Below are 41,221 nucleotides of genomic sequence, written 5' to 3' on the forward strand. Positions count from 1 at the left end.
CCAACTGAGCTAACGACCCACTTTTGCGCTGCTTTCACGTTGTTTGATATCCCGTGGCAACGGCGGCATATATTACTGATTTAAGAATTCTGCGCAACAAAAATTTCGATGAAGATCACTTAACTGCTTAGGAATCATGCTGCACGACCAGAAATAACGCGATTTCTGGTCATGCGATAATCAACCCATCGAACTCAAACGTTTTTGCGCTTGTTTGGCGCCGTCTGTACCCGGGAATTTTGCAACCACCTGCTGATAAACCGCTTTGGCTTTTGCAGTGTCGCCTTTGTCCTGCATGATCACGCCGACTTTATACATCGCATCAGGCGCTTTCGGTGATTTCGGGTAATTTTTCACCACAGAGGCAAAATAAAACGCCGCATCATCCTTTTTACCCTTGTTGTAATTCAACTGACCCAGCCAGTAGTTCGCATTTGGCTGGTAAGTGGAATCAGGGTACTTCTTAACGAAGTTCTGAAACGCAACGATAGCATCGTCCTGGCGCGATTTATCCTGCACCAGGGCAATGGCCGCGTTATAGTCCGTATTCGCGTCACCGCTCTGTACAGGCGCACCAGACGACGCGGAGGCATCTGCCGCAGGTGCAGGCGTTGCCGCACCGCTTTGATCGCCTGCTGCTGGCTGTGCTGCTGCTCCGCCACTGTTCAGGCTATCCATCTGCAACAAAATTTGCTTCTGGCGCTCCACAACCTGATTAAGCTGATACTGACTCTCCTGGATCTGACCACGAAGGGAATCAATATCATTCTGGTTATCGGAAAGCTGCTGCTGGAGTTGAGTTAAAAGTTGGCTGTGAGCATTAGAAATACGCTCGAGTTGTGTAACCCGGTCTTCTACCGAGCCTGAGCCGACACTACTGATTGGTGCCTGAGCAAAAGCGGCCCAGGGGGCCGCTATTCCAACCAGTAACGACAGACTCATCAGATGATGTCTGAAGTTACTGCTCATGCAATTCTCTTAGTAAACGAGTACGGCACGACGGTTTTTGGAGTAAGCCGCTTCGTCGTGACCCAGTACTGCTGGTTTTTCTTTACCGTAAGAAACGATGGAGATCTGGTCAGCAGAAACGCCTTTACCCTGCAAATACATTTTAACAGCGTTTGCACGACGTTCACCCAGGGAGATGTTGTACTCCGGAGTACCACGTTCGTCCGCGTGACCTTCTACGGTGACTTTGTAAGACGGGTTGCTACGCAGGAAGTTTGCGTGCGCATCCAGCATCGCAGCGAAGTCAGAACGGATGTCGTATTTATCCAGATCGAAGTAAACGATGTTGTTCTGCTGTAACTGCTGCATCTGAAGACGCGCTTGCTCTTCAGAAGACATATTGCCATTGCCGTTAGCGTCCATACCGGTGCCGGCACCCATCATGCCTTCGCCGCTCTGGTCATTGCTTGCGTTCTTGTTAGAAGAACACGCTGCGATTGCCATAACAGGCAGAGCGATCATCAGCCCCTTCAGCACTTTGTTCAGTTGCATTTCTAAGATTCCTTTAGTAATCAATTAATTATTATTACAGATACGGCGACCAGGCAGGTGATTTTACCTGTCCATCAGTTGCCGGAAGACGCGCTTTGAAACGCCCATCTGTAGAAACCAGATTCAGCACGGATCCCATCCCCTGAGAAGAGCTGTAGATTACCATGGTGCCGTTAGGTGCCAGACTTGGCGTTTCATCCAGGAACGTTGACGACAGTATTTGTACGCCTCCCGTTACCAGATCTTGTTTGGCAATGTGCTGCTGACCACCCGCAGTGCTGACCATTACCATTGTTTTACCATCGGCACTGACGTCAGCATCCTGGTTCTGAGAACCTTCCCAGGTAATACGCTGCGCTGCTCCGCCGTTGATATTCACTTTATAAACTTGTGGACGACCTGCCTGGTCGGACGTAAAGGCCAGATTCTGGCTGTCCGGGAACCAGGTTGGCTCAGTGTTATTGCTACGACCATCCGTGACCTGACGGATCTGACCAGAACCAATATCCATTACGTACAGGTTCAGGCTACCGGTTTTAGACAGGGCAAACGCCAGTTTGGTACCGTCCGGAGAGAACGCAGGTGCACCGTTGTGACGTGGGAATGACGCAACCTGACGAACAGCACCGTTAGAGAGCGTCTGGATGACCAGCGCGGAGCGGCCGCTTTCGAAGGTCACATACGCCAGCTTAGAGCCGTCCGGAGACCATGCCGGAGACATCAGCGGCTGCGGTGAACGGTGTACGGTGAACTGGTTGTAACCATCGTAGTCAGAGACGCGCAGCTCATAAGGGAACTGGCCGCCGTTGGTCTGTACCACGTACGCGATACGGGTACGGAACGCACCTTTAATACCGGTCAGCTTCTCAAACACTTCGTCACTCGCCGTGTGGCCTGCGTAACGCAGCCACTGCTTGTTCACTTTATAGGTGTTTTGAGCCAGAACGGTACCCGGCGCACCGCCGGTATCAACCAGCTGATACGCAACGTTATAGCCGCCGTCTGGTGCAGGCGTAACCTGACCGACAACTACCGCATCAATACCCAGCGCAGACCATGCAGCAGGCTGAACGTCCTGCGCAGTACCCGGCTGCTGAGGCAGGCGGGAACGATCTAATGGGTTAAATTTACCGCTGTTACGCAGGTCAGCTGCAACAATGCCGCCAATATCTTCAGGCGCAGCGCCCGGGCCTGCCCACTGGAACGGAACGACACCAATCGGACGCGCCGAGTCCACCCCCTGGGTGATCTCGATACGTACTTCTGCGTGCAGTACAGCTGCCCACAGCATTAAAAAACTAACTGCTACACGTAATGCCTGCTTCATCATATCTCCCTTATCTGGGTAACCTTACCCACGATAATTTAGCAGAATGTTAACAAACCCAAATAGACAAAACTACTTATCCTGTTTACGACCATAGACTGTTTTTCATACTTCCGTTAGAAGAGTTGATTACAGCTTAAAGTCCAGTTTGGCATCTTTTATCCTTTCATAAACAGCCTCGCTAGGCGGTTTAGGAATGTTCGCCGATCTGGCTGCGGCCAGCGCAGCCTGACAGAGCGCAGGATCGCCCCCTTCAGACGTCACGCTTTTCAACCTGCCGTCTGGCGCAAGATTGATGTGCAGTACGCATTGCTTGCCCTGATACAGGCCTGCATCAAAGAGTCGGCTCTGAATCGCAACCTGGATCTGTTTGGCATAAGCACTGATATCTGCACCTGTTGCCCCACCGTTGGCTCCGGAGGTACCGCTGTCTTTTGACGGCTGTCCATTTCCTTTCGCCCCACCGCCCGTTTTCGGTGCATTCTTACCGGAACTCAGGTCGCCCAGCAGATCGTCAACTCCTGCGGCTGCGGCAGCTTTCTCAGCGGCAGCGGCCTTTTTAGCAGCGGCTTTTTCGGCTGCTGCTTTCTTATCGGCAGCGGCTTTCTCAGCTGCAGCTTTTTTATCAGCAGCGGCTTTTTCCGCAGCGGCGGCTTTTTCTGCCGCAGCTTTCTCAGCGGCAGCCGCTTTCTTCGCCGCTTCGGCGGCCGCTTTTTTCTCTGCTTCCTGGGCGGCTTTCTTCGCGGCTTCTGCTTCGGCTTTCTTCTGTGCGTCAGCAGCGGCTTTTTTCGCGGCTTCGGCTTCCGCTTTCTTCTTCGCATCAGCAGCGGCTTTCTTCGCGGCTTCTGCTTCGGCCTTCTTCTGCGCGTCAGCAGCGGCTTTTTTCGCTGCTTCTGCGGCTACTTTCGCCTGAGCATCTGCCTGCGCCTTAGCGTCTGCTGCGGCTTTGGCTGCCGCCTCCTCCGCCTGCTTCTGCTGTTCCTGCGCTTTCTTCGCTGCGGCTTCAGCCTGTTTCTGCTGCTCCGCCTGCTCTTTCGCGGCTTCCTGCGCCTGCAAACGCTCTTTCTCAAGCTGCTTCAAACGTTCCTGCTCGGCGGCCTGCTTTTCACGCAGCTCTTCCGCCTGCTGTTGCGCCTGTTTTTCACGCTGCTCTTCAGCGCGTTTTGCGCTCGCCTGCTGCTGTTGCTGACGATTATAGTTCTGCACTACCGCACCGGGATCTACCATGACGGCGTCGATGGATGAGCCTCCACCACCGCCCGATGCATCAATGTGCTCATCGAACGAACTCCAGATCAGCGCTGCAAAAAGAATCACGTGCAGCACTGCGGAGACGATTATCGCTCGCTTAAGCTTGTCGTTCTGTTCGGTTGCCTTTGACACTATCGGTTCCCAAAAACTACGCAGATGATCAAATAGGCTGAGTCATTAAGCCAACTGACTTAACGCCCGCGCTATGTAGCAAGTTCAGCGCTTTGATAATTTCATCATATGGTACGTCTTTCGCACCACCGATTAAGAAGACCGTCTTCGGATTTGACTCCAGGCGTCGTTGCGCTTCAGCAATAACCTGCTCTGGGGGGAGCTGATCCATACGATCCTTCTCGACCACCACGCTGTACTGCCCTACGCCGGAAACCTCAATGATGACCGGAGGATCGTCATTGGTGCTTACCGCCTGTGATTCTGTCGCATCCGGCAGATCCACTTCCACGCTCTGGGTGATGATGGGCGCTGTCGCCATAAAGATCAGCAGCAGCACCAGCAGCACGTCCAGTAACGGAACGATATTGATTTCGGACTTGAGCTCGCGACGACCTCGTCCACGCGATCTGGCCATGGTTTACCCCTTGTTGCTCTCGGTGCTGGTAAACGCCTGACGATGCAGAATCGCGGTGAACTCTTCCATAAAGTTGTCGTAGTTCAGTTCCAGTTTATTCACGCGCTGGTTCAGACGGTTGTACGCCATTACCGCCGGAATTGCCGCGAACAGACCGATTGCGGTCGCGATCAGTGCTTCTGCGATACCCGGTGCCACCATCTGCAAGGTTGCCTGCTTCACCGCCCCCAGGGCGATAAAGGCGTGCATGATCCCCCACACCGTACCAAACAGGCCGATATACGGGCTGATGGAGCCAACGGTACCGAGGAAAGGAATATGCGTTTCAAGATTTTCCAGTTCACGATTCATGGAGATGCGCATCGCACGCGACGCACCTTCTACCACGGCTTCCGGCGCATGGTTGTTAGCACGGTGTAAGCGAGCGAACTCTTTGAAACCACTATAAAAAATTTGTTCGGAGCCTGAAAGGTTATCACGGCGTCCCTGGCTTTCCTGATAGAGACGAGAAAGCTCTATACCCGACCAGAACTTATCTTCAAACGCTTCGGCTTCGCGGCCAGCGGCATTGAGGATACGCGTTCTCTGGATGATGATGGCCCAGGATGCGATTGAAAAACCAATCAAAATCAACATGATAAGTTTAACCAGAAGGCTTGCCTTCAGGAACAAATCAAGGATATTCATGTCAGTCACTGCTTAAACTCCGCGACAATAGACTTAGGAAGCGCACGAGGCTTCATTATGGTTGGATCAACACAGACAATCAGGACTTCAGCTGAGTTCAGTACCGTGTTCTCTGCATTGACTATCCGCTGCGTGAAAACCAGTGAAGTTCCGCGCATTGATGTAATTTCTGTTTGGACTTCGAGCATATCGTCGAGTCTGGCAGGCGCAAAATACTCAAGCGTCATCTTGCGTACCACGAAGGCAACTCGCTCAGCCAACAGCACCTGTTGACTAAAGTGATGATGGCGCAGCATCTCTGTGCGTGCCCGTTCATAAAAAGCAACGTAGCTGGCGTGGTAGACCACACCACCGGCATCGGTATCTTCGTAATAGACACGTACCGGCCATCGAAACAGCGTTGTATTCACTTTACATCCCGGTAATACAAGAAAAGTTGGAGCTTTCAAACTTCGCTACTATACGCGCGGGAATGATGGTTTGGAATGGGGGAAAGTAAACGGAGAGTAAATTTTTATGGGCTCGGGTAAGCCCATATCATTAACGGACATTTCTTATTCAGAAGAAGAAGAAAATCAAACCGGCGAGAAGAACCAGATCGGCAATCAGCGGGCAGAAGATGCCCTGCCAGTGAAGCGCTTTCGGACGAAAGCCGACACCGTGAATCACACCTGCACACACCGCCCACATAATCAGGAAGCCGTGCCAGATCTCAAGCTCGCTGGTTTTAGCCGCGAAGCGCGACGGGTTCCAGAAGATACAGCCCGCCAGCAGTAATGCCATAATGAGGGAAAGCGCCCGCAGGGGGCGCTTGTCCATTACCGCATATAACGTTGCGATAATATTCATTAGTGCTTATCTTCACCTGCTTTAGACGCTTCTACATGCTCAAGCGCCAGGGCAGTGATGACACCAAATGCACAGGCAAGAAGCGTCCCTAAAATCCATGCGAAATACCACATATTCAGCTCCTTACTTAATACATAGAGTGGGTGTTGCTTTCGATATGTTCTTTAGTGATGCGACCGAACATTTTCCAGTAACACCAGGCGGTGTAGAGCAGGATAATCGGCACGAACACGCAAGCAACGTACGTCATCAGGTTCAACGTCAACTGGCTGGACGTTGCATCCCACATGGTCAGGCTAGCATTCATCATGGTGCTGGATGGCATCACGAATGGGAACATAGCAATACCTGCCGTCAGGATAATGCACGCCAGCGTCAGGGAAGAGAACACGAACGCCATAGCGCCTTTCTCCAGACGAGACATTAACACTGTCAGCAGTGGCAGCAGCACACCCAGAGCAGGGATAGCCCACAGCGCAGGCATATTGTTGAAGTTCACCAGCCATGCGCCAGCCTGACGCGCCACCTCTTTGGTCAACGGGTTAGACGGTGCGGTATGGTTAATGGCGGAGGTCACCACGTAGCCATCAATACCGTACACGACCCACACGCCTGCCAGCGCGAAGCAGACCAGCGTCACCAGCGCCGCCACCTGAGCGGTCGCACGGGAACGCAGGTGTAGTTCACCCACGGTACGCATCTGGAGATAGGTTGCGCCCTGGGTGATGATCATCGCCACGCTCACCACGCCCGCCAGCAGACCAAACGGATTCAGCAGCTGGAAGAAGTTACCGGTGTAGAACAGACGCATATATTCGTCGACGTGGAACGGTACGCCCTGTAACAGGTTACCGAACGCCACACCAATGACCAGCGGTGGAACGAAGCTACCAATGAAGATGCCCCAGTCCCACATGTTACGCCAGCGGGTGTCTTCAATCTTGGAGCGGTAGTCAAAACCTACCGGACGGAAGAATAAAGAGGCCAGCACCAGAATCATCGCCACATAGAAGCCGGAGAACGCAGCCGCGTAGACCATCGGCCAGGCAGCGAACAGCGCGCCGCCTGCGGTGATCAGCCACACCTGGTTACCGTCCCAGTGCGGGGCGATGGAGTTGATCATGATTCGACGCTCGGTGTCATTACGACCGAGGAAACGGGTGAGCATGCCCACGCCCATATCGAAACCATCGGTGACCGCAAAACCAATCAGCAGAACGCCGATCAACAGCCACCAGATAAAACGCAATACTTCATAATCGATCATTTGATGACTCCTGTCTTAGCGTGCCGGCTGAGTAGTCGTAACAGACTGCTCGTAGTGGTAGCGACCGGTTTTCAGGCTGCTTGGGCCAAGGCGCGCGAACTTGAACATCAGGAACAGTTCAGCCACCAGGAACAGGGTGTACAGACCGCAAATCAGCAGCATGGAGAAGATCAGGTCGCCTGCGGTCAGGGAGGAGTTCGCTACCGCTGTTGGCAGCACCTCACCGATCGCCCATGGCTGACGGCCATATTCCGCAACAAACCAGCCGGACTCGATAGCAATCCATGGCAGTGGGATACCGTACAGCGCGGTGCGCAGCAGCCATTTTTTCTCACCGATACGGTTACGAATGACTGACCAGAACGAGGCCGCGATGATCAGCAGCATGATAATGCCGCAACCCACCATGATGCGGAACGCGAAGTACAGCGGCGCAACGCGTGGAATAGAGTCTTTGGTTGCCATCTGAATCTGCGCTTCCGTCGCGTCGGAGACGTTCGGGGTATAGCGTTTCAGCAGCAGACCGTAACCGAGGTCTTTCTTCACGTCGTTAAATTGATCGCGAACGGCCTGGTCGGTAGAGCCGGCGCGCAGCTGTTCCAGCAGCGAGTAGGCTTTCATCCCGTTACGGATACGCTCTTCATGCTGCACCATCAGATCTTTCAGGCCAGTCACCTGTTTGTCGACGGAGCGCGTGGCGATAATACCCAGAGCGTAAGGAATTTGAATGGCGAAGCGGTTTTCCTGCGCGTCCTGGTCAGGCACGCCGAACAGGGTAAACGCTGCCGGTGCCGGCTGGGTTTCCCATTCAGCTTCAATTGCGGCGAGTTTGGTTTTCTGCACGTCACCCATTTCGTAACCGGATTCATCACCCAGAACAATAACGGACAGAATCGCGGCCATACCGAAGCTTGCTGCGATAGCGAAAGAACGCTTGGCGAACGCGAAGTCACGGCCGCGCAGCATATAGTAGGAGCTGATGCCCAGCACGAACATCGCGCCGCACACATAGCCAGACGCCACGGTGTGCACGAATTTAACCTGGGCAACCGGGTTCAGGACTAGCTCAGCGAAGCTGACCATCTCCATACGCATGGTTTCGAAGTTGAAATCAGATGCGATTGGGTTTTGCATCCAGCCGTTCGCCACCAGGATCCACAGTGCGGACAAGTTGGAGCCTAATGCCACCAGCCAGGTTACCGCCATATGCTGGACTTTACCCAGACGGTCCCAACCGAAGAAGAACAGACCTACAAAGGTGGATTCGAGGAAGAAGGCCATCAGACCTTCAATGGCCAGCGGCGCACCGAAAATATCCCCTACATAGTGGGAATAGTAAGACCAGTTTGTCCCGAACTGGAACTCCATGGTCAGACCGGTTGCCACGCCCAGCGCAAAGTTGATACCAAACAACTTGCCCCAGAACTTGGTCATATCTTTATAAATCTGTTTGCCGGAGAGGACGTAAACCGTTTCCATGATGGCCAGCAGGAACGCCATACCGAGCGTCAGCGGCACAAAAAGGAAGTGGTACATCGCGGTCAAGGCAAACTGTAAGCGCGACAGTTCGACTACGTCTAACATTATGACTCCTTGCTCATCGCATGAAGACTCCGAGAGTGAACCCCGTTAGATAAGGATCCACACGCATGCCCCAATACAAAGTTATCTGCTTCCCTTCTTCGTTGCTTATTCTCTACAGGAGGAAAAAGCAATGATGAAAGGTTACAAATACGTTAAGAAAAAACCAAATTGATCCCGTAAATATAATACGCTGCAAAACCCTTACAATAAACAGGTTTTTATTCGAACAGATTTACGTTTTTCGACGGCGATCAATTTATAGCAAAATTACCACTTTTCGGCCATTTTGATCGGGAACAATTTAACGCCTTTTGGAGCCTTTTTCCAAGGATTAAACATTGATTTAAATCAAAAACAGCCGGTACTGTTAATGATGTTTCTTTGTGATATGGATAGTAAAAACCTTGTTAATAACATGTATATTTAAAGGCATTAATGGTTATAAAAGCCAGAAGATAATATAAACAGTTGTGATTTTTATTAACGCGTGTGAAAAAAGACCTTTTTGCAGGGAGAGAAACATATAATGTTATCCGCTTCACAGTATTTTTCTTTCGTTTTACTACCCGCCTAAAAGATTACATTTCATTCACCTTCGCTAATCTTAAAATTAACACCATTTGGTGACTATTTGATGAAATAAAGGCCGCAGGGGATGCGGCCTTGATATTGTTCTTGAGATTACCTTTCAATTTTTATGCTGAAGGTGCGTGACTGGCCTGGCCGGAAAGGCCCCGTAATGGCTGAGCCCTCCTCCCCTTGCGCTTTGCACACCTCATTCATGTCCGTTTCGCAACAGGCCTGGACCTCACGGTTCACAGACAAAGCCACGTCACTGGAGCGGGTCTCCGAAGGGTTGTACAGACGAAGAATCATCTCGTCACGATCCTCCGCTTTTTTCAGCGCACTGAGTACACATCCGTTAGGCGCCAGCGTTAGCAGGCTATAGCTACAGGGTGTGGTGAAAGAGGCACGGTTAAGCTTCATCGCATCCCACGGAATTTTGTTATAACAGTGCACTGGCGTTAACCACGACTTCGCCTGCTGCGCAACGCCAGCACTGACGGGCGTACCATTAAAACTGAACAGGCTAAAGCGACAGGTTAACTGGCCCCGCATCTGCGAATCAGGCACCGGCATTTTGATCCCGGACGGTCTGCCAGGGCGCAGAAGTAAGTCTTCCTTCCCAAGCAACCCGACGCCGCGAAGCAACGTCAGGGCAAACGTGTTTTGACGCTCACCTGTTACTTCAAATTCGCGCAACCCTTCGGTAAATAGCGCCATCCCGTTACGCCGTTCCTGGAGCACCGCGTAGTTGAGCAGATTCCACACCGGCAGCGGCGCTTCCTTCCATCCCTCCTCCTGCCAGTCTGCCATCGCTTCATCCTGTACAGGGCGCGTCAGCGAACCAAACTGGGTATCGGCTAAGACCGTCTCTGTGGTGAATGGTGTCGGGATCAGCACCCGCACACGGTGGTCATCCGCGTGATTTCCGAGACGTGCCTCGACGTCGATACGTCGGCTGTTATGGCTGAGCGTGACCGTGAGTTCTGCCTCAAGCGTTCCCGTCTGCTGACGCGCAGAACGTTCAGCGAGATCCGCTGGCACCGCCATTCGATGGCGGATCACCGCCCTGCTCTGCCAGGCCTCGTGGATCACCTCAACCTCATGTTCGCCCTGCGCGGAAGAGAGTCTCCACTCTTCCCGTGAAGGCGAGTAGTCGTACTCATCGCCATCATCCGAGCTCTCTTCAATTTCCAGCGCGCGGTCATAGATAAGCCCGGACGCTTTATCGAGCAGACGCAAAGTACCGTCCTCGTTTAACGTTACTTCCCAGAAAGCATTTTCCAGTAACGCCTCCGGCGATTTATCTGGCGTCTGCAGTTTGCCGGCCACGTGCGGCTCGATATAGAGCGTGCGGTAACCCATAGATGGCAGGATCTGGTTGAGCTGGATGTCAAACTCCATGAAGGGATCGTAGTTGCCGTAATGCACTATCTGCCGGTCAATCAGCCCGGGGTCTATCTCACGCGCGCTGCGGAGATAATAAGGGATTTCATTTCCCTTTTCGTCCAACAGGCGGAACTGGCTGGCGCGCAGACGTATCGTGGTGTTAATCACTTCCTCACGCGGCCAGGGCGTGAGGTTAAACATCACCAGTTTGTCTTCCTCGCTCTGCGGCATGTTGTCGACAATCTTGCGCATATAGAAGCACGTCAGGTTATCAGCCATGTCTTCCGCCAGCTCAAAGCGTGACATCACCTCGCGATGCACTTTATCGCTGCAGCAGCAGCCGATACTGTCGTGGGCGTGATTCTTGAGGATCTCTTTCCACATTTTTTCCAGCAAGCCGTGGTGATAGTCAAAGCCCAGCGTCCAGGCAAGCGTAGCCAGCGGCTCAAGGACGTTGACGATTTTATTCTCTATCCGGGCGTGGGCGATTTTGATGTCCATCCGCGTGGAGCCGATCGTCCGGTGCACCCGCATATATTTACCGTCAATAAATTCCCCTTTCAGCGTCGCCAGTTCATCGCGGTGCGCATCGATATGGTCAAACACCTCCTCGAAGCGGCTCATCACAAACTGACGCTGCGGATAGATTTTGCGCAGCTTATCCATCACCGCAAATATGTTCTGCTGGAGCGGCATCTGATCATGGCCGTTAGGCAGCAAAATTTCTTTCGTCACGGAGGCTTTTTCGAGCACCTCGAAGTAGTTGTCGAGCCGTTTGCGCAGTCCGGCTTCATCCTCCGGTAAGTACTTACCAATCGCGTAGCCCAGCGGCAGCACCTGTGCCGTCACTTCGCTGCCGTCCTGGCTTTGCCAGAGAAATTCGGTTTTATCGGTACCGTGCCGCTCGGAACACCCGCGCCAGAACATGGTGCGCGTGATGCCAAAACCGTTGTAAATGTGTGGCAGCTGGGAAGACATGCCGAAGGAGTCCGGCAGATAGCCAATTTTCATCGGCTCGCCAAAGGCCAGACAGTCGCGCATGCCGTACATCAGATTGCGCACAATCGACTCGCCGGAGACAAGGGTGGTGTCCGTCTGGGTATACCACGGCCCGATAATCAGCTTCCCGGCCGCCACCAGCGCCTTCACGCGTGGCCTGTTTTCCGGTTTCACGGCAAAATAATCTTCCAGCACCGCCGTCTGGCCGTCGAGAACGTAGTATTTATACTCTGCGTCCTGCTCAAGACGGGTGAGGATCTCTTCCATATTATTGACCAGAAGAATACGTGACGCTTCGGTGGTGAAGTACCACTCCCGGTCCCAGTGCATATGTGGCGTGATATGAACGCGAGATACAGCTTTCATCTTCGTTTCCTGTCAGTGCGTGTTTAGGATGGTATGTCTTCAGTCACGTAGGTACCGCTCTTCACGGCCTGGCGTCGCCAGAGCAGTAAAATGAGCGTAGAGATTGCGGCGCCCACCAGCGCGGCGCCAAACCAGCCGGCAGCGGCTATCACGCCGCCCAGCCCGGCATCATGCAGTAAGAAGAGAGAGAAAATGCCCGCGCCCGGGGTGGAGAGCCCAATACCCATCGCTCCGACAATCGCTCCGGTCGCCATTGACCCCAGAACAAATGAGCCGATGACTCGCAACGGATCCTCGATAGCCATCGGAATTGCCCCTTCGGTGATGCCCGCCAGCCCCAGCAGCCAGGTGGATTTGCCGGTCTCAATTTCGAACTGTTTAAACAGATTCGGAGCCAGCATCGTTGATGCCGTCACGGTAAAGGCCGAAACCATTTTGACGGAGGCGAAGATCGCATAAGGCCCGTATACGCCGTTGGCCATCGCGCCCAGACAGAACGCGTAAGAGGCTTTGTTGACCGGACCGCCCAGATCGAACGAGCACATAAAGCCCAGGATCGCCCCCAGCAGCAGCGCGTTCGCGCCGGAGAGACCATTAAGCCAGGCGGTCAGAGCGTTATTGATCCAGGCCACCGGTTCGCCGATCACAAACAGCATCAGGCTGCCTGCGCCCAGTACGCCAATCACCGGATAGAGATAAAAGGTCAGAAAGCCGTTGTAGCGGCTACTCAGCCGGATGTGGTTTTTCACCCAGCGCATCAGGTAGCCCGCAATCAGCCCGCCGACGATGGCCCCCAGAAAGCCGGAGCCGATCATATTGGCGGCAAGGCCCGCCGCAAAGCCCAGCGTAAGCGCAGGTTTATCCGCCAGCGAGTAAGCGGTATAGGCCGCCAGAACAGGGACCATCAGAATGCCGAGCATCCCACCGCCCAGTTTGCGGTACATCCACAGCCACGAGTTTTCCTGATCGAACAGGTGCTGCAAGCCCAGGATTTGCGCCAGCAGTACCGACACGGCCAGCACCGTGCCGCCAGCGACGATCAGCGGCACCGCAAAGGAGATACCGCTGAGCAGCGCTTGCTTGAGTTCGGTTTTAACGGACTTTTTCGCGTCCGTGTCGACGTGCGCAGGACGCGCATCGGATACAGGCTGTAGCGCCAGCGCACGCTCAATGAGCGCTTCCGCATGGCGCAAGGGTTCCGCGACGGGCACGGAAATGGCGGGGATCCCCTGAAAACGCTCACGCTCTTTGATCGCCACTTCCGCCGCGAAGATACACGCTTTTGCCTCCTGCAAATGCTGCGCGGTGATGCGCCCCTCAATACCGTTTGCCCCCTGCTTTTCGACCACTACATTGACGCCGAGCTTACGTCCCGCTTTTTCGAGATATTCCGCTGCCATGTAGGTATGGGCGATCCCGGCCGGACAGGCGGTAACGCAGACGATCGTCGGGGCATTCTCTGCGACGGCGGTTTCTTGCGCCTCAGGCGCCGTTTCCAGCGCAGCAAGCACCGCTTCCGCGCTGGTCGCCGTCATCACGTGCGCCCTGAGATCGTCATCCGCCAGGCGGGACGTCAGTTCCGTCAGCACCTGAATATGCGTTGATCCCGCTTGTGCGGGAGGAATGGCGAGCAAAAAAATCAGCTCGACCTCCTCCGGTCCGTCCACGCCTTCCCAGACCAGCGGCTCGCGCAGTGTTGCCACGGCAAAAGCCGCTTCCTTTACTGCCGCTGATTTACCATGGGGTACGGCCAGCCCCTCGCCCAGCGCCGTCGGGCCAAGCGATTCGCGATGGAAAACCTCTGCCAGAAACGTATCGGCGTCGGCTATTTTGCCCAACGCTACCAGCCGCGTCGCAAGCTGACGGATTGCCTCATCACGGCTGGTAAACTGCGCCTGCACGCAGACAGCACGGGGGTCGGTCAGAGTCGTCAGGTTCATAAGATCCTCACCTATCCAAAGTTATTGTCTGGGGAGGATTGTGGCAGACTGGATAATACATTTATGTGATCATTTTCACTAACAACGATATTTGTATTTAATTTGTATTATTTACAAATCAGTCACTGAAGGCATAATTCCCCTAAAAAGGTATTAAAAAGGCGTAACCACAATGGGCAATAAACCGATGTACCGGCAGATCGCCGATGCGTTCCGCGAGAAGATTAACGCCGGGGAATTAAAACCCGGAGACGCGCTGCCGACGGAATCCAGCCTTCAGGAGGCATTTAACGTTAGCCGTGTCACCGTGCGGCAGGCTTTGAAGCTGCTCGCCGACGAGCAGATCATCGAAAGCATTCAGGGCAGCGGCTCGTATGTAAAAGAGGAGCGGGTGAATTACGATATTTATCAGCTTACCGGCTTTTACGAAAAACTGGCGGATCGCAACGTTGATACGCACAGCGACGTCAGCGTCTTCGAAGTGGTGAAAGCCGATGAGCGGCTCGCGGCAAAACTGGCGCTCAATCCGGATGATAAGGTCTGGCACGTCAAGCGCGTACGCTTCATCAGGGAAAAGCCGGTGAATCTGGAAGAGACATGGATGCCGCTGGCGATGTTCCCCGACCTCACCTGGGAAGTGATGGAACAGTCGAAATACCATTACATTGAGCAGGTCAAAAAGCTGGTTATCGATCGCAGCGAGCAGGAGCTGGTGCCAGTCATGCCATCGGACGAGGCGATTGCCGCCCTGGCGCTCGATCCGGCAAAACCAATTCTTGAAAAAGTTTCCCGCGGCTTCCTTAAAGACGGCCGGGTATTTGAATACAGTCGCAACGTGTTTAACACCGACGACTATAAATTCACTCTGGTGGCTAAACGCAGGCAATAAAAAAAGGCCGCTTTACAGCGGCCAACCATGTCGAAACGGACATTTTTTTATACTTCAACGCGCCCCATTCGGGGAGCAGAGAGGACTTACTTAATGATGGATTTCAGTGCTTCACCGATATCCGCCAGGCTGCGAACGGTTTTCACGCCTGCGGCTTCCAGTGCTGCGAATTTCTCATCAGCCGTACCTTTACCGCCAGCGATAATCGCACCCGCGTGACCCATACGTTTGCCTTTCGGCGCGGTCACACCCGCGATGTAACCCACCACCGGCTTGGTCACATGATCTTTGATGTAAGCAGCCGCTTCTTCTTCCGCGCTACCACCGATCTCACCGATCATCACGATCGCTTCGGTCTGTGGATCTTCCTGGAACAGCTTCAAGATGTCGATGAAGTTAGAGCCTGGGATCGGGTCACCGCCGATGCCCACGCAGGTGGACTGGCCGAAGCCGTAATCGGTGGTCTGCTTAACTGCTTCATAGGTCAGGGTACCGGAACGGGACACGATGCCCACTTTGCCCGGTTTGTGAATGTGGCCCGGCATGATGCCGATTTTGCATTCGCCCGGGGTGATAACGCCTGGGCAGTTCGGACCGATCATGCGCACGCCTGCTTCGTCCAGCTTCACCTTCACGGTCAGCATATCCAGCGTCGGGATGCCTTCGGTGATGGTGATGATCAGCTTAATGCCTGCGTCGATCGCTTCCAGAATAGAGTCTTTGCAGAACGGCGCTGGAACGTAGATCACGGTCGCGGTTGCGCCCGTCGCTTCTACTGCTTCACGCACGGTGTTGAACACCGGCAGGCCCAGGTGCGTGGTGCCGCCTTTACCTGGCGTTACGCCGCCAACCATCTGCGTACCGTAGGCAATCGCCTGTTCGGAGTGGAAAGTCCCCTGGCTACCGGTGAAGCCCTGGCAGATAACCTTGGTATCTTTATTAATTAAAACGGACATTATTTCCCCTCCACTGCGGCAACAACCTGCTGAGCTGCATCCGTCAGACTTTTCGCTGCAATAATATTCAGGCCGCTGTCAGCCAGTTTTTTCGCGCCGAGTTCAGCGTTATTCCCTTCCAGACGTACAACAACCGGAACGTTAACGCCCACTTCTCCTACCGCGCCGATGATACCGTCGGCGATCAGGTCGCAACGTACGATACCGCCGAAGATGTTCACCAGAACCGCTTTTACGTTGCTGTCAGAGAGAATGATTTTGAACGCTTCGGTTACGCGCTCTTTGGTTGCGCCACCGCCCACGTCGAGGAAGTTCGCTGGCTCACCGCCGTGCAGCTTAACGATGTCCATGGTGCCCATTGCCAGGCCCGCACCGTTAACCATGCAGCCGATGTTGCCATCCAGCGCCACGTAGTTCAGCTCCCACTGGGCAGCCTGCGCTTCACGCGGATCTTCCTGAGACTGGTCGCGCATTTCGCGCAGATCCGCCTGGCGGAACAGCGCGTTGCCGTCAGCGCCCAGCTTGCCGTCGAGGCAGATCAGGTCGCCCTGGGTGGTGATCACCAGCGGGTTGATCTCGATCAGCGCCAGATCGCGCTCCAGGAAGATGGTCGCCAGCCCCATGAAGATCTTGGTGAACTGCTGAACCAGCTTGCCTTCCAGACCCAGTTTGAACGCCAGCTCACGTCCCTGGTAAGGCATTGGGCCCGCCAGCGGATCGATTGCCACTTTGTGGATCAGGTGCGGGGTCTCTTCCGCCACTTTTTCGATTTCCACGCCGCCTTCGGTAGATGCCATGAACACCACGCGACGGGAGCTACGGTCTACGACTGCGCCGAGGTACAATTCTTTCGCGATGTCGGTTGCCGCTTCAACCAGGATCTGGTTGACCGGCTGGCCATTCGCATCTGTCTGGTAGGTTACCAGACGCTTGCCGAGCCAATGTTCAGCAAACGCACGGATCTCTTCTTTGCTCTTAACAACCTTCACACCGCCCGCTTTACCACGGCCACCAGCGTGAACCTGACATTTAACTACCCACGGGCCGGAACCGATTTTAGATGCGGCTTCTTCTGCTTCACGCGGGGTAGTACAGGCATAACCCACCGGAGCCGGTAAGCCTGACCTGGCAAACAGCTGTTTGGCCTGATATTCATGTAAGTTCATGTGTTCTATCCATCCTTCAGGGTAATCGTTATCTTCAAACCTGTAGACCGGCGCTACGCTTATCCGGCCTACAGGGCAGGTGATGCTAAATAGTTACTAAACGTCCAGCAGCAGACGCGTTGGATCTTCCAGCAGCTCTTTAATGGCAACCAGGAAGCCTACGGACTCGCGGCCGTCGATCAGGCGGTGATCGTATGAGAGCGCCAGGTACATCATCGGCAGGATCTCAACTTTACCGTCTACCGCCATTGGACGATCTTTAATGGCGTGCATACCCAGGATCGCGCTCTGCGGCGGGTTGATGATCGGGGTAGACATCAGCGAGCCGAACACGCCACCGTTGGTAATGGTGAAGTTACCGCCAGTCAGGTCTTCAACGGTCAGCTTGCCGTCGCGGCCTTTCACGGCCAGCTCTTTGATTTTCTTCTCAATGTCAGCCATACCCAGGGTGTCCACATCACGCAGAACCGGGGTGACCAGGCCACGTGGGGTAGAAACCGCCATGCTGACGTCGAAGTAGTTGTGGTAAACCACGTCATCGCCATCGATAGACGCGTTCACTTCCGGGTAGCGTTTCAGCGCTTCAACTACCGCTTTCACGTAGAAGGACATGAAGCCCAGACGGATACCGTGACGTTTTTCAAACGCGTCACCGTACTGCTTGCGCAGGTCCATGATTGGCTTCATGTTGACTTCGTTGAAGGTGGTCAGCATCGCGGTGGAGTTTTTCGCTTCCAGCAGACGCTCGGCCACGCGCTTGCGAAGGCGGGTCATCGGCACGCGTTTTTCGCTACGTGCGCCCAGAGCTGGCTGTGCCGCTGGTGCTGCCGCAGGGGCTTTCGCTTCCGCTTTCGCCTCTGAAGGCGCTTTTGCCAGATGCTTGTCGATATCTTCGCGAGTCAGACGGCCACCCACGCCGGTACCTTTGATGGCTGCCGGATCGAGGCTGTGCTCAGCCAGCAGGCGACGGATCGCCGGGCTGAGCGCGTCATTGGTTTGCTCTTCCAGAGACGCCTGCTGGCGCTGGGCTGGGGTAGACGCTTTCTCTTCAGATTTCGCGCTGGACTCTTTGCCCGCGCTGTTGCCTTCACGCAGGCGACCCAGGATCTGGCGAGAAGTCACGGTCGTACCTTCGTCTTCCAGGACTGCATCCAGAATGCCATCCGCTGAAGCCGGTACTTCCAGTACCACTTTGTCAGTTTCGATTTCTACCAGCACTTCGTCACGGGTTACCGCGTCGCCTGGTTTTTTGTGCCAGGTGGCGACGGTTGCATCTGCTACGGACTCAGGCAGGTCGGGAACAAGAATATCTACGCTACTCATTATGTATCCTTTAATTAATCGACGTTCAGCGCGTCATTGACCAGATCTTGTTGCTGCTTCTGGTGAACGGACATATACCCTACCGCCGGAGAGGCGGAGGCCGGGCGACCTGCATAACGCAGGGCAGACCCAAATGGAATCACTTCACGGAAATGATGCTGGCTGCAATACCATGCGCCCTGGTTGAGCGGCTCTTCCTGGCACCAGACAAAATCATGAACGTGAGCGTACTGTTTCAGCACTTCCTGCATCGCCTGATGCGGGAACGGATAAAGCTGCTCGATACGCACGATGGCGACATCTTTCTGATCGTTCTTACGGCGCTGTTCCAGCAGGTCGTAATAAACCTTACCAGAACACATTACGACACGCTTAACGGCCTGCGGATCCAGCTCGTCAATTTCACCGATGGCTGGCAGGAAGGTGCCGTTAGCCAGTTCATCCAGGCTCGAAACCGCCAGCGGATGACGCAGCAGGGATTTTGGCGACATGACCACCAGCGGACGGCGCATACCGCGCAGCGCCTGACGACGCAGCATGTGGTACACCTGAGCCGGGGTGGACGGCACGCAGACCTGCATGTTCTGCTCGGCGCAGAGTTGCAGATAACGCTCCAGACGCGCGGAGGAGTGCTCCGGCCCTTGCCCTTCATAGCCGTGCGGCAGCAACATCACCAGACCACACATACGGCCCCACTTCTGCTCACCGGAGGAGATGAACTGGTCGATGACGACCTGCGCACCGTTGGCGAAGTCACCGAACTGCGCTTCCCAGATAGTCAGGGTGCGAGGTTCTGCGGTGGCGTAGCCGTATTCGAAGGCCAGAACCGCTTCTTCTGACAGCACGGAGTCCCAGACCTTGAACTGGCCCTGACCGTTATGCACGTGCTGAAGCGGAGTATAGGTTGAACCGTTAGACTGGTTGTGTACAACCGCATGACGGTGGAAGAAGGTGCCACGACCCGCATCTTCACCGGACAGACGAACCGGAATACCTTCGTCAACCAGCGTCGCATAGGCCAGCGTTTCCGCGCCGCCCCAGTCGAACAGCTTTTCACCCGCCGCCATGGCCTGGCGGTCGCCATAGATCTTGGCCACGCGGGACTGCATCTCGATCGCTTCCGGCACGGTGCTGATGCGTTTAGCCAGCTCCTGCAAACGCTTCATCTCAACCTTGTTCGGGTAGCTCTCGTCCCACTCGTGGTTGAGGTACGGCGACCAGGTAAAGGAGTGCATGTTCATTGGGCGCAGCTCTTTGACCACGCATTCACCCGCGTCCAGCGCGTCGCGATAAAGATTGACCATTTCGGTCGCATCTTCCAGCGTCGCCACTTTTTCGCTTTCCAGCTTGTCAGCATAGATTTTACGCGGCGTCGGGTGTTTTTTGATTTTCTGGTACATCAGCGGCTGGGTTGCACTTGGCTCATCCGCTTCGTTGTGGCCGTGACGGCGGTAGCAGAAGAGGTCAATGAACACGTCGCGCTTAAAGGTGTTACGGAAGTCCAGCGCCAGACGGGTAACGAAAGCAACGGCTTCCGGGTCATCCGCGTTTACGTGGAAGATTGGCGCCTGAACCATTTTACCGATGTCGGTGCAGTACGGGGTAGAACGCGCATCCAGCGGGTTAGAGGTGGTGAAGCCCACCTGATTGTTGATTACGATGCGAACGGTACCGCCCACTTCATAACCACGCGCTTTCGACATGTTCAGGGTTTCCTGAACCACGCCCTGCCCTGTGACTGCCGCATCACCGTGAATGGTGATTGGCAGCACTTTATTGCTGCTCGGCTCGTCCAGACGATCCAGACGCGCACGCACGGAACCGATAACCACCGGGCTGACGATTTCCAGGTGCGACGGGTTAAACGCCAGCGCCAGGTGAACCTGACCGCCCTCGGTTTCGATATCTGACGAGAAGCCCATGTGATACTTCACGTCACCGGTGCCGAGGTGCTCTTTATGTTTACCCGCAAATTCGTCGAACAGATCCTGCGGTTTTTTACCCAGCACGTTAACCAGCACGTTCAGACGGCCACGGTGCGCCATGCCCAGCACCACTTCGCGCGTGCCGCTCTTACCGGCATGACGAATCAGCTCTTTCAGCATCGGGACTAACGCATCGCCGCCCTCCAGTGAGAAGCGTTTTGCGCCCGGGAATTTCGCGCCCAGATAGCGCTCAAGGCCTTCGGCTGCCGTCAGTTCGCTCAGGAAACGTTTTTTCTCGTCTGCTGAGAAATTCGCGTGACCCGCCACGGATTCGATACGCTGCTGGATCCAGCGTTTCTCTTCGGTGGAGGTAATGTGCATATATTCCGCGCCGATGGAGCCGCAGTAGGTTTGCTTGAGCGCATCAATCAGATCGCCCAGTTTCATCGTGTCTTTGCCGATGGCAAAGGAACCTACGTTAAAGCTTTCCTGGAAATCGGCCTCGGTCAGATCGTGATAAGCCGGATCGAGATCCGCTACACGTTCCTGCTGCCACAGTCCCAGCGGATCGAGATTCGCATGCTGGTGACCACGGAAGCGATAAGCGTTGATAAGCTGCAGGACTTTTACCTGCTTCGCATTGGTGTCAGGGTCGGAAATCGCAGAAGAGTAACGTGAGGCATCCTTCGCCAGACGACGGAAATAATCACGTGTTTTTGAATGGAATTGATCCGGTTTGACCCCTGTACCAGGCAACTGCTGGAACATGGAACGCCAGTTTGCGTCCACTGAGTCAGGATCGGTTAAGAAGTCTTCATAGAGCTGTTCTATCCAGCTCTGGTTTGAACCAGAGAGGTAAGAAGAGTCCAGCCAGGCTTTCATTGCGCCGTTCTGCATCGTGATCCCTTAAGCATTTTTATGCTTACTTTCGCCGTAGAAACTACCACGCACACCACGTGTACGTGCCGGGGTTCACCTGCGAGCTCTTTTCATTTGGCCCGCGAAGGAACCTTTAGAAACTGTCTAAACTTCAGGGCAGTTTTTAAAGGTTTCTGCAATTTGCCCGGTGGCGCTACGCTTACCGGGCCTACTGTTACGTAGGCCGGATAAGCGCAGCGCCATCCGGCGTTGTTACTTACGCACTGCGCTGCAACAACATCGACTTAATATGGCCGATGGCGCGCGTCGGGTTCAGCCCCTTAGGACACACACTGACGCAGTTCATGATGCTATGGCAGCGGAATACGCTGAAAGCGTCACTTAACCCTTCCAGACGATTCTCGGTTTCGGTATCGCGGCTGTCGATCAGGAAGCGATAGGCAGCCAGCAGACCCGCAGGGCCGATAAATTTATCCGGGTTCCACCAGAATGACGGGCATGACGTTGAACAGCATGCACAGAGAATACACTCGTACAACCCATCGAGTTTTTCACGCTGCTCAGGCGACTGTAAGTGCTCGCGAGCGGGTGGATTTTGCCAATTATTCAATAAGTAAGGCTTAATCTTCTCATATTGTGCATAGAATTGCCCCATGTCCACCACCAAATCACGCACGACCGGCAGGCCAGGCAGAGGACGGATGACAATTTTCTGGCCTGCACGCTGTAGCGCTGAAATTGGCGTGATACAGGCCAGACCGTTTTTGCCGTTCATGTTTACACCGTCAGAGCCACATACCCCTTCACGGCAGGAGCGGCGGAACGACAGCGTAGGATCTTTTTCTTTCAGCTGGATTAAAGCATCCAGCAGCATCATGTCACGACCTTCTTCCGCTTCGAGGGTGTAATCCTGCATACGCGGAGCATCGTCTACATCCGGGTTATAACGATAAACTGAGAATTCGAGTTTCATTATCCTGTCTCCGCATTAGTAAGTACGAATCTTCGGCGGGAACGCCGGACGCAGTTTCGGTTCCATGTTAACGCTACGACGCGTCATGGTTTCCGACTCTGGCAGATACAGGGAATGGCACAGCCAGTTTTCGTCATCACGATCCGGGAAGTCGAAGCGGCTATGGGCGCCACGGCTTTCGGTACGGAAGTTTGCCGACATCGCGGTCGCGAACGCGGTTTCCATCAGGTTATCCAGCTCCAGGCACTCAACGCGCTGGGTGTTGAACTCGCTCGAGGTATCGTCCAGACGGGCATTCTTCAGACGCTCGCGGATCGCTTTCAGTTGCTCCAGCCCTTTGGCCATCGCGTCACCTTCACGGAATACCGAGAAGTTGTGCTGCATACACTCTTGCAGCGCTTTACGGATTTCTACCGGATCTTCGCCGTTACGGTTGCCATTCCAGCGGTTGAGGCGCTCAAGAGAGGCATCAATTTCGTCGTCGGTCGCATCACGCAACGCGCCCTGCTCGGCAATAGATTCCTGGAGATGCAGCCCCACCGCACGGCCAAATACCACCAGGTCCAGCAGGGAGTTGCCGCCCAGACGGTTTGCGCCGTGCACGGATACGCAGGCAATTTCGCCTACCGCGAACAGACCAGGGATGACCACGTCTTCACCCTGCTCGTTCACGGTCAGCGCCTGACCGGTCACTTTGGTCGGAATACCGCCCATCATGTAGTGACAGGTTGGGATAACCGGAATCGGCTCTTTTACCGGGTCGACGTGGGCGAAGGTGCGGGACAGTTCCAGAATGCCCGGCAGACGGGATTCCAGCACTTCTTTACCCAGATGGTCGAGTTTCAGCTTCGCGTGCGGGCCCCAAGGGCCGTCGCAGCCGCGGCCTTCACGGATTTCGATCATGATGGAACGCGCCACCACGTCACGACCCGCCAGGTCTTTCGCATTCGGGGCATAACGCTCCATAAAGCGCTCGCCATGTTTGTTCAGCAGATAGCCACCTTCACCACGGCAGCCTTCTGTCACCAGCACGCCCGCACCGGCGATACCGGTTGGGTGGAACTGCCACATCTCCATGTCCTGCACCGGCACGCCAGCGCGGATAGCCATCCCAACGCCGTCACCGGTGTTGATGTGGGCGTTGGTAGTGGACTGATAGATACGGCCTGCGCCGCCGGTGGCCAGCACGGTTGCGCGCGCTTTGAAATAGACCACTTCACCGGTTTCAATGCACAGTGCGGTACAACCCACCACCGCGCCATCGGCGTTTTTCACCAGATCCAACGCATACCACTCGGAGAAGATGGTGGTGTGGTTTTTCAGGTTTTGCTGATAAAGGGTGTGCAGCAAAGCGTGACCGGTACGGTCAGCCGCTGCTGCGGTACGTGCCGCCTGTTCGCCGCCGAAGTTTTTCGACTGGCCGCCAAACGGACGCTGATAGATGGTGCCATTTTCCAGACGGGAGAACGGCAGACCCATGTGGTCCAGCTCCAGAATCGCTTCCGGGCCGGTTTTACACATATATTCGATGGCATCCTGGTCGCCGATGTAGTCGGAACCTTTTACCGTATCGTACATGTGCCATTCCCAGTTATCTTCATGGGAATTACCCAGCGCAACGGTGATACCGCCCTGCGCAGACACAGTGTGGGAACGGGTCGGGAATACTTTAGAGAGCAGCGCACAGGTCTGGCCGCTCTGGGAAATTTGCAGTGCGGCGCGCATACCTGCGCCACCCGCACCAATCACAACAGCATCAAATTCTCTGACTGGCAGTTTCATTACACACCCCACACCACAACAAATCCATAAATGACGTAAACCAGCAGAGCAACAACAATAATCAGTTGCAGCGGAAGGCGAATCGCCAGCGGTTTAACGTAATCGGTCAACACCTGCCACATGCCAATCCAGGCATGAATAAGGATGGAGAACAGGGCCAGCAGGGTGAACACTTTGGTGAAGGCCGATCCGAAGAAACCACTCCAGATTTCCCACGTCAGTGTGCCGCTAGTGGCGAAGAAACCGATCATATAGATGATGTAGAGCGTGAGGACGATGGCGGTAGCGCGGACCAGGATGAAGTCATGTACGCCGTTGCGTCCTAATGCGGAGGCGTTGCTTACCATACGAGAACTCCTGCGAGAAGTGAAAGCACGACAGTGATCACAAATGAAATGTTAGCGGTACGTTTACCGGCCTCGAACGTCTCTTCCAGGTAGCCAAAGTCCATCAGCATATGGCGAACGCCGCCAACCACGTGATAGGCCAGCGCGGTCAGAATGCCCCACATGATAAATTTCACGAAGAAGCTGTTCATGATGGCTGAGGCCTGGAGGAATCCTTCAGGAGATGAGAGGCTGGTTCCCAGTAACCACAGCAAGATACCAACCGCCACAAACGTAATCACACCAGAAACACGGTGCAGAATGGACGCTATTGCTGTTACAGGGAATCGGATCGTTTTGAGATCCAGATTGACAGGTCTTTGTTTTTTCACATTTCTTATCATGAATAACGCCCACATGCTGTTCTTATTGTTTCCTTCCTCCGGACTGCGATGCGGGTCAGACAGCGTTCCTTTTCTATAACTGCGCGTCATGCAAAACATTGCTTCCAAATGCTAAAACGACACGTTACAACGCTGGGTGGCTCGGGATTGCAGGGTGTTCCGGAGACCTGGCGGCAGTATAGGCCGTTCACAAAATCATTACAATTAACCTACATACAGTTTGTTGGGTTTTCTCTGGAACAGTGATCGGGGTCACGATAACAACATCTTTTTAATTTTTAATCATCTGATTTGACAAATGTTAAACAATATTGTTACAAACGTCATCAGAAAAGGCATATAATGCGCAAAAGTTATGAGGTCTCTCTTTCACCTGACAAATAGTTATGTAACAGTGTGATGGTATTGACCGAAGTTATCAGGACAGTTATTAGTGATATACAGGTTTGAATAATTCGGACTGCAAAAACGCTGATTTGCTGTTGTTTCACTGATATTTCATTCGTTTACCTGCAAGGCGCCATAGCTCTGTACCCTGGTTTCTCCTCGTGAGCTGAGCGGTAAGCCAAATAACAATCTGGTAACGATGATTAACAGCTGAAAGCAAATCCGGTAAAGCGCAGTCTTAAGCATAAGGCGCTAAGGAGACCGTAAATGGCTGATACAAAGGCAAAACTCACCCTAAATGGTGATGATGCTATTGAACTGGATGTGCTAAAAGGCACGCTCGGTCAGGATGTTATTGATATCCGTACGCTGGGTTCCAAAGGGGTATTCACCTTTGACCCTGGATTCACCTCCACCGCATCTTGCGAATCCAAAATCACCTACATTGACGGTGACGAAGGTATCCTGCTCCATCGCGGCTTCCCCATCGATCAGTTAGCCACCGAATCCAACTATCTGGAAGTGTGCTACATCCTGCTGAACGGCGAAAAACCGACGCAGGCCCAGTACGATGAATTTAAAACCACCGTGACCCGTCACACCATGATCCATGAGCAGATTACCCGTCTGTTCCATGCGTTCCGTCGTGACTCTCATCCGATGGCGGTCATGTGCGGTATTACCGGTGCGCTGGCGGCGTTCTACCACGATTCTCTGGACGTGAATAACCCACGTCACCGTGATATCGCGGCGTTCCGTCTGCTGTCCAAAATGCCTACTATGGCGGCGATGTGTTACAAATACTCTATCGGTCAGCCGTTTGTGTATCCACGCAACGACCTCTCCTACGCAGGTAACTTCCTGCGCATGATGTTCTCTACGCCGTGTGAAGAGTATGAAGTGAACCCGGTGCTGGAACGCGCGATGGACCGTATTCTGATCCTGCACGCTGACCACGAACAGAACGCCTCGACCTCTACCGTCCGTACCGCGGGCTCTTCCGGCGCGAACCCGTTCGCCTGTATCGCTGCGGGTATCGCCTCCCTGTGGGGACCGGCGCACGGCGGCGCGAACGAAGCAGCACTTAAGATGCTGGAAGAGATCAGCTCCGTTGAGCACATTCCTGAGTTCGTGCGCCGCGCGAAAGACAAGAATGACTCCTTCCGTCTGATGGGCTTCGGTCACCGTGTTTACAAAAACTACGACCCTCGCGCGACCGTTATGCGTGAGACCTGCCACGAAGTGCTGAAAGAGCTGGGCACCAAAGATGATCTGCTGGAAGTGGCGATGGAGCTGGAACACATCGCGCTGAACGACCCGTACTTCATCGAGAAGAAACTCTACCCGAACGTCGATTTCTACTCTGGCATTATTCTGAAAGCGATGGGCATTCCGTCTTCCATGTTCACCGTGATCTTTGCCATGGCGCGTACCGTAGGCTGGATTGCGCACTGGAACGAAATGCACAGCGAAGGCATGAAAATCGCCCGTCCTCGTCAGCTGTATACCGGCTACGAGCAGCGTGACTTTAAGTCTGATATTAAGCGCTAAAAAACACGCCCGGCGGCGCTTCGCTTGCCGGGCCTACAAGTGCGAGATGTAGGCCGGGTAAGGCGTAGCCGCCACCCGGCTTTTTTACATCTGGCACCCAGGACACCAGTAAAACGGCCTGGAAGAGATCGTCGCCTTCTCAATCACCCCGCCGCACCGCTCACACTTTTTACCTGCCCGATGAAACACCTTGAAGCGGAACAGCGCCCCGTGATGCTTGTTCTCATCCACCACGCCGCGCGTGTTGTACGACAGCCGGGGAATGTCCAGCAACGCGTACGACAGCGCCTCCAGCTGTTCATCGCTCAGCTGCGACGCTTTGCGCTGCGGCGCCAGCCCCACTTCCCAGAGGATCTCCACCCGCAGGTAGTTTCCCAGCCCCGCCAGAAATGCCTGATCGAGCAACAGCCCGGAAAACTGCCGGTTGCGGAATGTGGGCGATAACAGCCGGGCTTTCACATCGCTTGCCGTCAGGCGCATATCCAGCACGTCCGGCCCAACCCGCTGTAAGAACGGGTGCGTGAGCAACTGCTCCGGCGTTAACATTTCGATATCAGAAGCGCTGTAGAGCAGGATCGCCTTATCCGCCGTTTGTAGCCGCACTCGCAGCACGCGGGTCGTTTGCGGCTGCTCGTCCGCCTTTACCACACGCCAGACGCCGTAAAGCTGATTGTGGCTATATAACGTAAGGTTATGGGAAAAGTGGGTGAGCAACGCTTTGCCGCGCGTTTCAATGTGGGTCACCGTCTGTCCCACCAGCTCTGTTTCAAACGGTTTTAGTTGAGGAAAGGCAAACCAGACGTGTGTCAGAGTTTTGCCCTTTATCGCCGCCTCCAGGCTATCCGCCGCGCGGCGGATCTCCGGACCTTCTGGCATGTTATTGTCCTTTCATGATTATTCTGCGCTGACAACAATGCCCTCTTCCGAGAACGCCGCCCGCAGGCGTCGTGCAAACTGGAGCGCATGCTCGCCGTCACCGTGTAAGCACACCGTATCAGCCTGAACGTTTGCCGTTGTACCCTCCGTCGAGGTTACTCGCCCGAAGCGCACCATCTCCAGCGTCTGCGCCAGCGCTTTACCTTCGTCGGTGATCAGCGCACCGGCCTGCGTACGCGGAACCAGGCTGCCGTCCGGCAGGTATCCCCGATCGGCAAACACTTCCTGCCGCGTAATCAGCCCCAGCCGTTCGCCGGCACGGATAAGCTCGCTGCCCGCCAGGCCAACCAGAATCAGACGCGGATTGCAGTCCCGTACCGCGCGGGCAATGGCGTCTGCCAGCGCCGGATCTTTCGCTGCCTGGTTATAGAGCATGCCGTGCGGCTTGACGTGGCGCATCTCGCCCTTCTCAGCGCGCACTATCGCCTCCAGGGCGCCGATCTGGTAGAGCATTTGCGCGTAAACCGTCTCAGGCGGCAGATCCATCGCCGTGCGACCAAAGTTTTCCCGGTCCGGAAAGCTGGGGTGAGCGCCTATCGCCACGCCGTTTTTCACGGCATTGCGCACGCTCGCCAGCATGGTCTGCGCATCGCCGGCATGAAACCCACAGGCGATGTTCACCGAGGAGACCAGCGTCATCAGCGCCGCATCGGCGCTGCTGCCCTCCCCCAGATCGGCGTTTAAATCAATCTTTACCATCGAGCCTCCACGCCAGCTGTTCGAGATAACGCTGCTGATCCTGACGGGCTTTCAGCGCCTCCTCCAGCGAACACTGCACAAAATGAATTGGCTGACCGAGAGGAATTTGCGCCAGATGGTAGCGATCCGCTTCGATAATGCAGGCAATACGCGGATATCCTCCCGTGGTTTGCGCATCGTTCATCAGTACGATGGGCTGTCCGTTGCCCGGCACCTGAATCACCCCCGGCAACAGACCATGGGAAAGCAGCTCCCGGTCAGTCGTGCGGGTCAGCGGCTGGCCCTGAAGCCGGTAACCCATGCGGTTACTCTGCGGGCTGATCTTCCATGGCGAGCGCCAGAAAGACTCTTTTGAGGCCTCATCGAACTCATGATATTCCGGCCCCGGCAGGGCGCGGATCAGGTTCCCCCACAACAGCTGCTTCACGCCCTGCGTGGTGGTGAAATGGCGCGCTGATGGCTTAATCGCCAGGCGATCGCCGTCGCGCAGCAGCCGTCCTTCATGTCCGCCCATTCCCGCTTTCTGGTCGGTGCTGGATGAGCCCAGCACCTCCGGCACGTCGATACCTCCCGCCACCGCAAGATAGCTGCGCACGCCGTGCAGAGGACGCTTGAGCGTCAGACGCTGTCCGGCTTTCGCCCGCAGGCGCCAGCCGGTCCACACCGCTTTGCCGTCCAGCGTCGCGTCACAGCCCGCGCCGGTTAAGGCAAACCAGGTTTCCTGACCAAACTCAATCACGCACTGACCCAGCGTAATTTCTAACGCCGCCGTGCTGCCGGCGTTGCCTACCAGCAGGTTGGCAATCTCCAGCGAGGGACGATCAAGCGCACCGCAGTAGCTCACGCCCGACTGACGCAGGCCAAAGCGCCCGGCATCCTGTACCGAGGTGTAAAGCCCTGCGCGAATAAGCGTTAACATATCCCCTCCTTTTGCGGGATAAAGCGCAGGGTATCCCCCGGACGCAGGAGTATGGGCGCGTCCTGGCCTGGTTCAAATAACGGCGTGGACGTGTGCCCGATAAGCTGCCAGCCTCCCGGCGAGGCGAGTGGATAAATTCCCGTTTGCTCGCCACCAATCGCCACGCTGCCCGCCGGTACGCTCAGGCGCGGCTCAGCCCGGCGCGGCGTATGCAACTGGGGCAATAACCCGCCCAGATAGGGGAAACCCGGCTGAAATCCCAAAAACCAGACAACATAGTCGACTGAGCTATGCAGCTCCACAACCTGCTTCTCCGTTAATCCACAGTGTTCGGCCACGACGCCAAGGTCGGGGCCTCCCTTGCCGCCATAGACAACCGGGATCTCAATCGTCCGCGATTCCGGCTCCAGCGCCTCGCTCTCCTCCCACCAGCGTTGCAGGCGCTCAATGGCATCCAGCGCCCCCGTGTGCGGATCACGCAGCACCACGGTGATATTATTCATACCCGGAATAGCTTCAACCACGCCAGGTAGCTCGGGCAGTCGCTGAGCCAGACGCCAGATACGCTTTTGCGTGGCAAGCGTCACCGGAGGCTCAAGCTCCAGAACTACCGCGGTTTCACCCAGAAGATAACAACGCGCTCGCTGCACTTAACTACCTCTCATCAGGCCGGATTAGGGATATCAATAAACGTCACATCCAGATCGGTATTTTCCGTCAGCCACTCGCTGAGGGCGCGGATGCCGCCACGCTCGGTGGCGTGATGGCCTGCCGCGTAAAAATGCAGGCCTTGTTCACGGGCAGAGTGAATGGTCTGCTCGGAAACCTCGCCGGTAATGAAGGCGTCGACACCGAAACGCGCCGCGCTATCAATAAAGCCCTGGCCGCCGCCGGTGCACCATGCCACGCGCTTCACGGTATCCGGCCCGGTGTCGCCGCACCACAGCGGACGACGCCCCAAGCGTGCTTCGATCCACGATGCCAGCTCCAGACCCGGAACCGGCATCGACAGTTCACCCCACGGCACCAGGGGTTCAATTTCGCCCATCACGGTTATCCCCAGCAGCTGCGCAAGCTGAACGTTATTCCCCAGTTCAGGATGCGCATCGAGCGGCAGGTGATAGCCGTACAGGTTGATGTCATTCGCCAGCAGCGTTTTGAGACGGTTGCGCTTCATGCCGCGAATAATCGGTGATTCGTTTTTCCAGAAATAACCGTGATGGACAATCACCGCGTCGGCTTCCTGACGCACCGCCTCATCCAGCAGCGCCTGGCTTGCCGTTACGCCGGTGATGATTTTTTGCACCGTCTCGCGACCCTCCACCTGTAAGCCATTCGGACCGTAGTCGCTAAACGAGGCGGTGTTGAGTTTTTCGTTAATCAGGCGTTCCAGTTCACTGTTTTTCATCATCATTCTCTCAAACTTTTCGGGCGGTTTCGTACGCCGCCAGCGTGGCGACGCGCGCCTGTTTATGGTCGACAATGGGACGGGGATAGTTCAGGGTAACACGCTGTTTATCCGCCCATGCCCAGGGTTCATGAATGGCTTTGGCGGGGATATCCTTAAGTTCAGGCAGCCAGCGACGGATAAACTCGCCGTCGACGTCAAATCGTTGTCCCTGCGTGGTCGGATTAAAGATCCGAAAATAGGGAGCCGCATCCGTGCCGGTGGAGGCCGCCCACTGCCAGCCGCCGTTATTCGCCGCCAGATCGCCATCGATCAGCTGAGAGATAAAATAACGCTCTCCGGTTCGCCAGTCGATAAGCAGATCCTTTACCAGGAAGCTGGCGGTAATCATACGCAGACGGTTATGCATCCACCCGGTTTCATTGAGCTGCCGCATAGCCGCATCAACAATCGGGAAGCCGGTGAGCCCATGCTGCCATGCCTTAAGCAGCTTCTCATTCGACTGCCACTGTACCTTATCGGTCCAACGAATGAAGGGGCGATGTTTACATAAATCAGGATGATACGTCATCAGATGGCGATAAAACTCACGCCAGATCAGTTCGTTCAGCCACACTGCGCCCGCCCCCCCGTCTAACGCCTGAGGCTGTTCCGCCAGTAGCCGATGTAAACACTGGCGCGGGGAGAGCGCGCCCAGCGCTAAACAGGCCGACAGGCGGCTGGTGCCTTCAATCGCTGGAAAATCCCGCCGCGCCTCGTAATCCGCCGCCCCCTGCGCGCAGAACTGACGCAACCGGGCGATAGCCGCTTTCTCGCTGGCGGGGAATACCGTTTCATCAAACGACTGCTGGGGATAATTCAGCCTGATGTCCTGCAGATCCGTTATCGTTTCCCCTCTTATGGCCGGGGCGGGAACGCATTCTGGCAGCCCCTCTTTCAGGCGTTTGATAAAAGCATTTTTAAACGGCGTGAAAACTTTATACATTTCGTGACTGCCGGTCATCACGCTGCCCGGTGCGAGCATCACGCTGTCATCAAAGCCTTCACAGACCACGCCCGTAAGGTTTTTCTCCAGCTGACGATCCCGCTGCTGCTCGTTAAATTCATACTGGTAGTTGTAAAAAAGACGCGTTACCGCGTGCTGCTTACAGATTGCCTGCACCATCTCATGCTGTGCGGCAAAATCATGGGCCTCTTTATAGATCAGCGGAATGCCTTTTTCGGCCAGTGAATGTTGCAGGTCATTCAGATACGCGCTGAGTAATGCCGCTTGCCGGGGCGCCATGTCATGCTGCCGCCACTGTTCAGGCGTGGCGATAAACAGGGCCAGCACATTCGCGTCTTTAGCGCGGCAGGCGGCCGCGAGAGCGAAGTTGTCGTGAATGCGTAAATCCGCGCGAAACCAAACCAGATGGGTGGGCATAAAACTCCAGGCAATTGTCCATTATGTCCGTAAGGGCATGCCGTAAAAGGAAAAAGGCATGCATTGAACTACTTTGCCATGAAGTGTAGACGGGATGAAATAAAAAAGGCCGCCCGAGGCGGCCTTAACGCTACTTGTCCTGCGCTATCGGGGTAAAGGCATTAAACACATCCGGTTTATCACTCTTTACAACGAGTGCGCTGGCGACAATGAACGCGATGCATAAATAGCGTTTCACTATGCGGTCCCTGCTGCTAACCGCTCCACCTATCACCACCGGTGATAAATCGGTGGACACAAGCCCGGGTAGGCGGGCTGCTTTACGGCTATGGATACACCTTTCCCAGGACCGATGCCCATTTGCGAGATGGCGGAAAGGGACGTGGCATCATAATTAACGCCAACGCCAAAAGTAAGTTATTTCAGTAAAATTAGGAATTTATAAAGGTGAAGTGGATTGCGAACTTTTTAAAGAAGGGTATGATAAAAATCCCGGGTAGGGGCTGCAAGATTACCCAACGGACCGCGAATCCCGAGGGACAAAAAAACCGCCACTTTGCTGTAGGCGGTTTTTTTATGGCTACGATGTCACACCGTATCAGTAGAAATCGCAGGTTGCTTTCTCGGCCTGATCCATCCACACCGGCTTTTCGCTGGTTTTCGCCCAGACGCGGTGCAGATAGCTGTAAAAACGTGCGCGATCTTTCCAGAACAGCATCACCGGCAGGGCCAGCACGCCAGCCACTACGGCGAAAGTGCGACGCATGAACACGATATGAGCCGGATACTCTTTATAAAGATCCATATTTTTCTCCCCTGTAGTTGGCCGGAAACCGTCTCCGGAAAATGTGAAATCTGTGACCTGGTTAAAATAATACCGCTTTGTTTGTAATTTTACTACTCATCCGACCACTTATTTTCATCCATTTCGTGAATATTTACATTCACGCCTGTAATTAAGTTACAAAAAAGTTAACAGTTTACTTAACAATAGTTAAATTGTGGTCTTTCCCATTTTTATACTTTTTTTACACCTGCCCTTCTGATTTTTGCGAAATCTTTGCGCCACAAATCCTACCGTTTGTACAACAACAAAAGTCACCCGGAGGTGGAGTGTGAGTGCAGGTCTGATTGCCGGCATCGTGCTGGTGTTCCTGTTATTGGGTTATCTGATTTATGCCCTGATTAATGCGGAGGCATTCTGATGGCTGCTCAGGCGTTTTTGCTTATTGCCAGCTTTTTACTGCTGCTGTTTGTGCTCGCCAGGCCGCTGGGAACAGCGCTGGCGCGGCTGATAAACAACGTGCCACTGCCGGGTACGCGAAAAATTGAAAACGTGCTCTGGCGCATTTCAGGTATCAGCGACCGCGAAATGAGCTGGGGCCAGTACCTGATGGCGATACTGCTTCTGAATATCGTGGGGCTTATTGCCCTCTTTACGCTGCTCATGCTCCAGGGCAATTTGCCGTTGAATCCGCAGCAGTTACCAGGTTTATCCTGGCATCTGGCGCTGAACACGGCGGTCAGCTTTGTCACCAATACCAACTGGCAGTCTTACGCCGGTGAAACCACGCTCAGCTACTTCAGCCAGATGGCCGGGTTAACCGTGCAAAACTTTCTGTCTGCAGCCAGCGGTATCGCGGTGATCTTCGCCCTGACGCGCGCGTTTGCCCGTCAGAATGTCAGCACGCTCGGCAACGCGTGGGTTGATGTCACGCGCATCACCCTTTGGATCCTGGTGCCTGTTGCGCTGATTATTGCCCTGTTCTTTATACAGCAAGGCACTCTGCAAAACCTGCTGCCTTATATCCCTTACACCTCGCTTGAAGGGGGCAGGGAACTCCTGCCAATGGGGCCAGTGGCGTCGCAGGAAGCAATCAAGATGCTGGGCACCAACGGGGGCGGCTTCTTCAACGCCAACTCATCGCATCCGTTTGAAAACCCAACGGCATTAACCAATTTTGTACAGATGCTGGCGATCTTCCTGATCCCCGCCGCGCTCTGCTTCGCCTTTGGCGATGTGGTTAACGATCGCCGCCAGGGCCGTACGCTGCTGTGGGCCATGTCGTTAATCTTCGTGGTCTGCGTAGCACTGGTGATGTGGGCCGAATGGAACGGCAACAGCCATTTCATGCAGCTGGGGGCTAACAGCAATATCAACCTGGAAGGCAAAGAGAGCCGCTTCGGCATTCTTGCCAGCAGCCTCTATGCGGTGGTCACCACGGCGGCCTCCTGCGGGGCGGTGAACGCCATGCACGACTCTTTCACCGCGCTTGGCGGCATGATCCCGATGTGGCTGATGCAGATTGGCGAGGTGGTCTTCGGTGGGGTCGGTTCGGGGCTGTACGGCATGCTGTTGTTCGTTCTGCTCGCCGTGTTTATCGCCGGGCTGATGATCGGCCGCACGCCGGAGTATCTCGGCAAAAAAATCGACGTCCGCGAAATGAAATTAACCGCGCTGGCGATCCTGGTCACCCCCACCCTTGTGCTGCTCGGTACCGCGCTGGCGCTGATGACCGACGCCGGGCGCAGCGGCATCTTTAACCCGGGCATTCACGGCTTTAGCGAAGTGCTTTACGCCGTTTCGTCTGCCGCAAACAACAACGGCAGCGCCTTTGCAGGGTTAAGTGCCAACTCACCGTTCTGGAACTGTCTGCTGGCGTTCTGCATGTTCTTCGGTCGTTTCGGCGTGATTATTCCCGTCATGGCGATCGCCGGAACACTGGTGAATAAGAAGATCCAGCCGACCACTACCGGTACGTTACCGACTCACGGCGCGCTGTTCGTCGGCCTGCTGATTGGCACCGTTCTGCTGGTAGGTGCCTTGACCTTTATCCCCGCCCTCGCGTTAGGCCCGGTTGCGGAATATCTCTCTTTACGCTGATTTTGCGGAGAATTTGTCATGAGTCGTAAACAACTGGCCCTGCTCGAACCAACCTTAGTTCGTCAGGCCCTCATGGATGCGGTAAAAAAACTGAGCCCGCGCGTGCAGTGGCACAACCCGGTGATGTTTATTGTCTGGACTGGAAGTTTACTCACCACCGCACTGGCGATTGCCATGGGAACGGGACACCTTTCAGGAAATGCAACCTTTACCGGCGCCATCAGCCTGTGGCTGTGGTTTACCGTGCTGTTCGCCAACTTTGCCGAAGCGCTGGCGGAAGGCCGCAGTAAGGCGCAGGCCAACAGTCTGAAAGGGGTCAAAAAAACCGCCTTTGCGCGCAAATTACGCGAACCTAAATACGGCGCGCAGATGGACCACGTTCCGGCGGATGAACTGCGCAAAGGTGACGTGGTGCTGGTGGAAGCCGGGGACATCATCCCCTGCGACGGGGAGGTAATTGAGGGCGGCGCGTCGGTAGACGAAAGCGCTATTACCGGGGAATCCGCGCCCGTGATCCGTGAGTCGGGCGGAGATTTCGCCTCAGTTACCGGCGGAACGCGCATTCTTTCCGACTGGCTGGTGATCCAGTGCAGCGTTAACCCGGGCGAAACCTTTCTCGACCGGATGATCGCCATGGTGGAAGGCGCACAGCGTCGTAAAACGCCGAACGAGATCGCCCTGACCATTCTGCTGGTGGCGCTCACCATTGTGTTCCTGCTGGCAACGGCGACCCTGTGGCCCTTCTCCGCCTACGGCGGTACAGCGGTCAGCATCACCGTACTGATCGCCCTGCTGGTCTGTCTGATCCCCACCACTATCGGCGGCCTGCTTTCCGCGATTGGCGTGGCGGGGATGAGCCGTATGCTGGGCGCGAACGTCATCGCCACCAGCGGACGCGCCGTTGAAGCGGCGGGTGACGTAGACGTACTGCTGCTGGATAAAACCGGGACCATCACCCTGGGTAATCGTCAGGCCTCTGACTTTTTACCTGCTCCCGGCGTGGATGAAAAAACGCTGGCCGACGCGGCGCAGCTTTCTTCGCTGGCCGATGAGACGCCGGAAGGTCGCAGTATCGTGATCCTCGCCAAGCAGCGCTTTAACCTGCGCCAGCGCGACGTACAAAGCCTGCACGCCACGTTCGTGCCCTTTACGGCGCAAACCCGCATGAGTGGAATTAACATTCAGGACCGGATGATCCGTAAAGGGTCCGTTGATGCCATTCGCCGTCATATTGAAGCCAATAATGGACATTTCCCTCCGGAAGTCGACCACCTGGTGGAAAGCGTGGCGCGTCAGGGGGCAACCCCGCTGGTGGTGGCGGAAGGTGCAAGCGTTCTGGGGGTTATCGCCCTGAAGGATATCGTTAAAGGCGGTATAAAAGAGCGTTTCGCCCAGATGCGTAAGATGGGCATTAAAACGGTGATGATCACCGGGGATAACCGTCTGACTGCGGCGGCCATTGCCGCCGAAGCGGGCGTGGATGATTTCCTTTCCGAAGCGACACCGGAAGCGAAGCTGGCACTCATTCGCCAGTATCAGGCGGAAGGTCGTCTGGTGGCGATGACCGGCGACGGCACCAACGACGCCCCGGCGCTGGCGCAGGCCGACGTGGCGGTGGCGATGAACTCCGGTACCCAGGCGGCAAAAGAGGCGGGCAACATGGTGGATCTCGACTCGAACCCGACCAAGCTGATCGAAGTGGTGCATATCGGGAAGCAGATGCTGATGACGCGCGGCTCGCTGACCACGTTCAGTATCGCCAACGACGTGGCGAAGTATTTCGCCATAATCCCGGCGGCCTTTGCGGCAACCTATCCGCAGCTGAATGCCCTGAACGTAATGCACCTGCACTCTCCAGCCTCGGCCATTTTGAGCGCGGTGATCTTCAACGCGCTGATTATTGTCTTTCTTATTCCGCTGGCGCTGAAAGGGGTGAGCTATAAGCCACTGACGGCCGCCGCCATGCTGCGCCGTAACCTGTGGATTTACGGTCTGGGTGGGCTGGTGGTGCCCTTTATTGGGATCAAGGTTATCGACATGTTGTTAACGCTGTTCGGGCTGGTTTAAAAGGTGAATCTCATGACGATGTTACGTCCCGCTATACTGTTGTTTATTCTGCTGTCTCTGATTACCGGCGGGCTTTACCCGCTGATGACAACCGCGCTGGGCCAGTGGTGGTTTGAGGACCAGGCCAACGGCTCGCTGATTATCCAGAACGGTGAAAACCGCGGCTCGCGTCTGATTGGGCAAAACTTTACGGACCCGCGCTACTTCCAGGGACGCCCTTCCGCCACTGCGGAAAGCCCGTATAATCCAATGGCCTCCGGCGGCAGCAATCTGGCTGGCAGTAATCCTGACCTGGACAAAGCCGTTGCTGAACGCGTTGCCGCCCTGCGCGCCGCGAATCCGCAGGCCAGCCGTGAGGTGCCGGTTGAGCTGGTCACCGCCTCCGCGAGCGGGCTGGATTACAGCCTGACGCCGGACGCAGCGGCGTGGCAGATCCCACGCGTGGCCGCCGCCCGTCAGCTGACCGTCGAGCAGGTGAGCCAGCTGGTTGCAGAACATACGCAAAAGCCGCTGGTCAGCTTCATCGGCATGCCGGTAGTGAACATTGTTGAGCTGAATCTGGCGCTGGATGCGCTAAGGAAGAACTAAATGACCGATGAGCCCATGCGCCCGGATCCGGACAGGCTGCTTGAACAAACGGCTGAAGCCCACCGCGGCAAGCTGAAAATTTTCTTCGGCGCCTGCGCGGGCGTCGGGAAAACCTTCGCCATGCTGACGGAAGCCCAGCGGCTTCGGGCGCAGGGGCTTGATATTCTCATCGGCGTGGTGGAAACCCACGGTCGCAAAGAGACGGCGGCGCTGCTGACGGGGCTGGCGACGCAGCCGCCCCAGCGTATCAGCCATCGCGGGCGGCTGGTGACGGAGTTCGATCTTGATGCCGCCCTCGCCCGCCGCCCCGCGCTGATCCTGATGGACGAACTGGCGCACAGCAACGCGCCTGGCTCACGCCACCCGAAGCGCTGGCAGGATGTTGAGGAGCTGCTTGAAGCCGGCATCGACGTCTTCACTACGGTGAATGTTCAGCATCTGGAAAGCCTGAACGACGTGGTGAGCGGGGTAACCGGTATCCAGGTGCGGGAAACCGTCCCCGATCCGTTTTTTGATTCTGCCGATGAAGTCGTACTGGTTGACCTGCCGCCGGACGATCTGCGCCAGCGCCTGCACGAAGGCAAGGTGTATATTGCCGGCCAGGCCGAACGCGCTATCGAACATTTTTTCCGCAAAGGAAACCTGATTGCCCTGCGCGAGCTGGCCCTGCGCCGCACCGCCGATCGCGTGGATGACCAGATGCGAGCCTGGCGAGACCTACAGGGACAAGAGCGCGTCTGGCACACGCGTGACGCCATTCTGTTATGCATTGGTCACGGCAGCGGCAATGAAAAACTGGTCCGCACCGCCGCCCGGCTTGCGGCGAAGTTTGGCAGCGTCTGGCACGCGGTGTATGTCGAAACGCCACAGCTTCACGGCCTGCCGGAAAATCAGCGTCGCGCCATTTTGAGCGCGCTGCGGCTGGCGCAGGAGCTGGGTGCCGAAACCGCAACCCTGTCCGATCCGCAGGAAGATAAAGCCATTCTGCGCTACGCGCGCGAGCATAACCTGGGCAAGATTGTCATTGGACGTCGCCAGCATCGCCGCTGGTTTAGCCGCGAATCTTTTGCCGACAGGCTGGCACGCCGCGCGCCGGATCTGGATTTAGTCATCGTCGCGCTGGATGACAAGCCCGCCCCCCTGCCCGGCCGTACGCCGGACGCACGCACCTTTGGCGATAAATGGCGCGTCCAGATCCGGGGCTGCCTGGTGGCCGTGGTCCTTTGCGCCCTGATTACGGTGATTGCCAGCCAGTGGCTAATCGCCTTCGATGCCGCCAATCTGGTCATGATTTATCTGCTGGGCGTCGTTGTGGTCGCGCTCTTTTATGGCCGCTGGCCGTCGGTGCTGGCAACGGTGATCAACGTCATCAGCTTCGACCTCTTTTTTATCGCTCCGCGCGGGACGCTTGCTGTCTCGGACGTACAGTACATTCTGACATTTGCCGTGATGCTTACCGTCGGGCTGGTGATCGGGAATCTGACGGCAGGCGTGCGCTACCAGGCACGCATTGCCCGCTATCGCGAGCAGCGCACCCGCCATCTGTATGAGATGTCAAAATCGCTGGCGGTCGGTCGCACGCAGCAGGATATCGTCCAGACCAGCGAGCAGTTTATACGTTCGACCTTTCATGCCAGTAACCTGATTTTGCTCCCCGACGAGCAGGGGCGCCTTCGCCCGCTGACCTCCCCTTCGGGGATGACGCCCTGGGATGAAGCGATTGCCCGCTGGAGCTTTGATAAGGGTTTACCTGCCGGTGCCGGCACCGACACTCTGCCCGGGGTGCCTTACCAGATCCTGCCGCTGCGCAGCGCGGATAAAAATCACGGGCTGGTCATCGTCGAGCCGTCTAACCTGCGTCAGCTGATGATCCCCGAGCAGCAGCGCCTGCTGGAAACCTTCACCCTGCTGGTCGCCAGCGCCCTTGAACGGCTGGCGCTCACCGCCAGCGAAGAGCAGGCGCGGCTGGCAAGCGAGCGCGAAAGTATTCGCAATTCGCTTCTGGCAGCGCTGTCTCACGATTTGCGCACCCCGCTTACCGTGCTGTTTGGCCAGTCCGAAATTCTGACGCTGGATCTGGCGGCGGAAGGATCAAAACATGCGATGCAGGCCAGCGAAATTCGTCAGCACGTGCTAAATACCACGCGTCTGGTGAACAACCTGCTGGACATGGCGCGCATTCAGTCCGGCGGGTTTAACCTCAAAAAAGAGTGGCTCACCCTTGAGGAGGTTGTCGGCAGTGCGCTGAAGATGCTGGAGCCGGGTCTCGGCGGGCGCCATATCGAGCTGGACATGCCGGAACCCCTGACGTTAATCCATGTGGATGGCCCGCTGTTTGAGCGCGTGCTGATTAATCTTCTGGAAAATGCCGCTAAATACGCCGGGGCAAAGGCCCGGCTGGGGATTGCTGCCAGGGTGGATAAACGTGTGCTGCGGCTCGACGTCTGGGATAACGGGCCGGGTATTCCGGCCGGTCAGGAGCGCGCCATATTCGAAAAATTTGCGCGCGGTAATAAGGAATCCGCCATTCCGGGCGTTGGGCTGGGTCTGGCGATCTGCCAGGCGATTGTCGACGTGCATGGTGGCACCATTTCCGCAGAGAACCGCCCGGAAGGTGGGGCACGCTTTTGTGTTACACTTCCTCTTGAAACCCCACCAGAACTTGATGAATTACCAGAGGATTTGTGATTAACGTTCTGATTGTTGAAGATGAGCTCGCTATCAGCCGATTTCTGCGTACCGCGCTGGAAGGCGACGGCTTGCGCGTGCATGAAGCCGGTACGCTTCAACGGGGGTTAATTGAAGCCGCCACCCGCAAGCCAGATCTGGTGATCCTGGATCTGGGACTTCCGGATGGCGACGGCATCGATTTTATTCGTGAGGTGCGTCAGTGGAGCCAGATGCCCATTCTGGTGCTCTCTGCCCGCACCGAAGAGACGGATAAAATCGCCGCGCTGGATGCCGGAGCGGATGATTATCTGATCAAACCGTTTGGCATTGGCGAGTTACAGGCCCGGCTGCGTGTGGCGCTGCGTCGACACAGTGCCACCACTCCTTCTGAACCGGTGTACGTCTTTGGCGATATCCGCGTCGATCTTGCCGCCCGCCGCATCGTGCGAGGGGAAGAAGAGATCCACCTTACGCCTATCGAGTTTCGTCTGCTGGCCGTGTTGCTCAGTAACCACGGAAAAGTGTTAACGCAGCGACAGCTGTTAAGCCAGGTCTGGGGACCGAATGCTGTCGAACATAGTCACTATTTACGCATTTATATGGGACACCTTCGCCAGAAACTTGAAGCCGATCCCGCGCGTCCTCGTCATTTATTAACAGAAACCGGTATCGGATATCGGTTTATGATCTGAATAAGTATTCACTTTAATTATAAATAAAGAACACACCAGCCTGAATATAGGCATGAAAATAA

At 55.5% G+C, this 41,221-nt stretch carries 36 protein-coding genes; 8 read left to right on the forward strand and 28 right to left on the reverse strand.

Annotation, left to right across the window (positions count from 1 at the left end):
* Window positions 1-180: 180 nt before the first annotated feature.
* The 13 genes from cpoB to mngA all read right to left on the reverse strand — a co-directional run bounded on the left by cpoB (window position 181) and on the right by mngA (window position 14,312).
* Window positions 181-969: a cell division protein CpoB gene (gene cpoB / locus IPZ49_RS02665; RefSeq protein ID WP_003858574.1), complete on the reverse strand. Its 789-nt coding sequence runs from the start codon at window positions 967-969 to the stop codon at window positions 181-183.
* Between the two features lie 9 nt (window positions 970-978).
* Entirely contained in the window at window positions 979-1,500 is a 522-nt protein-coding gene (gene pal / locus IPZ49_RS02670) for a peptidoglycan-associated lipoprotein Pal (RefSeq protein WP_003858578.1), read from the reverse strand.
* 34 nt (window positions 1,501-1,534) lie between these two features.
* Entirely contained in the window at window positions 1,535-2,827 is a 1,293-nt protein-coding gene (tolB, locus tag IPZ49_RS02675) for a Tol-Pal system beta propeller repeat protein TolB (RefSeq protein WP_022647472.1), read from the reverse strand.
* Window positions 2,828-2,956: 129 nt separating this feature from the next.
* Window positions 2,957-4,210, reverse strand: a complete 1,254-nt coding sequence (gene tolA, locus IPZ49_RS02680; protein ID WP_023299616.1) for a cell envelope integrity protein TolA — start codon at window positions 4,208-4,210, stop codon at window positions 2,957-2,959.
* Window positions 4,211-4,238: 28 nt separating this feature from the next.
* Window positions 4,239-4,667, reverse strand: a complete 429-nt coding sequence (tolR, locus tag IPZ49_RS02685; RefSeq protein ID WP_003858589.1) for a colicin uptake protein TolR — start codon at window positions 4,665-4,667, stop codon at window positions 4,239-4,241.
* Window positions 4,668-4,670: 3 nt separating this feature from the next.
* A complete protein-coding gene (gene tolQ / locus IPZ49_RS02690; protein WP_022647470.1) occupies window positions 4,671-5,363 on the reverse strand; it encodes a Tol-Pal system protein TolQ in 693 nt (230 codons plus the stop codon).
* Window positions 5,360-5,764: a tol-pal system-associated acyl-CoA thioesterase gene (ybgC, locus tag IPZ49_RS02695; RefSeq protein WP_003858593.1), complete on the reverse strand. Its 405-nt coding sequence runs from the start codon at window positions 5,762-5,764 to the stop codon at window positions 5,360-5,362. The genes tolQ and ybgC overlap by 4 nt, the downstream gene beginning before the upstream one ends.
* A gap of 148 nt (window positions 5,765-5,912) precedes the next feature.
* On the reverse strand, window positions 5,913-6,203 hold the full coding sequence (gene ybgE / locus IPZ49_RS02700) for a cyd operon protein YbgE (RefSeq protein WP_193762832.1): 291 nt from the start codon (window positions 6,201-6,203) through the stop codon (window positions 5,913-5,915).
* Complete coding sequence (gene cydX, locus IPZ49_RS02705) at window positions 6,203-6,316, reverse strand: cytochrome bd-I oxidase subunit CydX (protein ID WP_014169181.1); 114 nt, start codon at window positions 6,314-6,316, stop codon at window positions 6,203-6,205. Before cydX ends, ybgE begins: the two co-directional genes overlap by 1 nt.
* 14 nt (window positions 6,317-6,330) lie before the next feature.
* Complete coding sequence (gene cydB, locus IPZ49_RS02710) at window positions 6,331-7,470, reverse strand: cytochrome d ubiquinol oxidase subunit II (protein ID WP_022647469.1); 1,140 nt, start codon at window positions 7,468-7,470, stop codon at window positions 6,331-6,333.
* 15 nt (window positions 7,471-7,485) lie between these two features.
* Window positions 7,486-9,054 (reverse strand): cytochrome ubiquinol oxidase subunit I, encoded by a 1,569-nt coding sequence (gene cydA, locus IPZ49_RS02715; protein WP_023299615.1) that lies wholly within the window; start codon window positions 9,052-9,054, stop codon window positions 7,486-7,488.
* A 681-nt stretch (window positions 9,055-9,735) separates the two neighbouring features.
* A complete protein-coding gene (gene mngB / locus IPZ49_RS02720; RefSeq protein ID WP_045308834.1) occupies window positions 9,736-12,372 on the reverse strand; it encodes a mannosylglycerate hydrolase in 2,637 nt (878 codons plus the stop codon).
* A 23-nt stretch (window positions 12,373-12,395) separates the two neighbouring features.
* Window positions 12,396-14,312, reverse strand: coding sequence for a PTS 2-O-a-mannosyl-D-glycerate transporter subunit IIABC (gene mngA, locus IPZ49_RS02725; protein ID WP_063929510.1), 1,917 nt, complete (start codon window positions 14,310-14,312; stop codon window positions 12,396-12,398).
* Window positions 14,313-14,484: 172 nt separating this feature from the next.
* Here mngA and IPZ49_RS02730 point away from each other — a divergent pair, with 172 nt between their 5' ends.
* The gene (locus IPZ49_RS02730) at window positions 14,485-15,201 is read left to right on the forward strand and encodes a GntR family transcriptional regulator (RefSeq protein WP_022647465.1); all 717 of its coding nucleotides are present in this window, start codon (window positions 14,485-14,487) and stop codon (window positions 15,199-15,201) included.
* 86 nt (window positions 15,202-15,287) lie between these two features.
* On the opposite strand, the gene sucD is transcribed toward IPZ49_RS02730, so the two are convergent.
* From sucD to sdhC, 8 genes are all read right to left on the reverse strand, one after another.
* The gene (gene sucD / locus IPZ49_RS02735; RefSeq protein ID WP_006809578.1) at window positions 15,288-16,157 is read right to left on the reverse strand and encodes a succinate--CoA ligase subunit alpha; all 870 of its coding nucleotides are present in this window, start codon (window positions 16,155-16,157) and stop codon (window positions 15,288-15,290) included.
* Entirely contained in the window at window positions 16,157-17,323 is a 1,167-nt protein-coding gene (gene sucC, locus IPZ49_RS02740) for an ADP-forming succinate--CoA ligase subunit beta (RefSeq protein WP_022647464.1), read from the reverse strand. Before sucC ends, sucD begins: the two co-directional genes overlap by 1 nt.
* Before the next feature lie 96 nt (window positions 17,324-17,419).
* Window positions 17,420-18,646, reverse strand: coding sequence for a 2-oxoglutarate dehydrogenase complex dihydrolipoyllysine-residue succinyltransferase (gene odhB / locus IPZ49_RS02745; RefSeq protein WP_023299612.1), 1,227 nt, complete (start codon window positions 18,644-18,646; stop codon window positions 17,420-17,422).
* A gap of 14 nt (window positions 18,647-18,660) precedes the next feature.
* Window positions 18,661-21,468 carry a 2-oxoglutarate dehydrogenase E1 component gene (sucA, locus tag IPZ49_RS02750; RefSeq protein WP_022647462.1) on the reverse strand — a complete coding sequence of 936 codons (2,808 nt, stop codon included), beginning with the start codon at window positions 21,466-21,468 and terminating at the stop codon, window positions 18,661-18,663.
* Window positions 21,469-21,706: 238 nt separating this feature from the next.
* Complete coding sequence (locus tag IPZ49_RS02755) at window positions 21,707-22,423, reverse strand: succinate dehydrogenase iron-sulfur subunit (protein ID WP_063146879.1); 717 nt, start codon at window positions 22,421-22,423, stop codon at window positions 21,707-21,709.
* Between the two features lie 15 nt (window positions 22,424-22,438).
* Complete coding sequence (gene sdhA / locus IPZ49_RS02760) at window positions 22,439-24,205, reverse strand: succinate dehydrogenase flavoprotein subunit (protein ID WP_003858619.1); 1,767 nt, start codon at window positions 24,203-24,205, stop codon at window positions 22,439-22,441.
* A complete protein-coding gene (sdhD, locus tag IPZ49_RS02765; RefSeq protein ID WP_003858621.1) occupies window positions 24,205-24,552 on the reverse strand; it encodes a succinate dehydrogenase membrane anchor subunit in 348 nt (115 codons plus the stop codon). Before sdhD ends, sdhA begins: the two co-directional genes overlap by 1 nt.
* Window positions 24,546-24,950 carry a succinate dehydrogenase cytochrome b556 subunit gene (sdhC, locus tag IPZ49_RS02770; RefSeq protein ID WP_026080740.1) on the reverse strand — a complete coding sequence of 135 codons (405 nt, stop codon included), beginning with the start codon at window positions 24,948-24,950 and terminating at the stop codon, window positions 24,546-24,548. The genes sdhD and sdhC overlap by 7 nt, the downstream gene beginning before the upstream one ends.
* Window positions 24,951-25,589: 639 nt before the next feature.
* Between sdhC and IPZ49_RS02775 the strand changes: the two genes are divergently transcribed.
* Window positions 25,590-26,873 (forward strand): citrate synthase, encoded by a 1,284-nt coding sequence (locus IPZ49_RS02775; RefSeq protein WP_006809584.1) that lies wholly within the window; start codon window positions 25,590-25,592, stop codon window positions 26,871-26,873.
* A gap of 84 nt (window positions 26,874-26,957) precedes the next feature.
* On the opposite strand, the gene nei is transcribed toward IPZ49_RS02775, so the two are convergent.
* The 7 genes from nei to IPZ49_RS02810 all read right to left on the reverse strand — a co-directional run bounded on the left by nei (window position 26,958) and on the right by IPZ49_RS02810 (window position 33,063).
* Window positions 26,958-27,749 carry an endonuclease VIII gene (gene nei / locus IPZ49_RS02780; RefSeq protein WP_063146880.1) on the reverse strand — a complete coding sequence of 264 codons (792 nt, stop codon included), beginning with the start codon at window positions 27,747-27,749 and terminating at the stop codon, window positions 26,958-26,960.
* Window positions 27,750-27,767: 18 nt separating this feature from the next.
* Complete coding sequence (pxpA, locus tag IPZ49_RS02785) at window positions 27,768-28,508, reverse strand: 5-oxoprolinase subunit PxpA (RefSeq protein ID WP_063146881.1); 741 nt, start codon at window positions 28,506-28,508, stop codon at window positions 27,768-27,770.
* Window positions 28,495-29,427, reverse strand: a complete 933-nt coding sequence (pxpC, locus tag IPZ49_RS02790) for a 5-oxoprolinase subunit PxpC (RefSeq protein WP_022647458.1) — start codon at window positions 29,425-29,427, stop codon at window positions 28,495-28,497. The genes pxpA and pxpC overlap by 14 nt, the downstream gene beginning before the upstream one ends.
* The gene (gene pxpB / locus IPZ49_RS02795; RefSeq protein WP_063146882.1) at window positions 29,421-30,077 is read right to left on the reverse strand and encodes a 5-oxoprolinase subunit PxpB; all 657 of its coding nucleotides are present in this window, start codon (window positions 30,075-30,077) and stop codon (window positions 29,421-29,423) included. Before pxpB ends, pxpC begins: the two co-directional genes overlap by 7 nt.
* A gap of 14 nt (window positions 30,078-30,091) precedes the next feature.
* Window positions 30,092-30,835, reverse strand: coding sequence for a type 2 GTP cyclohydrolase I (locus IPZ49_RS02800; protein WP_003858635.1), 744 nt, complete (start codon window positions 30,833-30,835; stop codon window positions 30,092-30,094).
* A gap of 10 nt (window positions 30,836-30,845) precedes the next feature.
* Window positions 30,846-32,258 (reverse strand): deoxyribodipyrimidine photo-lyase, encoded by a 1,413-nt coding sequence (gene phrB / locus IPZ49_RS02805; protein ID WP_063146883.1) that lies wholly within the window; start codon window positions 32,256-32,258, stop codon window positions 30,846-30,848.
* 598 nt (window positions 32,259-32,856) lie between these two features.
* Entirely contained in the window at window positions 32,857-33,063 is a 207-nt protein-coding gene (locus tag IPZ49_RS02810) for a YbfA family protein (RefSeq protein ID WP_014069366.1), read from the reverse strand.
* Window positions 33,064-33,373: 310 nt separating this feature from the next.
* Here IPZ49_RS02810 and kdpF point away from each other — a divergent pair, with 310 nt between their 5' ends.
* The 6 genes from kdpF to kdpE are packed head-to-tail and all read left to right on the forward strand — an operon-like array spanning window position 33,374 to window position 41,159.
* Window positions 33,374-33,463, forward strand: coding sequence for a K(+)-transporting ATPase subunit F (kdpF, locus tag IPZ49_RS02815; protein WP_003858638.1), 90 nt, complete (start codon window positions 33,374-33,376; stop codon window positions 33,461-33,463).
* Window positions 33,463-35,142 (forward strand): potassium-transporting ATPase subunit KdpA, encoded by a 1,680-nt coding sequence (kdpA, locus tag IPZ49_RS02820; RefSeq protein ID WP_063146884.1) that lies wholly within the window; start codon window positions 33,463-33,465, stop codon window positions 35,140-35,142. The genes kdpF and kdpA overlap by 1 nt, the downstream gene beginning before the upstream one ends.
* Window positions 35,143-35,160: 18 nt before the next feature.
* On the forward strand, window positions 35,161-37,209 hold the full coding sequence (gene kdpB / locus IPZ49_RS02825; RefSeq protein WP_023305699.1) for a potassium-transporting ATPase subunit KdpB: 2,049 nt from the start codon (window positions 35,161-35,163) through the stop codon (window positions 37,207-37,209).
* Between the two features lie 12 nt (window positions 37,210-37,221).
* Window positions 37,222-37,797: a potassium-transporting ATPase subunit KdpC gene (gene kdpC, locus IPZ49_RS02830; RefSeq protein ID WP_022647452.1), complete on the forward strand. Its 576-nt coding sequence runs from the start codon at window positions 37,222-37,224 to the stop codon at window positions 37,795-37,797.
* Window positions 37,798-40,485, forward strand: coding sequence for a two-component system sensor histidine kinase KdpD (gene kdpD, locus IPZ49_RS02835; RefSeq protein WP_063146885.1), 2,688 nt, complete (start codon window positions 37,798-37,800; stop codon window positions 40,483-40,485). It abuts the gene before it with no gap.
* Entirely contained in the window at window positions 40,482-41,159 is a 678-nt protein-coding gene (gene kdpE, locus IPZ49_RS02840) for a two-component system response regulator KdpE (protein WP_022647450.1), read from the forward strand. The genes kdpD and kdpE overlap by 4 nt, the downstream gene beginning before the upstream one ends.
* Window positions 41,160-41,221 lie beyond the last annotated feature (62 nt).

It is taken from the genome of Enterobacter cloacae complex sp. S2 (genome assembly GCF_015159675.1).
Lineage (GTDB): Bacteria > Pseudomonadota > Gammaproteobacteria > Enterobacterales > Enterobacteriaceae > Enterobacter > Enterobacter intestinihominis.

What these genes read in the sequence shown, in the direction of transcription:
- cpoB (WP_003858574.1), bottom strand. Translation starts at nt 969, where the DNA reads ATGAGCAGTAACTTCAGACATCATCTGATGAGTCTGTCGTTACTGGTT.
- pal (WP_003858578.1), bottom strand. Translation starts at nt 1,500, where the DNA reads ATGCAACTGAACAAAGTGCTGAAGGGGCTGATGATCGCTCTGCCTGTT.
- tolB (WP_022647472.1), bottom strand. Translation starts at nt 2,827, where the DNA reads ATGAAGCAGGCATTACGTGTAGCAGTTAGTTTTTTAATGCTGTGGGCA.
- tolR (WP_003858589.1), bottom strand. Translation starts at nt 4,667, where the DNA reads ATGGCCAGATCGCGTGGACGAGGTCGTCGCGAGCTCAAGTCCGAAATC.
- ybgE (WP_193762832.1), bottom strand. Translation starts at nt 6,203, where the DNA reads ATGAATATTATCGCAACGTTATATGCGGTAATGGACAAGCGCCCCCTG.
- cydX (WP_014169181.1), bottom strand. Translation starts at nt 6,316, where the DNA reads ATGTGGTATTTCGCATGGATTTTAGGGACGCTTCTTGCCTGTGCATTT.
- cydB (WP_022647469.1), bottom strand. Translation starts at nt 7,470, where the DNA reads ATGATCGATTATGAAGTATTGCGTTTTATCTGGTGGCTGTTGATCGGC.
- cydA (WP_023299615.1), bottom strand. Translation starts at nt 9,054, where the DNA reads ATGTTAGACGTAGTCGAACTGTCGCGCTTACAGTTTGCCTTGACCGCG.
- mngB (WP_045308834.1), bottom strand. Translation starts at nt 12,372, where the DNA reads ATGAAAGCTGTATCTCGCGTTCATATCACGCCACATATGCACTGGGAC.
- mngA (WP_063929510.1), bottom strand. Translation starts at nt 14,312, where the DNA reads ATGAACCTGACGACTCTGACCGACCCCCGTGCTGTCTGCGTGCAGGCG.
- IPZ49_RS02730 (WP_022647465.1), top strand. Translation starts at nt 14,485, where the DNA reads ATGGGCAATAAACCGATGTACCGGCAGATCGCCGATGCGTTCCGCGAG.
- sucD (WP_006809578.1), bottom strand. Translation starts at nt 16,157, where the DNA reads ATGTCCGTTTTAATTAATAAAGATACCAAGGTTATCTGCCAGGGCTTC.
- sucC (WP_022647464.1), bottom strand. Translation starts at nt 17,323, where the DNA reads ATGAACTTACATGAATATCAGGCCAAACAGCTGTTTGCCAGGTCAGGC.
- odhB (WP_023299612.1), bottom strand. Translation starts at nt 18,646, where the DNA reads ATGAGTAGCGTAGATATTCTTGTTCCCGACCTGCCTGAGTCCGTAGCA.
- sucA (WP_022647462.1), bottom strand. Translation starts at nt 21,468, where the DNA reads ATGCAGAACGGCGCAATGAAAGCCTGGCTGGACTCTTCTTACCTCTCT.
- IPZ49_RS02755 (WP_063146879.1), bottom strand. Translation starts at nt 22,423, where the DNA reads ATGAAACTCGAATTCTCAGTTTATCGTTATAACCCGGATGTAGACGAT.
- sdhA (WP_003858619.1), bottom strand. Translation starts at nt 24,205, where the DNA reads ATGAAACTGCCAGTCAGAGAATTTGATGCTGTTGTGATTGGTGCGGGT.
- sdhD (WP_003858621.1), bottom strand. Translation starts at nt 24,552, where the DNA reads ATGGTAAGCAACGCCTCCGCATTAGGACGCAACGGCGTACATGACTTC.
- sdhC (WP_026080740.1), bottom strand. Translation starts at nt 24,950, where the DNA reads ATGTGGGCGTTATTCATGATAAGAAATGTGAAAAAACAAAGACCTGTC.
- IPZ49_RS02775 (WP_006809584.1), top strand. Translation starts at nt 25,590, where the DNA reads ATGGCTGATACAAAGGCAAAACTCACCCTAAATGGTGATGATGCTATT.
- nei (WP_063146880.1), bottom strand. Translation starts at nt 27,749, where the DNA reads ATGCCAGAAGGTCCGGAGATCCGCCGCGCGGCGGATAGCCTGGAGGCG.
- pxpA (WP_063146881.1), bottom strand. Translation starts at nt 28,508, where the DNA reads ATGGTAAAGATTGATTTAAACGCCGATCTGGGGGAGGGCAGCAGCGCC.
- pxpC (WP_022647458.1), bottom strand. Translation starts at nt 29,427, where the DNA reads ATGTTAACGCTTATTCGCGCAGGGCTTTACACCTCGGTACAGGATGCC.
- IPZ49_RS02800 (WP_003858635.1), bottom strand. Translation starts at nt 30,835, where the DNA reads ATGAAAAACAGTGAACTGGAACGCCTGATTAACGAAAAACTCAACACC.
- phrB (WP_063146883.1), bottom strand. Translation starts at nt 32,258, where the DNA reads ATGCCCACCCATCTGGTTTGGTTTCGCGCGGATTTACGCATTCACGAC.
- IPZ49_RS02810 (WP_014069366.1), bottom strand. Translation starts at nt 33,063, where the DNA reads ATGGATCTTTATAAAGAGTATCCGGCTCATATCGTGTTCATGCGTCGC.
- kdpA (WP_063146884.1), top strand. Translation starts at nt 33,463, where the DNA reads ATGGCTGCTCAGGCGTTTTTGCTTATTGCCAGCTTTTTACTGCTGCTG.
- kdpB (WP_023305699.1), top strand. Translation starts at nt 35,161, where the DNA reads ATGAGTCGTAAACAACTGGCCCTGCTCGAACCAACCTTAGTTCGTCAG.
- kdpC (WP_022647452.1), top strand. Translation starts at nt 37,222, where the DNA reads ATGACGATGTTACGTCCCGCTATACTGTTGTTTATTCTGCTGTCTCTG.
- kdpD (WP_063146885.1), top strand. Translation starts at nt 37,798, where the DNA reads ATGACCGATGAGCCCATGCGCCCGGATCCGGACAGGCTGCTTGAACAA.